The organism is Paraclostridium sp. AKS73, from assembly GCF_025671395.1.
GTDB lineage: Bacteria > Bacillota > Clostridia > Peptostreptococcales > Peptostreptococcaceae > Paraclostridium > Paraclostridium benzoelyticum.
On sequence record NZ_JAIXHU010000026.1, the window covers coordinates 1 to 46,223 of the forward strand.

General features: G+C 29.5%; 42 protein-coding genes, 3 tRNA genes and 3 pseudogenes. 3 read left to right on the forward strand and 45 right to left on the reverse strand.

What is annotated here, in order from left to right; translation table 11 throughout:
* Positions 1–101 precede the first annotated feature (101 nt).
* Positions 102–1,718 (forward strand): aspartate 4-decarboxylase, encoded by a 1,617-nt coding sequence (gene aspD, locus LEQ07_RS13480; protein WP_332843187.1) that lies wholly within the window; start codon positions 102–104, stop codon positions 1,716–1,718.
* A 40-nt stretch (positions 1,719–1,758) separates the two neighbouring features.
* On the opposite strand, the gene LEQ07_RS13485 is transcribed toward aspD, so the two are convergent.
* The 7 genes from LEQ07_RS13485 to LEQ07_RS13515 all read right to left on the reverse strand — a co-directional run bounded on the left by LEQ07_RS13485 (position 1,759) and on the right by LEQ07_RS13515 (position 8,768).
* Positions 1,759–3,231, reverse strand: coding sequence for an alanine/glycine:cation symporter family protein (locus tag LEQ07_RS13485; protein ID WP_046823056.1), 1,473 nt, complete (start codon positions 3,229–3,231; stop codon positions 1,759–1,761).
* A 107-nt stretch (positions 3,232–3,338) separates the two neighbouring features.
* Positions 3,339–3,710 (reverse strand): hypothetical protein, encoded by a 372-nt coding sequence (locus tag LEQ07_RS13490; RefSeq protein WP_263331095.1) that lies wholly within the window; start codon positions 3,708–3,710, stop codon positions 3,339–3,341.
* Between the two features lie 44 nt (positions 3,711–3,754).
* Entirely contained in the window at positions 3,755–4,006 is a 252-nt protein-coding gene (locus tag LEQ07_RS13495) for a hypothetical protein (protein ID WP_263331097.1), read from the reverse strand.
* Positions 4,003–4,260 carry a hypothetical protein gene (locus tag LEQ07_RS13500; RefSeq protein ID WP_263331099.1) on the reverse strand — a complete coding sequence of 86 codons (258 nt, stop codon included), beginning with the start codon at positions 4,258–4,260 and terminating at the stop codon, positions 4,003–4,005. The genes LEQ07_RS13495 and LEQ07_RS13500 overlap by 4 nt, the downstream gene beginning before the upstream one ends.
* Before the next feature lie 179 nt (positions 4,261–4,439).
* Positions 4,440–5,981, reverse strand: coding sequence for a glutamate/gamma-aminobutyrate family transporter YjeM (yjeM, locus tag LEQ07_RS13505; protein ID WP_046822656.1), 1,542 nt, complete (start codon positions 5,979–5,981; stop codon positions 4,440–4,442).
* 358 nt (positions 5,982–6,339) lie between these two features.
* Positions 6,340–7,782, reverse strand: a complete 1,443-nt coding sequence (gene purB / locus LEQ07_RS13510) for an adenylosuccinate lyase (protein WP_046821867.1) — start codon at positions 7,780–7,782, stop codon at positions 6,340–6,342.
* Positions 7,783–7,859: 77 nt separating this feature from the next.
* A complete protein-coding gene (locus LEQ07_RS13515) occupies positions 7,860–8,768 on the reverse strand; it encodes a tyrosine-type recombinase/integrase (protein ID WP_263331100.1) in 909 nt (302 codons plus the stop codon).
* Between the two features lie 138 nt (positions 8,769–8,906).
* Between LEQ07_RS13515 and LEQ07_RS13520 the strand changes: the two genes are divergently transcribed.
* Positions 8,907–9,719, forward strand: coding sequence for an undecaprenyl-diphosphate phosphatase (locus tag LEQ07_RS13520; protein ID WP_046821869.1), 813 nt, complete (start codon positions 8,907–8,909; stop codon positions 9,717–9,719).
* 25 nt (positions 9,720–9,744) lie between these two features.
* On the opposite strand, the gene LEQ07_RS13525 is transcribed toward LEQ07_RS13520, so the two are convergent.
* From LEQ07_RS13525 to LEQ07_RS23080, 37 genes and pseudogenes are all read right to left on the reverse strand, one after another.
* Complete coding sequence (locus LEQ07_RS13525) at positions 9,745–10,062, reverse strand: hypothetical protein (protein ID WP_263331101.1); 318 nt, start codon at positions 10,060–10,062, stop codon at positions 9,745–9,747.
* Positions 10,017–11,522, reverse strand: coding sequence for a UvrD-helicase domain-containing protein (locus LEQ07_RS13530; RefSeq protein ID WP_263331102.1), 1,506 nt, complete (start codon positions 11,520–11,522; stop codon positions 10,017–10,019). The genes LEQ07_RS13525 and LEQ07_RS13530 overlap by 46 nt, the downstream gene beginning before the upstream one ends.
* Positions 11,523–11,695: 173 nt before the next feature.
* Positions 11,696–11,974 (reverse strand): hypothetical protein, encoded by a 279-nt coding sequence (locus LEQ07_RS13535; protein WP_046821871.1) that lies wholly within the window; start codon positions 11,972–11,974, stop codon positions 11,696–11,698.
* 63 nt (positions 11,975–12,037) lie between these two features.
* Positions 12,038–12,961, reverse strand: a complete 924-nt coding sequence (locus LEQ07_RS13540) for a DUF523 and DUF1722 domain-containing protein (RefSeq protein ID WP_263331103.1) — start codon at positions 12,959–12,961, stop codon at positions 12,038–12,040.
* Positions 12,962–13,098: 137 nt separating this feature from the next.
* Entirely contained in the window at positions 13,099–14,634 is a 1,536-nt protein-coding gene (gene rny / locus LEQ07_RS13545) for a ribonuclease Y (protein WP_408633639.1), read from the reverse strand.
* 144 nt (positions 14,635–14,778) lie between these two features.
* On the reverse strand, positions 14,779–15,831 hold the full coding sequence (gene recA / locus LEQ07_RS13550; protein WP_046821874.1) for a recombinase RecA: 1,053 nt from the start codon (positions 15,829–15,831) through the stop codon (positions 14,779–14,781).
* 307 nt (positions 15,832–16,138) lie between these two features.
* On the reverse strand, positions 16,139–16,681 hold the full coding sequence (gene pgsA / locus LEQ07_RS13555; protein ID WP_263331104.1) for a CDP-diacylglycerol--glycerol-3-phosphate 3-phosphatidyltransferase: 543 nt from the start codon (positions 16,679–16,681) through the stop codon (positions 16,139–16,141).
* The gene (rimO, locus tag LEQ07_RS13560; RefSeq protein WP_046821876.1) at positions 16,668–18,002 is read right to left on the reverse strand and encodes a 30S ribosomal protein S12 methylthiotransferase RimO; all 1,335 of its coding nucleotides are present in this window, start codon (positions 18,000–18,002) and stop codon (positions 16,668–16,670) included. Before rimO ends, pgsA begins: the two co-directional genes overlap by 14 nt.
* Positions 18,003–19,052 carry a tRNA 2-selenouridine(34) synthase MnmH gene (mnmH, locus tag LEQ07_RS13565; RefSeq protein ID WP_046821877.1) on the reverse strand — a complete coding sequence of 350 codons (1,050 nt, stop codon included), beginning with the start codon at positions 19,050–19,052 and terminating at the stop codon, positions 18,003–18,005.
* 2 nt (positions 19,053–19,054) lie between these two features.
* A complete protein-coding gene (locus LEQ07_RS13570; RefSeq protein ID WP_263331105.1) occupies positions 19,055–21,406 on the reverse strand; it encodes a DNA translocase FtsK in 2,352 nt (783 codons plus the stop codon).
* 136 nt (positions 21,407–21,542) lie between these two features.
* Complete coding sequence (locus tag LEQ07_RS13575; protein ID WP_332843188.1) at positions 21,543–22,181, reverse strand: ClpP family protease; 639 nt, start codon at positions 22,179–22,181, stop codon at positions 21,543–21,545.
* A 356-nt stretch (positions 22,182–22,537) separates the two neighbouring features.
* Positions 22,538–23,749 carry an aspartate kinase gene (gene dapG / locus LEQ07_RS13580; RefSeq protein ID WP_263331106.1) on the reverse strand — a complete coding sequence of 404 codons (1,212 nt, stop codon included), beginning with the start codon at positions 23,747–23,749 and terminating at the stop codon, positions 22,538–22,540.
* A gap of 9 nt (positions 23,750–23,758) precedes the next feature.
* Positions 23,759–24,004 carry a YlmC/YmxH family sporulation protein gene (locus LEQ07_RS13585; protein ID WP_021428747.1) on the reverse strand — a complete coding sequence of 82 codons (246 nt, stop codon included), beginning with the start codon at positions 24,002–24,004 and terminating at the stop codon, positions 23,759–23,761.
* Between the two features lie 66 nt (positions 24,005–24,070).
* Positions 24,071–25,315 carry a M16 family metallopeptidase gene (locus LEQ07_RS13590; RefSeq protein ID WP_046821881.1) on the reverse strand — a complete coding sequence of 415 codons (1,245 nt, stop codon included), beginning with the start codon at positions 25,313–25,315 and terminating at the stop codon, positions 24,071–24,073.
* Positions 25,316–25,434: 119 nt separating this feature from the next.
* Positions 25,435–25,563, reverse strand: a complete 129-nt coding sequence (locus tag LEQ07_RS13595; protein WP_263331107.1) for a hypothetical protein — start codon at positions 25,561–25,563, stop codon at positions 25,435–25,437.
* A gap of 110 nt (positions 25,564–25,673) precedes the next feature.
* Positions 25,674–26,177, reverse strand: coding sequence for a polysaccharide deacetylase family protein (locus LEQ07_RS13600; RefSeq protein ID WP_263331108.1), 504 nt, complete (start codon positions 26,175–26,177; stop codon positions 25,674–25,676).
* 327 nt (positions 26,178–26,504) lie between these two features.
* Positions 26,505–28,642 (reverse strand): annotated as a pseudogene (locus LEQ07_RS13605) (polyribonucleotide nucleotidyltransferase).
* Positions 28,643–28,832: 190 nt separating this feature from the next.
* A complete protein-coding gene (locus LEQ07_RS13610) occupies positions 28,833–29,666 on the reverse strand; it encodes a DegV family protein (protein WP_046821884.1) in 834 nt (277 codons plus the stop codon).
* A gap of 176 nt (positions 29,667–29,842) precedes the next feature.
* On the reverse strand, positions 29,843–30,097 hold the full coding sequence (gene rpsO / locus LEQ07_RS13615) for a 30S ribosomal protein S15 (protein WP_021428907.1): 255 nt from the start codon (positions 30,095–30,097) through the stop codon (positions 29,843–29,845).
* 106 nt (positions 30,098–30,203) lie between these two features.
* Complete coding sequence (locus tag LEQ07_RS13620) at positions 30,204–31,127, reverse strand: bifunctional riboflavin kinase/FAD synthetase (protein ID WP_263331109.1); 924 nt, start codon at positions 31,125–31,127, stop codon at positions 30,204–30,206.
* Positions 31,128–31,151: 24 nt separating this feature from the next.
* Positions 31,152–32,057, reverse strand: a complete 906-nt coding sequence (gene truB / locus LEQ07_RS13625) for a tRNA pseudouridine(55) synthase TruB (RefSeq protein ID WP_046821886.1) — start codon at positions 32,055–32,057, stop codon at positions 31,152–31,154.
* Positions 32,058–32,068: 11 nt separating this feature from the next.
* Complete coding sequence (locus LEQ07_RS13630; RefSeq protein ID WP_046821887.1) at positions 32,069–33,049, reverse strand: DHH family phosphoesterase; 981 nt, start codon at positions 33,047–33,049, stop codon at positions 32,069–32,071.
* Complete coding sequence (gene rbfA / locus LEQ07_RS13635; protein WP_263331110.1) at positions 33,049–33,441, reverse strand: 30S ribosome-binding factor RbfA; 393 nt, start codon at positions 33,439–33,441, stop codon at positions 33,049–33,051. Before rbfA ends, LEQ07_RS13630 begins: the two co-directional genes overlap by 1 nt.
* Positions 33,442–33,462: 21 nt before the next feature.
* The gene (gene infB / locus LEQ07_RS13640) at positions 33,463–35,403 is read right to left on the reverse strand and encodes a translation initiation factor IF-2 (protein ID WP_084821904.1); all 1,941 of its coding nucleotides are present in this window, start codon (positions 35,401–35,403) and stop codon (positions 33,463–33,465) included.
* A 14-nt stretch (positions 35,404–35,417) separates the two neighbouring features.
* The gene (locus tag LEQ07_RS13645; RefSeq protein ID WP_152650756.1) at positions 35,418–35,738 is read right to left on the reverse strand and encodes a L7Ae/L30e/S12e/Gadd45 family ribosomal protein; all 321 of its coding nucleotides are present in this window, start codon (positions 35,736–35,738) and stop codon (positions 35,418–35,420) included.
* On the reverse strand, positions 35,731–35,967 hold the full coding sequence (gene rnpM / locus LEQ07_RS13650; RefSeq protein ID WP_263331121.1) for an RNase P modulator RnpM: 237 nt from the start codon (positions 35,965–35,967) through the stop codon (positions 35,731–35,733). Before rnpM ends, LEQ07_RS13645 begins: the two co-directional genes overlap by 8 nt.
* Positions 35,968–36,022: 55 nt before the next feature.
* Entirely contained in the window at positions 36,023–37,096 is a 1,074-nt protein-coding gene (gene nusA, locus LEQ07_RS13655; RefSeq protein WP_046821891.1) for a transcription termination factor NusA, read from the reverse strand.
* Positions 37,097–37,132: 36 nt separating this feature from the next.
* Entirely contained in the window at positions 37,133–37,594 is a 462-nt protein-coding gene (rimP, locus tag LEQ07_RS13660) for a ribosome maturation factor RimP (RefSeq protein WP_046821892.1), read from the reverse strand.
* A gap of 190 nt (positions 37,595–37,784) precedes the next feature.
* Positions 37,785–38,534: pseudogene (locus LEQ07_RS13665) on the reverse strand (alpha/beta hydrolase); the annotation flags it as partial.
* Between the two features lie 32 nt (positions 38,535–38,566).
* Positions 38,567–38,728, reverse strand: a complete 162-nt coding sequence (locus LEQ07_RS13670; RefSeq protein ID WP_263331111.1) for a hypothetical protein — start codon at positions 38,726–38,728, stop codon at positions 38,567–38,569.
* Between the two features lie 119 nt (positions 38,729–38,847).
* Positions 38,848–38,922, reverse strand: a tRNA-Thr gene (locus LEQ07_RS13675).
* 4 nt (positions 38,923–38,926) lie between these two features.
* Positions 38,927–39,002, reverse strand: a tRNA-Asn gene (locus tag LEQ07_RS13680).
* A gap of 9 nt (positions 39,003–39,011) precedes the next feature.
* Positions 39,012–39,085, reverse strand: a tRNA-Cys gene (locus LEQ07_RS13685).
* 88 nt (positions 39,086–39,173) lie between these two features.
* Positions 39,174–39,689, reverse strand: a complete 516-nt coding sequence (locus LEQ07_RS13690) for a CPBP family intramembrane glutamic endopeptidase (RefSeq protein ID WP_263331112.1) — start codon at positions 39,687–39,689, stop codon at positions 39,174–39,176.
* Between the two features lie 8 nt (positions 39,690–39,697).
* Positions 39,698–39,832 carry a hypothetical protein gene (locus tag LEQ07_RS13695; RefSeq protein ID WP_263331113.1) on the reverse strand — a complete coding sequence of 45 codons (135 nt, stop codon included), beginning with the start codon at positions 39,830–39,832 and terminating at the stop codon, positions 39,698–39,700.
* A gap of 104 nt (positions 39,833–39,936) precedes the next feature.
* A pseudogene (locus LEQ07_RS13700) lies at positions 39,937–43,978 on the reverse strand (PolC-type DNA polymerase III); the annotation flags it as partial.
* Between the two features lie 40 nt (positions 43,979–44,018).
* A complete protein-coding gene (locus tag LEQ07_RS23080; RefSeq protein WP_263331117.1) occupies positions 44,019–44,231 on the reverse strand; it encodes a PolC-type DNA polymerase III N-terminal domain-containing protein in 213 nt (70 codons plus the stop codon).
* Positions 44,232–44,772: 541 nt separating this feature from the next.
* Here LEQ07_RS23080 and LEQ07_RS13720 point away from each other — a divergent pair.
* Positions 44,773–45,030: a hypothetical protein gene (locus LEQ07_RS13720; protein WP_263331118.1), complete on the forward strand. Its 258-nt coding sequence runs from the start codon at positions 44,773–44,775 to the stop codon at positions 45,028–45,030.
* A 25-nt stretch (positions 45,031–45,055) separates the two neighbouring features.
* On the opposite strand, the gene LEQ07_RS13725 is transcribed toward LEQ07_RS13720, so the two are convergent.
* Positions 45,056–46,223, reverse strand: a 1,168-nt coding sequence (locus tag LEQ07_RS13725) for an N-acetylglucosaminidase (protein ID WP_263331119.1), incomplete at its 5' end; no start/stop codon positions are given.

The following is a 46,223-nucleotide window of genomic DNA, read 5'->3' on the forward strand; positions in this document are numbered from 1 at the left end:
AAAAATTATATATAATAATATATATATTAAATGGGTAAACTTTTTAATATTTTGTTACATTATAGATATTAATTGCAGATAAAAAAGGAGTGTGTATATATATGCGCAGATATAACTTTAAAGAAATCAATGATGTTTATGGAAAAATTAGCCCTTTTGAATTTAAAGATAAGTTAATCAAGCTTGCTAAGTTCAGAGCTATGGAAAGCGGAAGAAGAGTTTTAGATGCTGGTCGTGGTAATCCTAACTGGACAGCAGCAACACCTCGTGAAGCATTTTTTACATTTGGACAGTTTGCCGTTAACGAAACTCGTAGAACTTGGAACGAAGGTGATTTAGCTGGTATGCCAAAAAAAGAAGGAATCGCTACTCGTTTTTATCAATATATTTATGACAATTTAAATATGCCTGGAGCTAGTTTAGCTAAGAATATTGTTGATTATGGAATAGAAGAATTTGACTTTGATCCAGACTCTTGGGTATTTGAATTAGCTGATGCAATAATAGGTGATAACTATCCATCTCCTGATAGAATACTTGTTCATATAGAGCAAATAGTTACTAAGTATTTAATAAAAGAAATGAAATATGATACTAAAAAGGGTGGACCTTTAAGTATATTTGCGGTAGAAGGTGCAACAGCTGCTATGTGTTATATATTCGATTCTTTAATGGCTAATGAGTTATTAAGAAAAGGCGATAAAATAGCTATCATGACTCCTATATTTACACCTTATTTAGAAATCCCACATTTACCAAGGTACAATTTTGATGTAGTTTTCGTAAATGCTGATGAAATAGATGAAAGTAATAATCACACTTGGCAATATTCTAAAAAAGAATTAGAAAAACTTTGTGATAAATCTATAAAAGCTTTATTCATAGTTAATCCTAACAACCCAGCATCTATAGCACTAGATGAAAATAGTTGTAATAATTTAGTAGATGTAGTTACAAACCATCATCCTAACTTAATGATAATATCTGACGATGTTTATGGAACTTTTGTACCTGGATTTAAATCTTTAATGGCTAGCTTACCTTATAACACTATAGGCGCTTATTCATTCTCTAAATACTTTGGTGTTACTGGCTGGCGTTTAGGTACTTTAGCTTTACATGAAAATAATGTATTTGAAAAACTTATAAATGAATTACCTGATGATTTAAAAGCATCTGTAAATAAACGTTATAGCGATATGAGTTTAAACCCAGATAAAATATCATTTATGGACAGAATAGTTGCAGATAGTAGGATGGTTGCGCTTAACCATACTGCTGGTTTATCAACTCCTCAACAAGTTCAAATGGCATTTTTCTCAGCATTCGCTTTAATAGATAAAGATGATAACTATAAAAGCGTCAATATATCTATATGTAAACGTAGACAAAAGCTTTTCTATGATGCATTAGGAGTAGATTTAATTGAAAACGAAAATGATGCTTCTTATTATGTAATATTCGATATAATGAAGTGGGCTACAAATAACTACGGTGAAGATTTTGCTAATTTTATAAAAGACAATTATAAGCCTGCAGATATGTTGTTTAAGTTAGCTAATAATTACTCTATAGTTTTACTAAGTGGACATGGATTCTTTGGACCTGAGTGGTCTGTCAGGGTTTCATTAGCAAACTTAGATGACGAATCTTACACATTCATAGGAAATTCAATAAAAGAAGTATTAAGTTTTATGTATATACATGGAAAAAAATAAATAACATAAAAAGACTTCTAAATTAGAAGCTTTTTTAATGTTATTTATTTTTATTATTTAATCTTTCTTCCCATAAAGTTGCATTTTTTATGCCAAGTTTTATTGGGTTAAAGTCAATTTTTTCTCTAGGTATTCCAAGTTTCTTTTGCTCTTCATAATCTTTTAGTGCTATAAGTGCTGGTTTTGAAATTATTAATATTGCAATTATATTTATCCAGGCCATAAGTCCTACGCCTATATCCCCTAAAGTCCAGGCTACTGTAGATGTTTTAACACATCCATAATATGTTGATGCTAATATAGCTACTTTTAATATATTTATCAATATCTTTTTAGTGCTTTCATTATTATTCAAAATTCGCTTTGATAAATAAGCTAAGTTAACTTCTGAAATATAGTAATATGCCATAAGTGTCGTAAATGCAAAGAAGAAAAGAGCTACAGCAACAAATGCTGATCCAAATCCAGGTATCAATGTATCTACCGCACTTTGTGTAAATGCAGGCCCAACTTCAACACCATGTAAATTTTGAACAATCAATTGATTACTTGCGCCATATACATTGTATTTACCTGTCATTAATAACATAAATCCAGTAGCTGAACAAACAAACAATGTATCTACATATACAGAAAATGCTTGAACAAACCCTTGTTTAGCAGGATGAGATACTTCTGCAGCTGCAGCTGCTTGTGGACCTGTACCTTGCCCAGCTTCATTAGAATATACTCCACGCTTTACTCCCCAAGCTATAGTAGAACCTAAAATACCTGCGAATGCCTGCTCTGTTCCAAATGCTGATTTAAATATTAAAGATACAACTTCTGGTAATTTTTCAATATTTATAGCTATAATAACTAATGCCATTAATATATATGCTAAACCCATAAATGGTACTATAAGTTCTGCAAAAGAGCTGATTCTTTTAATTCCACCAAATATAATTAATCCAAGTAGTATTATAATCACTAATCCAGATATAGACTTACTTATCCCAAATGCATTTTCTATTCCCGCTGAAATTGAATTTGATTGTACACCTGGAAGAAAAATTCCCATAGCAATTAAAGTTGCTACTGCAAATAATATAGCATACCATTTAACACCCATACCTTTTTCAATATAGTATGCAGGTCCACCTCTATACTCACCGTTATCTTCTTCTTTGTAAATCTGAGCTAATGTAGATTCCACAAATGCCGATCCAGCTCCTAAAAATGCAATAGCCCACATCCAAAATAAAGCTCCTGGACCTCCCATAGCAATAGCTGTAGCAACACCTGCTATATTTCCAGTACCTATCCTTCCTGCAAGTGATGTACAAAGCGCTTGAAATGACGATATACCTTTATCAGATTTTTCACCCTTTGCTAAAAGTACTACCATGTCATTTAAGTGTCTAACCTGTAAGAATCTTGTTCTTAACGAGAAATACAATCCTGTTCCTAAGCATAATGCAATAAGTGCATTACTCCATAAAACGTTGTTGATGGAATTTATTATACTTTCCATAAGCCCTCCTATATATTTTAGAAATTTTTAATTTCTTATATAGAATATATTCAGACTTATGAATTTGTTTCCATTTTTTCTTTCATTTTATATAGTTTATTAATTAACTATCGTCTCAGGCTGTACCTTATTTGGTATCTACCAATTTTACATTCACCACATTTTAATCTCTCTGTTATTTCACTTTTATTCTTACCAAAAAAATTCGCACAGTCGTCTAATGACTTAAACACATCTATAACTTCATTTTTTTTATCTACAAGCTCAATTTTTTTCTTACCCCCACGACGAATTATTTTGCCATATTTTTTATAATAATCATCATATTCATCATCCATTATTTCAAATTTATAGTGCATATGAACTGGTTCTATTTTTTCGCTACATAGAATTTCTTCTCTTTTTTCTTCATCCATATCAGGATTCCATAATTCATTATGTAAAAAATTAAATATTTCAACTATATTTTTATCTCCCATAGATTTATTGCTTACATCTAATTTAAGCTTTTTACTTAAAAAGTTTACAGCTTCTCCAAAAAATCAGTATATCCATATTCTAAGTTTTCTTTTATGTATTGAATTGGAACACCTAATGATTTACTACACTCTTTATAACTTTCAAATATACTTTCATCATTTGTGTAAACATCTATAGCTTTTATTCTTTTTTCTCTTTGTATCTTTATTGATTTTACGTATTGTTTTTCTTCTTCCGGAATTTCTACTGTAATATTTTCTTCTTTAGTTATATTTATATTATCTTCACAGTTCATTTGTTTTTTACAGTAACTTGTTCGTCTGATTGTATATTCCAAACTTCTTCATTTTTTATTTCAACTACTTCTTCAGTCGTATTATTTTCTAATTCTTCGATATTTAAAGTTGTATCTACATCTTCATTTATTTCTAAGCTTTGAGAATCAATTCCATCAATCTTTTCTTCTAGGCTATCTTTAACTTCAACTTCTTCTGTAGATATTTTTTCTTCTTTAGTAACTTTTATAAAATTTAATAATTTCTTGAACAATACTTGTACCTCCCATGTCTTTTGTATCTTTAATTAGCTTTAGTACTATTATAGTATACTAAATATTTGTTTATTTATATATAAAAATATACTCATTGTCAAAATAAGTATATTTATATATAAATAAATGCACCTACTAAATTAATAGCAGGTGCATTTTTTATAATATAGCTAAAATATTAGCTTGCTTTTCTATTATTATCACTATTCTTTACATGTTTCTTTTCATATCTACTATATAAGAAGAATCCAAATACTCCGAATATTACTGGTCCAGCTATCATAGTTAATGTTTTACTTAATCCTGCTGGTGAAGATAATGTTGGTTCTATTATAGTGAATACGTTAGCAAATCCAACTAATATACCTATTATTACAGCAAAAGTTGTTGCCATTCCTACACTCTTATAAACTACGAATGCTTTGTCAACTTTACCTTCTAATTGCTTTTTCTTAAATGCAGGGAATGCACTTGATAAGAATAAGTAAGGTATTGTCATTGCAACATTAGTCATAAGTACTAGTAAAGCGAAGAACTCACTTGCACTCTTACCTCCAAATGATACTAAAAGTATCATAGCTACAACTATTATAGCTTGAACTTTCATAGCATTTATAGGCATTCCGTCTTTTATTTCTCCTAATTTACCAGGCCATACTTGCTTTGGTGCCCCTTCTATAAGAGTCTTTAATGGAGAGTAAGTTAATGTGAAGAATGCTCCTGATAATGCTAAGAACATTGATAATCCAACGAATCTAGCAACCCAAGCACCCATAGTTAATGCTACTGATTGACTAGTTCCAAATGCTATACCTAATTGATATCCTAAGTTTTGCATTAATACATAAGCAACGTTAGCCATATTTACATCACTTGATGATAATATATCACTCCAGTTAGTAAATGTACCACAAGCAAATATACCTATTGCATATCCTACAGATATTACTATAGCTGCTAAAGTAAGACCTTTAGGGAAAGTTTTTTCAGCATTTTCAGTTTGGTCAACTAATCCACCTAAAACTTCTAATCCTCCAAATGCAAATATTGCAAATGTTAAGAATGATAATACAGTTACAGGTGTTTGATAAGCTGGGTTTGGAGAGTTTGTAAACGCTTTAACAACATTTGTTACAGGCTCTGCAAATTGTCCTTTGTTCATTATTACAACTAAAACCCCACCTACTAATAAAACTATATTTAATAATGCAACTGCTGTACCACCTATAGAAGTAACCTTAGTTATCTTCTCTATACCTTTAGTTGATACATAAGTAACTAATATTATCCATAATGCTCCAAGTATTCCTAGTGTTTGAACTGAACTTAATCCAAATAAAGACCAGTTAGCTGTAGCATCATATCCAAATATTGCGTTTGATAGTGGAACCCATAAAGTTGATGCAACGTTTACCATCCATACAATATAAGATGCATACCACATAAATGTTCCTACGAATGCATATTTAGGTCCTACAGATTTTTCCATCCATGAATACATACCACCTGATTCTTTTTTGAATGCAGATCCGTATTCAGCCATCATAAATGCATACGGTATAAAGAATAAAATTGCACTTAATAAATACCAAGGTATTGCTGCGTATCCCATTAGGAAAAACGCTCTCGGCATGTTAGCAAACCCAAATACAGATGTGAATATCATAAGTACTAGGGGCACTAATGTTAATTTTTTAGCATTGTTAGTATTTCCTGCCATTTGTTTTCCTCCTCATGAAGTATAATAATACTGTTTACATCAAAGGTTATTTTGTTAGATTTCTATCTATTTAAATGTTTAACCTTTTCCGCTTTACATATAATATCATAATTCTACAAACTTTCCAATACTTTTTAACTTAAATTGAATTTTCAGATTTTATTAACTTTATTTAACAAAACCTACATTTTACCTTATATAAATACCTATTTTTTATTTTTAATATTATTTATTATTTCCTCTATATTCTTAATTATTTATATGTATAATTTTTCATTTTTTATTTTAAAATAACTTTAAAATTTAATTTTAAAGTTTGATTTTAAAATAAAAAAATAGAGGTTAAAACCTCTATTTTCTACACGCTTAAATCTATTTTCATTCCTATAGAATCTTTATATTCGCTTATAGCTGGATTTATTACATCCTCAACAAACTCAACAACTTGTTTTGGAGCTCTCCCTACGAAGTTTTTAGGATCCATTATTGATAAAATTTCTTCTTTTGACATTTTAAATGTATCGCAATCTAAAAGAATTAACTCTAACAAGTTATTATCTTTTCCTTCTTGCTTTACTCTTTTGGCAGCTTGCATTGAGTACTCTCTTATAACTTCATGTAATTCTTGTCTATCTCCACCTCTTTTTACAGCCTCCATAAGAATAGTCTCTGTAGCCATAAAAGGTAATTCTTCATTTATATGCTTATTTATTATACTTTCATAAACAACAAGACCATTAGTTACATTTATACCGATTTCAAGTATAGCATCTACTGCCATAAAAGCTTGAGGTATAGCTAATCTTTTGTTTGCAGAGTCATCTAAACTTCTTTCTAACCATTGAGTAGCTTGTACTAATGCAGGACTTAAAGATTCCCCTATAACAAACTTAGATAATGAAGCTATTCTCTCACTTCTCATAGGATTCCTTTTATATGCCATTGCAGACGATCCGATTTGATTTTTTTCAAATGGTTCTTCTAACTCTTTTAAACTTTGTAAAAGTCTTATATCATTAGTCATCTTATGCATACTTTGAGCTATTCCTGATAAAATAGATATAACTTGGTAGTCTAATTTTCTAGTATATGTTTGTCCGCTTACTGCATATGATGCTTTATAACCCATCTTATCACATACAAGTTTATCCAGTTCTTTTACTTTTTCATCATCACCTTCAAATAGACTTAAGAAACTAGCCTGTGTTCCAGTTGTTCCTTTTACACCTCTAAGCTTCATATTTTCTATTCTAAAGTTTAAATCTTCTAAATCTATTAATAAATCTTGAGCCCAAAGACATGCTCTTTTTCCTACTGTTGTAAGTTGAGCTGCTTGGAAATGAGTAAATCCTAAAGTTGGTATATCTTTATTCTCTAAAGCAAACTCTTTTAAATTATTTATTAAGTTTACTAATTTTATTCTTATAAGTTTTAATGCTTCATTCATTTGAATTACATCAGTGTTGTCTCCAACATATGCACTAGTTGCTCCTAAATGTATTATTCCTTTAGCACTATCACATTGTAATCCATAAGCTTTTACATGACTCATAACATCATGCCTTACTTCTTTTTCTATTTTTCTAGCTTCATCAAAATTTATATTATTTATATTAGCTTTTAATTCATTTATTTGTTCATCTGTTATATTAAGCCCTAACTCTTTTTCTGATTCAGCTAATGCAACCCAAAGTTTTCTCCATGTAGAAAATTTGCATTGTGGAGAAAATATATAACTCATATCTTTACTGCAATATCTATCTATTAATGGATTTGCATATGTACTATATTTATTTTCCATTCTATTTAGCACCTTCCTTGTGTCTTTATATTATTATTATAATTTTAATTATATATAATTAAACGAACAATAACAAGTTATTTTTTATTTATGTTCATTTTGTCACTCGATATAATATAATCGATACTCTCACTATCTACAAAGTTAAGTACATATTTATATCTTATTGCATAGTATTTGTCACTCCAACCAAGTTGATTTTTCACTTCTTCCTCTCCAGCACCAAGTCTTAAACTTATAGCTGCAAATGAATGTCTAAAATCTTTTGCTGAATAATTACTAAGCCCTGCCATATCTAAAGCTTTTTTCACAATTATTCTTACATTTCTATCTGTTATAGAATTTCTTTGTTGGCTAGTGAACACAAAATCTTCTGTTGGCATTATGCAAGACGGCAGTCCTTGATATATTCTATATTCTTCTATTTTAGAAAAGCAATGTGGATGTAGCTTTACAACCCTTTCCTTTCTGCCTTTTCCTAATCTTACATATGCATTGTTATTTTCATCAACCATCAAGTCTTTCCACTTTAAATTTACTAATTCATTTAATAAACATCCAGTGGTTATAAGAAATACCATTATTAATCTATCTCTCATGTTTAATCTAGGCAACGTATCTATAATTTGGTTTATTTCTTGAATGCTAAGTACGTCATCCTTAGTTTTTATTCTACTTACTTTTGGTTTTTTAACTAGCTTAAAAGGGTTAATTTCTATGTACTCTTCATTTTTCATGTAATTATAAAAACTATGTAAGTAACTATATATTTTTTCTGATGTAGATTTTGCATAGTTATCTTTTACAAACTCTATAAACCCACTACAATCTTCTTTAGTTACGCTTACTAAGTCTTTATTATTTACATATTTTTTAAATAATATAACTTTGCTTAAATAGTCATGCTTGGTTGCTGGATTATGCTTTTTTGAAAATCCTTTAAAGATTTCATACTCATATTCATTTAAAATTATATTTTCTTCCATACTTAGTCCCCCTGTCTTTTTATAGTTATTAACTTTCTAACTTATTTTTAAATACCTTTTAAAATATTGAATATATTTATTAATATTGGTATACTTTAACGTATGGTAAAATTAGTTTAAATTAGGAGGTAGTTAAAATTGTTAGAAATTTTTAAAGCCATTATACTTGGTATAGTTCAAGGTATAACTGAGTGGCTGCCTGTAAGTAGTACAGGTCATCTTATATTAGTTGAACAATTCGTTAAATTTGATTTATCACAGGTGTTTGTAAGCACATTTATGGTTGTAATCCAATTAGGTTCTATACTTGCTGTATTAACACTATATTTTAAAAAATTAAATCCTTTAGATTCTTCTAAAACAGAAAAAGAGAAAAAGGATACAATTAACTTATGGATTAAGGTTATTATAGCAGTAATTCCATCCGGAATACTAGGTGTTTTATTTGATGATGCTATAGACTCATTATTTTTCAACCCTACAACAGTTTCAATAACTCTTATAGTTTATGGGGTTATAATGATATTAATTGAGAACAGAAATAAAAAACCTAAAGTTAATGATTTTTCACAGCTTACATATAAATTAGCTCTAGGAATAGGACTATTCCAATGTTTAGCTTTAATCCCAGGTACTTCAAGATCTGGATCAACTATTATAGGTGCTGCATTATTAGGTGCATCTAGATATGTAGCTGCTGAGTTTTCATTCTTCTTAGCAATACCTACAATGTTTGGTGCAAGTGCACTTAAACTTTATAAAACTGGTGCTGCCTTCTCTGGATTTGAATGGTTAGTATTAGGTGCAGGATTTGTAACAGCATTTATAGTTTCTGTATTTGCTATTAAATTCTTAATGGATTATATCAAGAAACATGACTTCAAGGCATTTGGTTACTATAGAATAGTACTTGGTGTAATAGTATTTGCATACTTTACATTTTTAATATAAATAAAAGAAGCACTATGTGCTTCTTTTATTTTTTTGACTCTACTAATAACCTTATTATGTCACTTGCACCTTCATTAAAAGTAGTTATAATACTTAAGTAATCTGTAGCTCTATTTATAGCAAGATATACTTTATTTAGATCTCCTACAAAGTCATTCACTTGATAATCTTGATTTATATCATTAATACTATGGTTATATAGCATTTCTAATTCACAAAATATAATAGCTTTATATTCTAAATTTTTTATAGTATAGATATTTGCTATCGTAACTCCCGCTTTTTTTGCTACATTAGTTAATTCATCGTCCCCATATATATATGGTATTTCATTTTCTTCCAAATCTTTTTTAACATATATTGAAAATATATAGTTTTCCCATTTTTTAACTTTTTCTTATTAAAAGGATATACAATTGCTATATCAGAATAACTAAGTCCCTTTTGTGTAGTTAAATACTCAATTTCCCATATTACAGAACTTATTTGTTCTTCTATATCCGAAACTTTTATTATATCTACAGCCTTATTACTCTTTCTAATATAGTTTGATAAATAATACATATTATTTGCAACCTTAGGTCTTATACTCTTTATATAATCATTTGAATTTTTATCAAAATTATTTACAAACTCAACTAAATTATTACTTTGTCTATAGTTATCATTTAATTGTATTGTATCATTAAACTGTATATGGTCCCAAGAGTTTTTAAATATACTTAAATTACTAAATATATTTAGCCCTTTGCACTCAAATGCATTAAATATATACTTAGATTTATACAGGAAGCTTCTTATGAAATCAATCTGTTCAGGTTCGAAGCATTCAATTTCATCTATAAATATTCCTTTAAACATACTTTTATTTTTTATAGTATTTTTAGCTTGTAAAACAAGGTTTTTATATACCTTATCAGGAGTATTTTTTAGCATATTGTAATCAAACACCAAGTTGTATGCTTTTGCTAATTTAAATAAGAAAGATGTAAATGTATGAATTTCTATATTATTATTGTCTTTATATAAAATATCCAATCTTTCTTTTAGCTCATTTCTAAGTTGTTTTGTATAAGTGAATATTACAAATTTATGGTGTGGGTATATTCTAGCTAATTTTATAGCTTTAGCTAATAATATAGTAGTTTTCCCACATCCAGATGCTCCTTTGTATAAGGTGTCTCCATATTTAACCGAAGCTACTTTCTCAACTTGATTTCTTTCTAGCATAGTAGCTGTATAGCTATAATCTTCATTTGAAAAAGATATTTTCTTTAGATTTTTATTTAAATTAAGATTATTATTTATCACGTAATATTCAGGGCAAATTTGTAACATGAATAAATTAAGTAAAATTTCATCATTTGGATTTCCTAAATATTCATCTATGCTAATTTCATAGTTCATTATTTTGTATAGCTTCTCTTTATCTATTATATTATTTTCTACAAAGTCATTATCTCCATTATCATATATAGATACGTGGGGCATTATAAATATGTAGTTATATTCAATATCATTACCTATTTTGCTCATTTGCTTTCTTAAAAGATCATATTCTTCTTCCATTACCTCTAACAATTCATCTTCTAAGAGCATAAATAAATCTTCTGTTGTATCCATAAACTTTATAAACAAAACTCTTTTATCTTTTATATATAGAAGATCTGTATTTATTCCTTTAAAAGGAGTCACCTTTGGCACTACATTAGCTTCCTCTTTCATACTTTGATAAAAAACCTTTTCAAATTCTTTTATCTTTAATGCATCTAGCTCGGAATTTATATTTATGTACTGGCTCAATTTCTCATCCCCCTCATTTTATATAATTATATCATTTTAAATAGTTTTTTGCTATATTGATATATTTAATATATTATTTCCATTTATTATTTCCATGAAACATCCTTATTACTCTTTTTTTATAATAATTTTCTTAAACGTAAAAATAGGTAGCTATTTAAAGTACCTATTTTTTATGATTTATAGTGGCTTTCTAACCATATATTCATTTTTCTTCTTATTTCATTTTTCTTTACTTCTTCAAAGTCAGCATCATTTATACTATAACTTTGAACTAATTTGTCTACATTAGGAGGATACTCTAAGAAATTTCCATTTTTATTTTCAAATCCAATACTCATTATATCGTAATTATCTTCATTTTTATTCACAACAACTCCATATTCAACATCTTCATTTTTATTGCAATTTGATATTTTAACATATTGATTTCTAGCAAGAGTATTTAACATATCATTTCTCCTTTCATTTTTCTTTATTATTATTATCATTTTATAATTTTTTATTATATAGATTTATAAACTTCTTCCTTTACCGGAGTCCATTAAATTTATTAAGCTCTCTGGGTATGGATTAAATATAGTTTGACTTAAAATTTTTTCGTCTTCAAATCTAGCTGCATATATTTTTACGTTATTTAAGGCTGTATTCAATGGTATTTTACCTTTGCTATACTTAACTATATTATCAACAAATACTTCCTTTTCTTTTAAAGATAAATATTCTTCATATTTATTGTATATATCTAAAATAGTTTGAATATTTTTTTTTGTATTTCTATTTTTATTTAAAAGTTGAAATAACGTATTTTGATAATCTTTATATTCTTCATTTTTACACATAGTATCTAAATGGCTAAAAATTTTAACATCATAATTTTTTAATAGCAACTCATTATTTTCATGAAATTTTTTTATATCACTTTTTTCACTTTTAAAATTATTTATCATAAATAATTTAGTTAAAAACTCATCTCTTATTGAGTAATTTTTAAGTCTACCTTCATTTTCTATAGGTAAGTAACCATGCGAATTCAATATTTCCTCCGCAAAAAAACCATTACTTCCATTAGTTAATGTTGATTGCCCACTTTTATGATATACTTTAACATCTTTTATCCCACATGAAGGTGATTTGCTCTTTAATATACATCCATCAATATCATCCAATTTAGAAATGTAATTTTGAGAAAAATTTTTCATCTGTTTAGTATAATCTTTATTGCTTTTCGGTTGAATAAGTTTTTTTTCATTATTATAGTCAATAATTCTTATAGCTTCTCTAGGAGTAGAAAGACCTATTTCAACCTCAGGACATACTGCACAAAATTCAACATAATCTTTTAAAGAGTCTATAAACTTGCTGCTTGCTCCTTGACCATTATATCTACAATTTTCAAATCCTAAACATTTACTGATTAATAACTTTGGACGTCTCATAATTATATCTCCTATTATGTTTATAAATTTTAATATTAGTATTTTAATCTTATTTAAAGTAAATTATTCTTATTATTTCAATTCAAAAAATCAAAAAAGCGAATATATCAAATGATATATTCGCTTAAATTATTTTCTTATTTAGCGTATTCTATTGCTCTTGTTTCTCTTATTATGCTAACTTTGATTTGTCCAGGATACTCTAATTCATCCTCTATTCTCTTAGTCATATCTCTTGCTAATAAATGTATATCTTCATCGTTTACATTTTCTGGTTTAACCATTATTCTGATTTCTCTACCAGCTTGTATTGCAAACGATTTATCTACACCCTCATATGAATTAGCTATTTCTTCTAATTTCTCTAAACGTTTAATGTATGCTTCTAATGTTTCACGTCTAGCACCAGGTCTTGCAGCTGATATAGCATCTGCAGCTGTAACTAGTACAGCTTCTATAGTTTGTGGCTCATAATCTCCATGATGAGTACTCATAGCATGTATAACATCTTTAGATTCTTTGTATCTTCTAAGTAAGTCCATACCTATCTCAACATGAGTTCCTTCCATTTCATGATCAACTGCCTTACCTATATCATGAAGTAATCCAGCTCTCTTAGCTAATTTTACGTCTGCTCCTATTTCAGCAGCCATTATACCAGCTATATGAGCTACTTCTATAGAATGTCTTAAAACATTTTGTCCATAGCTTGTTCTATAGTTAAGTCTACCTAAAAGTCTTACTAATTCTGGATGTAATCCATGAACCCCTGTTTCAAAAGTAGCTTGTTCTCCAAACTCTTTGATTATATTATCAACTTCTTTTCTAGCTTTCTCAACCATTTCTTCAATTCTTGCAGGATGTATTCTTCCATCTGCGATAAGCTTTTCAAGTGCAATTCTTGCAACTTCTCTTCTTATAGGGTCAAATCCAGATAATATTACTGCTTCTGGAGTATCATCTATTATTAAATCTATTCCAGTAAGAGTTTCTAATGTTCTAATATTTCTACCTTCTCTACCTATAATTCTTCCCTTCATTTCATCGTTAGGAAGGTTAACCACTGTTACAGTAGTTTCTGCCACATGATCGGCTGCGCATTTTTGTATAGCATATCCTATTATTTCTCTAGACTTCTTATCTGCTTCATCTTTAGCTTGAGATTCTATTTCCTTTATCATTATAGACATCTCTCTTCTTACTTCTCTTTCAGCATTAGTTAATATTATTTCTTTTGCTTGGTCTGAAGTTATTCCAGATATGCTTTCTAATTTTTCTAATTGTTGAACTTTAATAGCTTCAACGTTTTCTTCTTTTTTCTCAATCTTTTTAAGTTTATCATTAAGAACCGTTTCTTTATTCTCTAGAGCTTGAAGTTTTTTATCTAAAACCTCTTCCTTTTGAATTATTCTTCTTTCAAACTTTTGAACTTCAATTCTTCTTTCTTTGTTTTCTTTCTCTGCTTCATTTCTCCATTTATGGATCTCTTCTTTTGCTTCTAATAGTTTTTCTTTTTGTAAAGTTTCTGCATCTTTGTTTGCTTTATCTATTATATCATCGGCCATCTTTTCAGCTTGGCCAATCTTAGCTTCAGATATGTTTTTTCTTACAAAATAACCAACTATAATACCCACAAATATTCCCAATAAAGCGCCTATTATTGCCTCTACTATGACATCCACCTCCTTTGTTAAATAAACCGTTAACTACAGTATTTATAACATCTATTTTTATAAACTAAATAAGAATATTTTATTCTTATTTAATTTTATAATTTTTTCAATCTGGTGTCAAGTTAATAGGAGGTATACAGGCTATTATTCTCCAATATTTTCTATTGAATCTTCATTTTCATCTGCGCCATCTCTATTTTCATCTAATTTGTAATATTTTCTTACTAAACCTTCTACTTCTTCTGTTAAGTCAGGATTATCTGCTAAGAATTTTTTAACATTTTCTCTACCTTGTCCTAATTTAGTATCATTGTAGCTATACCAAGCTCCTGATTTCTTAATTACGTCTATGTCTGCAGCTATATCTAGTAAGTCCCCAACTTTTGATATTCCCTCTCCATACATTATATCGAATTCACATTGCTTAAATGGAGGCGCAACTTTATTTTTTACAACTTTTACTCTTGTTCTACTTCCCATTACTTTATCTCCTTGCTTTATAGTGTCTATTTTTCTTACGTCTAGTCTTACTGAAGAGTAGAATTTAAGAGCACGACCACCTGTTGTAGTTTCTGGACTACCAAACATAATACCAACTTTTTCTCTTAATTGGTTTATAAATATAGCTACACAATTAGATTTTTTTATAGATCCTGTTAGCTTTCTTAATGCTTGAGACATAAGTCTTGCTTGAAGACCAACGTGAGAATCTCCCATATCCCCTTCTATTTCAGCTTTTGGAACCAATGCTGCTACTGAGTCAACTACTATTATATCTATAGCCCCACTTCTTATAAGTGCTTCTGCTATTTCTAACGCTTGTTCTCCTGTGTCTGGTTGTGAAACTATTAAGTTATCAACATCTACACCTAATGCTTTTGCATATACTGGGTCTAGTGCATGCTCTGCATCTATAAACGCTGCTATTCCACCTTGTTTTTGAGCTTCTGCTACTGCATGTAAAGTAACTGTTGTCTTACCAGAAGATTCTGGTCCATATATTTCAACTATTCTACCCTTTGGAAGCCCGCCTATACCTATTGCTATATCAAGCCCTATAGAACCTGTTGGTATAACATCTATAGCCATACCCTTAGCCTCTCCAAGTTTCATTACAGATCCTTTACCGAAATCTTTTTCTATTTGAGATAACGCCGAATTCAGCGCTTTTAATTTTTCATCTTGTATTCCTGCCATTTATGTTACCTTCCCTTCTAAAAATCATTTATTCAAATTTTACTTAAAGCAAAACATTCATCAAACACTTGTTCTATATTTATTATATATTTTTTATGACTTAAAGTCAATTAAATAATACCTTATTAGTATTAACTTTAATTATATCAATTTATACATATTTTTCCATAAGTTTAAATTATCTTGCATTGTAAAATTTAACCTCATTTTAAAAACTTATTACTTTCATAGGTTATACTCAAATTTTTAAAATTATATTTTCTTGAAACACAAAAATGGATAACTATTAGTTATCCATTTTTTATCACTATTTACTTTCCATAAATAAATTTCTATTTTTATAAACATACTCCCAACCTGAGTAAAGAGTAAGCAACGTTGCTATTAATATAGTAATTCTACCTATGTTTAAAAATACAGGATTAGCTGTATGAGCGCCTAGTAAAAGAATTACTATGGCTACCATTTGCGAAATAGTTTTTAATTTTCCTCCAGAACTTGCAGCTATTACTTTTCCGTCTGCAGCTGCAATTGCTCTTAATATACTAACTGTAAGTTCCCTAGCAACAATTATAATAACCATCCACGCAGCCACTAAATCATACTCTATCATTGTTGTAAGAGCTGATATTACAAGTAGCTTATCAGCAAGAGGATCCATAAATTTACCAAAGTCTGTTACTAAATTGTATTTCCTAGCTATATGACCATCCATAGCATCAGTTACAGATGCTACTATAAATATCATACAAGCTATTAAAAATTTACTCTGTAAATTTAACATCATTACTATTATAAAAACTGGTATTAAAAATATCCTAAATAAAGTTAATTTATTAGGCAAGTTCATTAACTACATCTCCCATCAAATCATACTCTAAGGCATTATTTATTTTTACTTTTACAAATGATCCTATTTCAAGTTGATTTTCAGACTTAACATAAACTATACTGTCTATTTCTTCTGCATCTCCTTGTGTTCTACCTATATATACCTTATCTTCAATTTGCTCTTCGATTAAAACTTCATATTCATTATCAATTTTCTGTGCATTTAAATTCTGTGATATTTCTTGCTGAACTAACATAAGTTGATCTCTTCTTTGTAGTTTTACATCTTCATCTAAATGATTAGGAAGTTTATCCGCTGGAGTGTCTTCCTCTCTAGAGTATGCAAAAGCTCCTAGTCTATCAAACTTCATATCTTTTGCAAATTCAACTAATTCATTAAAATCTTCGTCAGTTTCTCCAGGGAATCCAACTATTATAGTTGTTCTTAATGTAGCATCAGGTATATATTTTCTTATCATTTCAACTTTAGATTTAATGTCTTCTTTAGTCGTGTGTCTATTCATTAATTTTAAAACTTTATTACTTGCATGTTGTATAGGCATATCAAAATAATTACATATGTTATCATATTTTTTAATTACTTTTACAAGTTCTTCAGTTATTGATTCAGGATATGAGTACATTATTCTTATCCATTTTATTCCATCTATTTGTGCAAGTTCTTCTAATAATTGCGGAAGTTTAACCTCTCCATATAAATCTAAACCATACTTTGTAGTGTCTTGAGCTATAACTACTAATTCTTTTACTCCTTTAGAAGCAAGATCTTTAGCTTCTTTTATTATATCTTCCATTTTTCTACTTCTATATCTACCTCTTAATTTTGGTATTATACAGTACGTACAGTGATTGTCACAACCTTCACCTATTTTTAAATACGCCATGTATTCTGGAGTTGTAACGTATCTTGGAAGATCTTCATTGTAAGCAAATTCAATATCATTTAAACTTACTATGTTGTTTTCCTTTTCAAGATTTGCTATTATTTCATCTATTTGTTGGTAACTTCCTGTTCCAACTATAGCATCTATTTCTGGAATTTCTGATTGTAATTCCTTAGCATATCTTTGAGCTAAACATCCTGTAACTATAAGTAACTTTAAATTTCCGTTTTCTTTTAATTGAGCTAAGTCTAATATAGTATCTATAGATTCTTGTTTTGCTGATTCTATAAATCCACAAGTATTTACTAAAATTATATCAGCTTCCTCAAACTCACCTACTAATTTATATCCTTTTCTATTTAAAATCCCCATCATTATTTCTGCATCTACTAAATTTTTAGAACATCCTAATGACTCTAATGCTATCTTTAACATTTAATTCGCTCCTTCCTTCGCTGCCTTATGAAAATCTATTAACTCTAAAACTGCTTCTTTCATGTTATCACAATTAAGAACTCTATTGTACTCATATTTTTGAACAGAATGCCCATACAGCGCATCATAATAATCTACTAAATAATGTTCTACAACTTGATCGTATTTACCTTCATTAAATAATTCAATATAATAATCAACTTTTTGATTTCCTAATCTTTTTCTAAACTTATTAATACACTGTATTAATGCTTCAAAGTTCTTATTCTCTGTATATATGTAGTCTCTACATAATCTATCTACTCTAGACTTTACACTACATTCTAATAATATATGATATCCGTCCCTTACTATACCTTCATATATTTCATGAGGTACATTAACATGTCCCACTCTTTTACTTTCACTTTCTATAAATATATAATCACTTTTTGAAAAATATAGTTTTTCAAAAATATTAGTTTCAAACCTCTTTTGTGTAGGTGGCTTTTCGTTAAACATTATAAACCCAAATGTAGATCCACTATTTTTAGCTAAACCTTCTAAGTCTATAATGTCTATTCCTTTTTCCTCTAACATAAGTAATGCATCTGTTTTTCCAACACCAGTTAACCCATGAAGAACTATAAATTTTTTTGTATCCATAACTGTTTTAAAGTAATCTAATACAAAGTTTCTATATGCTTTATATCCACCTTGTAATTGATATACATTTACACCTAATGTTGAAATCATATTTACTAAACTTCCACTTCTCATGCCGCCTCTTGCACAGTATATAACTATATTTTCATATTCATTAGCTAAACTTAAAACTTCCATGTACATATGTTTTAACTTATCTTTTACATAGTCAAATCCCTTTTGTACAGCTTCTTGTTTTCCTTGCATTTTATATATAGTTCCTATGTCTTTATGCTCATCATCATTAAATAGTGGCATATGAAAAGCATCACGTATATGGTCTTCTTCAAATTCCGCTTGCGTTCTAACATCTATAAATATAGTATTTGGTAGGTCTAACGCACTCTTTATGTCTATTGTCTTCAAATTTATTCACCCTCTAAATTTTCTAAGTCTTGTTTGCTTACTAAAACCTTTCTAGGTTTACTTCCTTCACTTTGACCAACTATAGATCTCTCTTCCATAGAATCTATAAGTCTTGCCGCTCTATTAAATCCAATTTTAAATTTTCTTTGAAGCATAGAAGCTGAAGCTTGCCCACTTTCAACTACAAATTCTATTGCATCTCCTAAAAGTTCATCAGCATCACTATCTTGTTCTTTAGATATCTTAGCTATACTATCTACTATGCATTCTTCATATTTAACTTCTTCATTAACTTGACTCTTTACATAATCTACTACTCTTTCTGATTCCGATTCTGATATAAACGCACCTTGTAATCTAACTGGTTTAGCTGCTCCTAAAGGATAGAATAACATATCACCTTTTCCTAAAAGTTTTTCTGCTCCACCCATATCGAGTATAGTTCTAGAGTCCGTTTGAGATGAAACTGCAAACGCAATTCTAGATGGAATATTAGCTTTTATAACTCCAGTTATAACATCTACTGAAGGTCTTTGTGTAGCAACTATTAAATGCATTCCTGCAGCTCTTGCCATCTGTGCTAATCTACATATATAATCTTCAACATCACTAGCACTAACCATCATAAGGTCTGCAAGCTCGTCTATTATTATTACTATTTTTGGAAGTTTTTCTTCACTTTTTTCATTGTAACTTGTTATGTCTTTTACACTTGATTCTGCAAATAATTTGTATCTTCTATTCATTTCAGTAACTGCCCAGTTTAAAGCATTAGCAGCTTTTTTAGGATCTGTTACAACTGGTATTAATAAATGTGGTATTCCATTGTAATTTGCAAGTTCAACAACTTTTGGATCTATAAGTAAAAATTTAACTTCATCTGGGTTTGCTTTATATAAAATACTGTTTATTAAAGTATTTACACACACACTTTTACCAGAACCTGTAGATCCTGCTATAAGTAAATGAGGCATTTTCCCAATATCAGTTATTATAGGTTTACCAGCTATATCTTTTCCAAGTCCCATAGCTAATGGCGATTTAAAATTATTAAATTCTTCACTTTCAAGAACTTCTCTTAAAGTTACCATTTGAGCTTCTTCATTTGGAACCTCTATCCCAATAGCACTTTTACCTGGTATAGGAGCTTCTATTCTTATACTTTTTGCCGCTAAGCTAAGGGCTATATCATCTGTTAAGTTAACAATTTTACTAACTTTAACACCTGGACTTGGTTGAATTTCATATCTAGTTATAGTAGGTCCAACAGTAACTTGATTTACTTTCGCTTCAACTCCAAAGTCAGATAGAGTTTTTTCTAATAATGAGGCATTTTTTAAAACTTTTTTCTTGCTTTTGTCATCAGTCTTTGAATCTATTTTATTTAATAGCTCAATACTAGGTTTTGTATAATTTTCATATTTAGAATTTGTTTTAATATCAATAGGCTGTGTACTTTCTATATTGCTTTCTTTTGCACTTGTAACCTCTGTTTTTTTCGTAGGTTTAGCCTTTTGTAATTCTTTTAAAACTTCTAATTCAGGCATACTTTGAGTGCCCTCTAATATTTCTAAGTAATCATCTTCAGCTTTATTAAACCCAACAATTTTTATTGTTTTATCGCTGTCGTATTCTTCAATACTTTTTTCTTTATCCTTAGATTTATTTGACTTATTTTTTAAGTCATTCTTTGTTACCATAGTATTTTCATCAACTTCTTCAGTTACCATGTTAACCACAGCATTTTTTAAACCTTTAGCTTTTTCTTTAAAAGTAAGATTACTATCTTTACTATTTTTAGCTTTTGCTTTTATAGTATAAATTAAGTCTTTTAAAGATATATTAAAAGTAAATAGACCTGTTATTAATAATGCAAATATACTTATTAGCCATGCTCCTGTTACACCTAAAATCTTTGTAACATAATATGTGATAAATGTAGCTATAAGCCCACATCCTTCACCTTGAACCGCAGCTTTACTTACTTCTTTAATTACATACGAATTAGTCGGACTATCTATAGGTAAATTTTTCGCATTTAAAAGTCCGTAGAATATGAATATAAAAAATACACCTAAATAGTATATTTTAGCATTTTTAATTCTGTATATATATTCATTCTTCTCGAAAAATCCTAAGATACCACTAATAATGATTATAAACGGAATTGCTACTGCTAATCCTCCAAATAATCCTTTAAATATATTTTGAATAACCGTACCTAATAACCCCATTGAACTAGAGTTTAAACTATATAATAAAAATATACCAATAAATATAGTTATAAGGTTATTGTACTCAGCTGAAAAACTTGATTCTATCTTTTTTTTCTTTTTAGATTTCTTCTTAGCCATCAATCTCACCTCTTAAAAATAAATTTATACAAGAATTAATAAATTCCAAAATCATAGCAAAAAGTGCTAATGTATTTAAACACTAACACTTTTATATCTTTTAATTATATCATATTTTATGTTATTTAAACAAATTTTATTTAATTACATTGTTGTTACTATCATTATCATCTTCATTAATTAATTCTCTTAATTTAGCCATTGCCTCTTTTAATCCACCGACTTCATCAATAAGACCACAATCAACTGCCTCTTTACCTATTAAAACACTACCTACATCACTTACTAATTCCTCTTTTGAATGCATAAGTTTTTCTAATTCTTCTCTTTCTATATCTGAAGTTCTAATTATAAATCTAGTTATACGCTCTTGCATTTTTTTAAAGTATTCAAATGTTTCATTAACTCCAATAACAAGTCCATTTGTTCTTATAGGGTGAACAATCATAGTTGCAGTTGGAGCTATAAATGAATAATCACCTGCAGTTGCAAGTGGAACTCCTATACTATGACTACCTCCTAATACTAATGTTACTACTTTTTTAGATACACTATTCATAAGTTCTGCCATAGCAAGTCCAGCTTCAACATCTCCTCCAACAGTGTTTAAAATTACTAATACCCCTTTTATATTTTGATTTTCCTCTATTTCAAATAACATAGGTATTATATGCTCATATTTTGTAGATTTTTTTTGTGGGTTTCCTGCAAAATGACCTTCAATTTCACCAATTATAGTTATACATTGTATGTCCTTTATGTTTTGGTTAGGCATATTAGGAACACCCATTTGTTTTATATTTTGGATGTCTTCACTTTCTTCTCTATCATCAACTTCTTCTGACTTTAGCTGTATTTTTTATTTTTTCATCATTGAAAAGATTCATATGTAGCCTCCTTCTAAGACTTATTTTTACCTACTTTTCTTTTGGATGTTTACTTATAGGTCTTGATGTATTTTGAGCTACTGAGCCACTTTTTCTAGGTCTAGAGTTAGCTGGTAAATTTAATTCCTCTGCAAATTCTAATTTAGTATTTGGCTGTTTATTTTTGTTTTTTTATTAGACATAAAAAAAATCCTCCTTATTTGTTTAACTTTACATATAAGTTAACCAAAAAAGGAGGATATTATTAATTTAATTTAAATTCATCATGTATAGCATGAACAGCTGATTTCATATCTTTTTCTTCAACTAAACAAGATATAGTCATGTTTGAGTCCGATGTTTGTAATAAGTTTATTTTAGATTTAGATAAAGCTCTTACAATCTTTGCCATAACCCCAGGAATACCTGTCATTTTCGTACCTATAAGAGTTACTTTCGCACAATTTTCTTTAACCGTATACTCAAGATCATGATTATTAAGTATATCTTTTAATATTTTTAACTTTTCATGGTCTATTACAAAAGCTTTCTCTTCAACAAAGAAGTTTATCATATCTAAGCTAATTTCATTTGATTCAATTTCATTCATTATTTCTGTAAATATATCTTCTTTAGATTTAACTTTTATTTGAGCAATTCCATTTTTATGAGCTACTGCAGTCATAGTATGCAAAGATTTCGCTTCTTTATTTACTTCAAACTTAGGACTCATCCCGCTTATTCTAGTACCTGGATGAGATGGGTTTAAAGTGTTTTTTATATTTAAAGCTATCGATCCACTTTTTGCTATTTCAACAGCTCTTGGATGAATTACTTTTGCACCTTTATCTGCCATTTGAAAAACTTCTTCATAGTTTATATAATCTAAAACTTTAGCTTCAGGTTCTACTCTAGGGTCTGCCGTCATGATTCCATCAACATCTGTATAAATTTCAACAGTTTCACATTCTAAAGCTTTACCTATAGCAACAGCAGATGTATCGCTTCCGCCCCTACCAAGAGTTGTTACTTCTCCACTTTCTGTAGTTCCTTGGAACCCGGCTACAATAACAACTTTACCTTCATCTAATTCTTTATATATTCTTTCTGGTTTTATATCTAATATTCTTGAATCAGAAAATTTCCCATCTGTATATATACCAGCTTGACTACCAGTTAAAAATACTGCATCTATCCCATTTCCTTTTAGCATATTAGTAAGCATAGTTCCTGATATTATCTCTCCACAAGACATTATTAAATCTAATTCTCTTTTAGAAGAATTTTCATTTACATTTTTACACAGATTTATCAATGTATCAGTTGCATATGGAGCTCCTTTTCTTCCCATAGCAGAAACTACTACTACTAAGTCTAATCCTTTTTCTTTGTAGTTTTTTATTATATTGCAAACTTGTTGCATTTTTTCATAAGATTCCACAGATGTCCCACCAAATTTTTGAACTACTATCGTCATATTATCCTCCTAGTAAACTCCTTCGTATTCTATTATAATCATGTCATTACCAATTTTTTTCACATTTCTCCATGGTACTTCTAGTACCGATTTATCTTTTCTAAATCCTAAAAATCCTCTTTCCCTAGGGATTAATAAAGCTAGTATTTTTCCTGTAGTGTCTTCAATTATAAGGTCGCACTCTCCAACAACTCCTAATCTTTCGCCTGTAACTAAGTTTACAATTTCTTTACCTGCTACTTCAGATAAATTCATAAGTATCCCCCCATATAAACTAATATGTATCCAATATAGATAACCTTGATTATATGTCTAGTCTAGTTAGTCTAAAGTTATACCCTCTACATCTCTTCCTACAATACAGACTCCAATATTTTCTCTATTAAATACCTTGTCTATAATTAAGTCTATTCTAGCCTTGTCAATATTATTTATACTTTCTATAATATCATTAGGATTTTTCACCTTTTTTGTTAATACCATTGCTTTACCAATTGACATCATTCTACTGCTAGTACTCTCTAATCCAAGAATATAACTTCCTTTTAACTGTTCCTTACTTTCTTTTATCTCTTTATCTGTAAGATGGTTCTGTCTTAGGTTGTCAATTTCTTCTAATACTAAATTATATACTTTTTTTAGATTTTCGTTACTCATACTAGCATAAATTCCAAGTTCTCCGCTTTTTCTATAAAGGCTAGGCGCAGAGTATATTGAATATACTAGTCCTTTATTTTCCCTTATATTTTGAAATAATCTAGAACTGATACTTCCTCCGAAAATATTATTTACTATAGATAATGCATAAGCATCTTCTCTACATTCTAACGGAACAGCTTTTAAGCTTATTGCTAAGTTAACTTGTTCTATATCTTTATTTCTAGCTATAAAACACTGATGAAACTCAGGTTGAGTTATTTCGATATCTACATTTCCCATTGGTAAGTCTTTAAACTTTGATTCTATTAACTTTACCATTTCTTCAAATTTAAAGTTTCCACTTATAGATATTACAGAGTTACTTGCTACATAATACTTATCAAAATAATCTTTTATAGTATCTCTATTCATATTATATAAGGATTCTTCTGTCCCAATTATATTCATACCTAAGGCATCAGTTTTGTATATTCCTTCCATAAGAAGATCGTATACTAAATCCTCAGGAGAATCTTCATACATTTTTAATTCTTCTATTATAACTTGTCTTTCCTTTTCTATATCCTTTTCATCAAATAAAGGATTTAAAAACATATCACTTAATATATCAATTCCAATGTCTATATGTTCATCTAATAATTTTACATAATAACAAGTACATTCCTTACTCGTAAAAGCATTTATTTGACCTCCTAAGTTATCTATAGTGCTTGCGATTTCCTTAGAAGTTCTATTTTTAGTACCTTTAAAAAGCATATGTTCTATAAAATGCGATATACCACCCAACTCTTCATTTTCTATTCTAGACCCTGCATTTACCCAAACACCTAATGTTATAGATTTTAGATAAGGTATCTCTTCCCCTATTATTGTTAGTCCATTACTCAATGTGTGTGTTTTATACATACTCATCCTCCAATTTTTGTGCATTAAAATATTTATGATAATCATATAAGTTGTTTGCCTTAATCAATGTCTTTTAAATTATAAGTTAGTAAAGTCAATTATTCAATATCAAAATAATTTTATAAATTAAATACATCACTAAGTTTACCTGGCTTTAATTCCTTTTCTTCTATGATTTTTATTATATCATCAATTCCTTCTGCACTTGCATATGTAGGATGCATAAGTATTATGCTAGAATCTTTCATATCTTTAGATTTAACCCTTTGTATAATAACTTCAGGTTCTTGTCTATTTTTCCAATCTATTGTGTCTATATCCCATTTATAAGGTATATAACCTAAATCGTTACATGCTTTTACTGTATCTTTATTAAATGACCCTCCTGGAGCTTGAAAAACTTAGTTTCTGTTTTTGTTATATTTTCAATTATTTCTTTTGACGTCTTTATTTGTTCATAATTTTTATCATAGTCTAAAGTTCCATAGTCTAGATGTTTGTATCCGTGATTTGCAATTTCATGTCCCTTTTTTTGAATTTCTAATAAAAGGTCAGGATTTTCTTCTGCCCATCTTCCTGTTACAGCAAAAGTTATTTTCGCCTTTTTTTCATCTAATACCTTTAAAATTTTCTCTAAGTATTCAGTTTCCCAACCAAGGTCTACGTTGCAACTTATTGCAACGTATCCACTTTTTTCTTTTGTTCCACTGTAATATGGCTCACCAGCTCTATAAAACATGTTAAATGTAGGCTTAGCTTTATCTTTTGTCATAAATGCAACGCCTATAATTGCTAATATTATAACTAATGCTATTATGAAAATTTTTTTTAGCTTTTTTTTATTAAGCACCATCATTATCATAAAAGTTCCTCCCAATATGTACAATTTATTTATTCATTAAATTGTATTAGGACAGTTTCCCTTTTATGCATTTTTATTATATATTATATATTTAAACTTCCCTATAACTTAAATTGCTTTTATCATTGCAAAAAATGCTTATTGTTGGGGAGCTCGATTAAAAGCTATATATTTCCTTCACACGACAAGCTACGCTTGTAAGTGTTTCGTCAACAAATAACTTTTAAACTTCGCTAGTTTTGAGAAAAAACCAAACAAAAGAAGATCCCTTAAATTTAAGGCATCTCTTTTTTATAATTACAGTTATCTACTTGTTCAAACTATAATTTATTTTTCTTTATTTTCTTTTACTTCTTTAACTTCTTTAACTTCTTTTTTCTCTGGTTTTGGTAAAAGTGCTTTTCTAGATAAGTTAACTCTACCTTTTTCATCGATTTCAGTTACCTTAACTGTTACTTCATCACCTATATTTAAAACATCCTCAACCTTATTTACTCTTTCATGAGCTATATGAGATATATGAAGTAATCCTTCTTTTCCTGGAAGTACTTCAACGAATGCTCCGAAATTCATTATTCTTGTTACTTTACCTGTGTAAGTTTCACCTACTTCAGCTTCTGCAACTATATTATTTATAAGTTCTTGAGCTTTGGCTATCATTTCAGCATCTATTCCACTTATAAATACTTCTCCAGTTTGTTCTATATCTATTTTAACTCCAGTTTCATCTATAATCTTAGTTATTATTTTTCCACCAGGTCCTATAACGTCTCTTATCTTATCTGGATTTATGTTCATTGTTACTATCTTAGGTGCATATTTAGAAAGCTCTGGTTTAGGAGCAGCTATAGTTTTTCTCATTTCATTTAATATATGAATTCTACCTACTTTAGCTTGCTTTAAGGCAGTTCTTAAAACTTCTTCATCTATACCAGCTATTTTTATATCCATTTGTATAGCAGTTATACCGTGCTCAGTACCTGCAACTTTAAAGTCCATGTCTCCTAAGTGATCTTCCATACCTTGTATATCTGAAAGTACCGCAACTTTATCATCATGTTTTATAAGTCCCATAGCTATACCCGCTACCATATCTTTTAATGGCACACCTGCATCTAAAAGAGATAATGTTGATCCACATACACTACCTTGAGATGTTGATCCATTAGAACTTAAAACTTCAGAAACAACTCTTATTGCATATGGAAAATCTTCTTTAGAAGGTATAACAGGAAGTAATGCTCTTTCAGCTAATGCTCCATGTCCTATCTCTCTTCTACCTGGACCTCTTGAAGGTCTAGCTTCTCCAACACTGTATGCTGGGAAGTTATAATGATGCATATATCTTTTACTTTCTTCTTCATCAAGTCCATCAAGTATTTGAACATCCCCTAAAGCTCCTAAAGTTGCTATAGACATTACTTGAGTTTGTCCTCTTGTAAATAATCCAGATCCATGAGCTCTTGGTATAAATCCATTATCACACCATATAGGTCTTATTTCATCTGGTTTTCTATTATCTGGTCTTACATTTTCATGTACTATAAGCTTTCTTACTTGCTCTTTTATTATAGCATGTAGTGTTTCTTCTATATCTTGACCAAATTCTTCTACTATATCTTCAAAGTTTTCAAAAGTAGCTTCTTTTACTGCATCCATTTTTTCCATTCTTTCAAGCTTTTCTACAGTTTTAACCGCTTCTTTCATTTTATCTGTAGCAAATTCACGAACAGCTTTTTCTACGTCTGCATTTATTTCAAAAAGAGTAACTTCTATTTTTTCTTTTCCGACTTCAGCAACTATAGTCTCTATAAACTCAACAACTTTTTTAATTTCTTCATGAGCAAATAATATAGCTTCTAACATTAATTCATCTGGTATTTCTTCTGCACCTGCTTCAACCATCATTATAGCATCTTTCGTTCCTGATACTACAAGGTGTAGAGAACTCTTTTCTCTTTGCTCAGCAGTTGGATTTATAACAAATGCACCATCTACTAATCCTACTGATACAGATCCTGTAGGTCCATTAATGGTATATCAGATATAGATAATGCTATAGATGAACCTATCATTGCTACTATATCAGGTGTACAGTCTTGATCAACTGATAAAACTGTTGCTACTACTTGTACATCATTTCTAAATCCTTTTGGGAATAAAGGTCTTATAGGTCTATCTATAAGTCTTGATGTAAGTATAGCTTTCTCTGAAGGTTTTCCTTCTCTTTTTAAGAATCCTCCAGGTATTTTTCCTACTGAATATAATTTTTCTTCATAATCAACACTTAAAGGGAAGAAATCTATTCCATCTCTTGGTTGCGCTGACTTTGAAGTATTGACCATAACCATAGTCTCACCATATTGAAGTATGGCACTTCCACTAGCTAGTTCGGCAATTTTTCCTATTTCAACAGAAAGCTCTCTTCCTGCAAAATCCATTTTAAAAACTTTATGTTCAAACATTAATGCTTGTACCTCCTCTTTATTAAAAACCGCGTTTAGTATCCTATGTACTATCTTATCAAAAATACTATAATTTAACAACATAAAAGTAAATTACTAGCTTTCATCGATATAATTTAGAGATACAAAACGTAATTAGCAAATATCTATTTTTATCTATTATTTGCTTATTATCTAAAATTTAATACATTTAATTTGAACAACTAATAGCAATTATATCCGGTCCTGTATGTGAGCAAATACAAGCTCCTCCTCTAGTAAAGTAAAGTTTTTTAACTTTTAAACTTTCTTCTACTTCTTTTTGTAGCACTTCAAAGTCCCCTACATTAGCTCCGCACCCGATCATTACATTTTTATCTTCAAAATTGTCATATTGAGATTTTAATAAGTCTATTAGTGTATGTACTACATGCTTTTTTCCTCTTACCTTTGTAACTAACGCTATATTTCCATCTTTCATTGAAAATACAGGTTTAAGACTTAACATGTTACCTATTGCAGCTGTAGTTACAGAAACTCTTCCACTTCTTTTTAGATATTCTAAGCTATCCGGCACAAAAAATAGGTTCACACTTTCTCTTAATGCCTCTAATTCATTTATTATGCTCTTAGCATCCATATTTTGATCTATAAGCTCACAAGCCTTTATAACAAACTGTCCGCTTCCTAGGGATAGATTTAATGTGTCAAATATATGTATTTCTCCTTCTGTATCATTTTTAGCCATCATGGCACTTTGATACGTTCCAGAAGATTTTGATGATCCATTTATACAAATTATTGAATATTCATCCTTATATTTATCAAATACCTCTTTAAATTGCATATATGTCGCTTGAGATGTTTTTGGTACGGTATGTATTTTTCTCATAGTATTATAAAACTCTTCATTTGTCATATCTATACCATCTTTAAATTCATTGTCTTCTATAATTATAGTTAATGGAATTATTTCTATTTCATATTTTTCTGCTAACTCCATAGGAATATCACATAAACTATCGCATATTAATTTTATTTTCATAGTAAATCCCCTCCTAAAAGAAAAATTTCTATATAAATTATACTATTCCTTTATATATTTTAAACTAATTTTAGACAATTTGTAATTTTTTTGTCTATATTTGAAACTTAACTTTATTAAAGTACCTAAACAAAAAAAGAAGGCTTTAACCTTCTTTCTTTATCTAAATAATCTAATTATTTTCTTAATCCTAATTTAGCTATTAAAGCTCTGTATCCTTCTAAGTCTTTCTCTTTTAAGTAAGCTAATAAGTTTCTTCTCTTACCAACCATCTTTAAAAGACCTCTTCTTGAGTGGTGGTCTTTTTTATGAGTCTTTAAGTGACCGTTTAATTCATTTATTCTAGCTGTTAATAAAGCTATTTGTACTTCTGGAGAACCAGTATCTCCTTCAGTTCTTCCGAATTCTTTTATTATTTCAGTTTTGTTCATTTGTTAATACCTCCATTATTTTTTTAATCCCCAATTACTAAGCATTGATTGGAGTATTCGAATGCTGAGTAATGGTTCACGAACTTTATTTTACCATAAAGCATATCTATTTGTAAACATACTTTTTGCATACAAAATTCACATCTTTTCTCAATTGGGATTTCAATTCATCTAAAGAGTTAAACTTTTTTTCATCTCGTATCCTATCCAAAAATTCAACTTTTATTATCTCCCCATATATTTCTTCATCAAAGTCAATTATATTTGTTTCTATGGATAATGATTTTCCATTTACAGTTGGATTATACCCTATGTTCGTCGCTCCATAGTAAACCTTATTTTTAATATATACTTTCACTGCATATATGCCATTTTTAGGTACAATCAACTTATCTTCAGCCTTCAGGTTAGCAGTTGGAAATCCAATTGTTCTTCCAATTTTTCTGGCATGTATAACTTCGCCTTCTAAAAAATAATTTCTCCCTAAAAAATCTTTAATTTCACTGACATTACCATCATTTATAAGATTTCTTATGTAGCTACTACTGACTCTTCTACCTTTTATTTTTATCGGTTCTATTACTTTAACCTTCATATTATAATTTTCTCCAAGGCTTTCAAGCAAGCTGGCATTTCCTTCTTTATTTCTTGCAAAAGTGAAATCATGTCCAACTATAACCATTTTACATTTTAGTTTTTCATGTAAAATAGTCTTTACAAAATCAGTTGCAGATATTTTTGTCATATATTCATCAAATGGAATCATAAAAACTATGTCCACCCCTAGACCTTTAAATATCTTAATTTTTTCTTCATTTGTAATAATATGCTTTATAGAATCAGCTCTAAAATACCTCATAGGGTGATTTTCAAATGTAAATACTACACTTTTATAATTCTTCATCTTTGATTCTTTTACAGCTTCTTTAATAAGCTTTATATGGCCTTTATGAATACCATCAAAATTCCCAATAGTCACAACAGTATTTTCAACATTTATTACTTCATCTAATGATTTTATAATAGTCATAATAAATTCCCCACTACTTATATTCTATATAAATAGTTTATCACTTTTTAAGCATAATGTCCCATCAACTTTTAAGAATTTACCTACTCCTAAAAACTTTCCTTCACTATATACTCTTACAAATTCATCCGTTTCTTTAAAATCACCTTTTAAAAAACCTTTATTGTAAACTATAGCTCCATTTACATATGACTTAACTGCAAGCGGATTTATATGTATACTACTAAAGTTTGATAGAACATAATCTATATCATATAAATGCTCTTCTAATATATTTTCTTTATGAAGTTCTTCTAATTGTTCTAAAGTTATAGCATTGTCTATATTAAATTTTCCTGATGAAGTTCTAAGTAAAAATGACATATGACCACCACAACCTAACTCTTTCCCTATATCGTAGCATATACTTCTTACATAAGTTCCTTTAGAACATTTAACATAAAACATAACTTTATTATCTCTAAATGATAATATATTAAGCTCCTTTATGTTAACGTCTCTATATTTAAGAGTAATCTCTTCAGCTCTTCCAGCTCTAACTAAATCACACATTCTTTTTCCATTTACTTTTAAAGCAGAATACATAGGAGGAAGTTGTTTAATTTCTCCCCTTTGAGTATCAAATGCTTTTTCAAGTTTTTCAATATTTATATCTTTAACTTCAGATCTTTCTACAATTTCACCTGATGAATCATAAGTATCTGTAGTTATTCCTAAAGTCAGTTCACAGATGTATGACTTATCCTTATTAAGAATAAGTTCACTAACCTTTGTAGCTTTTCCTATACATATAGGTAGTACCCCTGATGCATCTGGATCAAGGGTACCTGTGTGACCAACTTTTTTTATATTTAATATTTTTCTAACCCTACCTACGACGTCATGAGATGTCATTCCCGTAGGTTTTAGTATATTTACTATTTTGTTCATATCAATCATCCTTAAATATGTTTTAAGACTTCGTCAATCACCATTTTTTTTGCATTTTCTATATTGTCTTTTATAGTACATCCTGAGGCTCTAACGTGGCCTCCTCCTCCAAATTTCTGTGCAATCAAACTAACATTCACGTAGTTTTTAGATCTAAAACTTACTTTAATTTCATTCTCTGCTTTTTCTTTGAATAAAAGCCCTACTTCTACTCCATCTATATCTCTAGTATATGATGTAACTCCATCTGCATCATTAAATGAAATATCATTTCTATTTAGCATATCTGTAGTTAGCATCATACTAGCTATTTTACCATCTACAATATCTAATGTATCCAATGCTTCTCCTAGTAATTTATAATAATTATATGGATTACTTTGGAATATTTTTTGAATTATAAGATCCTTTTTAGCTCCTATAGTAACTAGATCATATGCCATTAGATAACTACTTGGATTAGTATTTGAGTAAGAAAAATTACCTGTATCAGTTAAAAGTCCTGTATACAGATATGTAGCTATATTCTCATCTATCAATTGATCATTAATAGTATCAGAATACTCTTTAAGTAAATTATAGACTAATTCACATGTAGATGATTCATTTGGATTTATATAATTTAAATCTCCGAAATTATCATTACTTGCATGATGATCTATGCATATTAATTTATTAACAGATGTTTTTATTTTGTCACTTACACAAATTCTATTAATGTCTCCACAATCAAGAGATATTAAAGTATAATCACTTAAATTAACATCTGTTTCTTCTGATTTTAGTATGTTTACATTTCCAACTAAAAATCTTAAATTAACAGGTATACTATCATCAAGTACATATAATACATTTTTTCCTAATTTTTTTAAAACGTAGTACATAGATAATGTCGATCCTATGTTGTCCCCATCTGGGCTATAATGAGAGGTAACAATAAAATTGTTACCCTCTTGTATAGCATTTATAATATTTTTCACATTTTTTTTCATTAATTACTCTCCTTGAGAATCATCTGAAAATCTTTTTTGTTTTTGCTATTATCTTCATTTACTTTCTTTATAAGATTTTCCATATACATTCCCTTTTCAATAGAATCATCAATCTTAAAGATAATTTCTGGAGTATGTCTAAGTTTTACATTTTTTCCTACTTCTTTTCTTATATATCCACAAGCACTCTTTAGCCCTGCCATGCTTGATTCTTTATTTCCACCTAGTATACTTACATATACATAGGCATAACTTAAGTCACTAGTTACCTCAACATCTGTAACACTTATAAGAGAATTTATTCTATAGTCTTTTATTCCGCTTATAAGCATTGTACTTATAACTTTTCTTATTTCTTCGCCTATTCTTTGCGTTCTGCTATATGATGCCATAATATCGACCTCTTTTACTTACTATTTTAGTTTTCTTTCTACTTCTTTAGTTATATAAGCTTCTACTATGTCGCCTTCTTTTATATCATTGAAGTTAGTAAATGTTATACCACACTCATATCCATGATTTACTTCTTTTGCATCATCTTTAAATCTCTTTAATGCTGCTATTTCACCTTCATGGATTATTATTCCATCTCTAACAATTCTCACTTTACCATTTCTAAATATCTTACCGCTTAATACATAAGATCCTGCTACTGTACCAACTCCAGATATTTTAAATGTATTTCTTACTTCTGCTTTACCTGTTTCTTCATCTACATACTCAGGATCTAACATACCTGTCATAGCAGCTTGTACGTCTTCTATAGCCTTGTATATTATTGTGTATGTTCTTATATCTACTTCTTCTTTTTTAGCCATTACTTCAGCTGTAGCTACTGGTCTTACGCTAAATCCTATTATTATAGCATTAGATGCTCTAGCTAGCATAACATCAGACTCAGTTATTGCTCCAACACCACAGTGTATAACTCTAACAGCAACTTCTTCTGTAGATAATTTTTCTAATGATTGCTTAACAGCTTGAACAGATCCTTGAACGTCAGCTTTAACAACTACGTTTAACTCTTTAACTTCAGCATCTGACATTTGGCTAAAGAATTCATCAAGACTTATTCTTTGATTAGATTTTAGCATTTCTTCTCTTGCTATATGTTGTCTCTTTTCAGCTACATTTCTTGCTATTTTTTCAGTAGCAACTGCAACGAATTGATCTCCACCTTGAGGAACTTCTGATAATCCTAATATTTCAACTGCAGTAGCTGGTCCAGCAACTTTAACTCTTCTACCTTTATCGTTTATCATCGCTCTAACTTTTCCACAAGCAGTACCTGCAACTATAGGATCTCCAACTTTTAAAGTTCCTCCTTGAACAAGTACAGTTGCAACAGGTCCTCTTCCTTTATCAAGTTGAGCTTCTATAACTGTTCCTACTGCTCTTTTATTTGGATTAGCTTTTAATTCTTCCATCTCTGCAACTAGTAATATCATTTCAAGTAATGTGTCTATATTAGTTTGTTGTCTAGCTGATACAGGAACTGATATAACATCCCCACCCCAGTCTTCAACTAATAGACCTTGATCTGCTAATTCTTGTTTAACTCTATCTGTATTAGCATCTGGTTTATCTATTTTGTTTATAGCAACTATTATTGGTACTTCTGCTGCTTTAGCATGGTTTATAGCTTCTATTGTTTGAGGCATTATACCATCATCTGCTGCAACAACTAATATAGCCATATCTGTTACTTGTGCTCCTCTAGCTCTCATAGATGTGAAAGCCTCATGTCCTGGTGTATCTAAGAATACTATTTTTTCTCCATTTATATTAACTTCAGATGCCCCTATATGTTGAGTTATTCCACCTGCTTCTTTGTTTGTTACACTTGTTGATCTTATAGCATCTAATAAAGATGTTTTACCATGGTCAACATGTCCCATAACTGTAACTATAGGAGATCTTTTTACTAAATCTTCTTCTTTATCTTCTTCTATTTCCATTAATGCATCTATTTCTGCTGCTTCTTGTTCTGATGTATCCTTTTCTACTAATTCAAATCCATAATCTTTAGCTACTAAAGAAGCTATTTCAAAATTTAACTCTTGGTTTATTGTTGCCATAGTTCCCATTTTCATAAGCTTCATTATTATTTCTGTAGCTGGTTTTTCTAAACTATTTGCTAATTCTTGAACAGTTAAGCTACCTTCCACTGATACTGTTGGAAGTCCACTTCCTTTAACCTCTTCATTTAATAATTCCATAGCCATTTCTGCATCATCTTGACTTAATTCATCATTCTTATCATTTACGTTTATATCTAATTCTCCTAGTTTAGCTATAAGTTCTTCACTAGTCATTCCTAAATTTTCTGCTAATTGGTATACTCTTGTTGACACAAGACCACCCCCTATTATATTTTTGTATTTTCAATAAGTTCTAAAACCTTATTTGCAAAACTTGCGTCCTTAATTCCAACAACTGCTCTAGGCGCTTTTCCAATAGCTAATCCTAATTGCAATTTAGTTGAATATGTAACACAGTTTATATTTCTAAAAGATGTTTTATCTTTAAATAACTTTTTCGTGTTATTCGAAGCATCATCTGCTACTATAACTAATTTCACCCTATTTTTTTTAATGTCAAGCATAGTTGAATCATCACCGGATACTAATTTACCTGCACGCTGTGCGAGACCTAGAAAAGAATAAATTTTTGCTTCATTATTATTCATCATCTTCAATCTCCTTAATTAGTGATTCATATACTTCTTCAGGAATTTCCATTTTAAAAGCTCTACTTAGGGCATTGCTTTTAATAGCCTTTTTTAAACATTCACTACAGTTACAAATATATGCACCTCTACCGTTTGCTTTTCCTGTTTTATCTAAAAATATCTGTCCTTCTTTGTTCTTAACAATTCTTATTAACTCTTTTTTATTGTCTCTATCTTGACAAGCTATACACTTTCTTTGAGGAACTTTTTTTTACCTTTTGCAAATGTATCACTCCTTATATCTAAGCATCTAGTTCATCTTGATTTGCTGCTTCTTTAGCTGCTTGAGTTTCGCTTTTTATATCGATTTTCCAGTTAGTTAACTTAGCTGCAAGTCTAGCATTTTGACCTTCTTTACCTATAGCTAGTGATAATTGATAATCCGGAACTATAACTAAAGCACTCTTCTCTTCTTCATTTACATCTACAGACATAACTTTTGATGGGCTTAGAGCTGCTGATATAAATTCAACTGGGTTTTCACTGTACTTGATTATATCTATTTTTTCGTCACCTAGTTCATCAACTATATTTTTAACTCTTGATCCTTTTGGTCCAACACATGCTCCTATTGGATCTATATTTTCATCTACTGAGCTAACTGCCATCTTAGTTCTAGATCCAGCTTCTCTTGCAATGCTTTTAACTTGAACAGTTCCTTCAAATATTTCTGGAACTTCCATTTCAAATAGTCTCTTAACTAAACCTGGGTGACTTCTTGAAACACTGATTTGAGGTCCCTTATTAGTTTTCTTCACTTCTAATATATAAACCTTTATTTTTTGTCCTGCTTGATAATGTTCTCCTGGTATTTGCTCTGCTTGAGTCATTATAGCTTCTATTCTTCCAAGATTCACATGCACTATGTTTTTATTTACTCTAGCAACCTCTCCAGTAACTATTTCATCTTGTTTGTCTATAAACTCATTATACACGATATCTCTTTCAGCTTCTCTTATTCTTTGAACAACTACTTGCTTTGCAGTTTGAGCTGCTATTCTTCCAAATTCTGTAGTAGTTATCTCATTTTCTATTATATCACCAATTTCATAGTTAGGACTTATTTGTCTAGCCTCATCTATTTCAATTTCTAAGAAAGTATCATATATATCTTCTGAGTCAACAACTACTCTTTGAGAGTAAACTTTTACATCTCCTTTTTCTCTATCAAAATATACTCTAACATTTTGAGCTGATCCAAAGTTCTTTTTATAAGCTGTTAATAGTGCTTGTTCTATAGTATCTATAAGTATTTCTTTATCTATTCCTCTATCTTTTTCTAATTCATCTAATGCTTCTACAAACTCGTGGTTCATTTTTTTATCCTCCTATTTTTCGATATTAAGTTTTAATTAGAATTTTACAGCAAGTCTTATAAGTGCTATATCTTTTTTATCAAATTCCATCTCTTCACCGTCTACTATTAATTTAACGACTTTATTTTCAGCTAGTTCAACTAATTCAGCTTCAAAATGTTTTAATCCATTTGTAGGTTTATATAATTTAACCTCTACATCTCTACCAGCATATCTGACGAAGTCCTTTTCTTTTTTTAATGGTCTATCAAGTCCTGGTGAAGATACTTCTAAGAAGTAGTTTTCTTTTATTGGATCTTTTTCATCTAATATAGGGTTTATAGCTCTAGTTACAACTTCACAGTCGTTTAAAGATACCCCCCCATCTTTATCTATAAATATTCTTAAGTAATATTCGCCCGCTTCTTTAACATATTCAACATCAACAAGTTCGATGTTATGTTCATTAGTTATTGGAAGTACTAATTCTTCTATCATTGCTTCTGTACTTTTTTTCATTCGACTTACCTCCTATTCAGTTGTTATTTTATAGCCTATAAGTACTATAAATAAAAGAGTGAGAACTTTCCGTCTCACTCTTAGTTTTTACATTTTATACTATTTTATATACTATAATACCATACATTGTTTTATTTGCAAATTTTCTAGTATTATTCAATGTTTTATCCTATTTTTTATAGTTTTAAATTTAGTTTTTTTGAACTTTATTATTAATAAATTTATATATCCTATCAAAATATTCTTTTCCTAATATATCATATCCATTAACATGTTGAACTCCATCTATTAGCCATAACTCTTTCTTGTTATGAGGTATATTATCATAAATTATTTTGCTACTATTTGGAGAACATACCTTATCCTCTTTCCCATGTATTAAAAACATAGGAGTTGTAATATGCTGAACCGCTTTATATGGCTTTACATCTTCATAGCTAAATCCAGATTTAACTTTTGTATATATATTTCCCATAAATTTAGCATACACAACAGGTAATAGTGGTATATTTTTATCTTCTACTCCTAACCTTATAGCATCTTGCATCTCATGATAAGGAGAATCTGCTATATAAAAATCTACATACTTATTTTTTTCATTAATTTCTGAATGCATAACAACAGTTGCAGCACCCATTGAATGTCCATGAGCCCCTAATAGCCCATTTGGATATTTTTGTTTCACAAACCTTGCTACATTTTCTAAATCATATCTTTCATAAAGTCCAAATGTATAATCATTTCCACCAGTATGTCCTGTATGCCTTTGGTTATATAGCATTACATTATACCCATATTCTAAATATTCATATGCTTTTTCTAGATATTCATAATAATTACTTTCAATTCCATGAACTAATATTATGCTTTTATCAGTATTTACATTAGACTTTATAAACTTTCCTTCTATTTTATATCCATTTTCAGGTGAGTTTATAAAAACATCTTCATACTTATATTTTTTTAACTTATCTAAAGGCTTACCTTCTCTATGTGAAAAACTTCTACTATATCTTCATTTTTTATTTTTTGACTTGATCCAACAGATCCATCATACACTAAATACCCTACTACGCAAGATCCTATTAATAAAACTAAACTGATTAAAAACACTGCTAAAACTGACTTTTTCATTAATTCCTCCCATTTTTATCACTTGGTACTAATACTTAGTATATATTAAAATTAAATTCTTTTCTATCTTTTAATTCCAAAAAATTAAAAAACAAGCTATTATTAGCTTGTCTATTAATTGGAGCTAGTGATAGGAATCGAACCTACAACCTGCTGATTACAAGTCAGCTGCTCTACCGTTGAGCCACACTAGCATATTGGCGGGAATAACAGGACTCGAACCTGTGACCCATTGATTAACAGTCAATTGCTCTACCAACTGAGCTATATTCCCATTTTATTTTGGAGGCGACACCCAGATTCGAACTGGGGATCAAGGAGTTGCAGTCCACTGCCTTACCACTTGGCTATGTCGCCTCATTTCTTACAGTATTATTATATTATGTTTTTTAATTTTGTTAACCTTTTTATTAATTTTTCACTTTTTCTTCGATTTTTTCGACACTTAATATGTACATAATTTCAGTTTATCATTTCCTTTTTTAATTAGATAAAATCCTACTATTAAATATATTACATTCATCCATAACCCTATTGGATTTGGTATTATAATTAAAAAATTATTTAATATATGGGCAAATATAGTTGCTTTAATAGACTTAGTGTAATAATAAATTAAACCTAATATTATTCCGCCTCCAAATGCAGCTACACCTTGTATAATATTTAAGTGAACAATTCCAAATATCAAAGCTGAATATACTATAGCTTTTATAGGTTTATTGCTAAATTTTTCTAATAACTTTCCAAGTAAAATTTTTCTAAAGATTAATTCTTCAATTATAGGTCCTATTATAATAACTTGAATACTAATTACTATCGTATTTATGATAGTAGCATTTTGCATATATGTATTAAAAATATTTTTTGATGGAACTATATGTAAATATAAAATCCAATTTGATATTATAACACTTTTTACTAAAACAAATCCTAAAATCATGCATATACAACTCACCATATTTTTTTTTAGTAAAAACCTACTTTTACTTTCATTAAATTCCTTATTTTTCCCCGGAAATATTTTTTCGATATTTTTAAGCAAATTAAAATTATTAAAACATCACAAATCCCTATAATCAACGAGATTAAGTTTATATCCATAATAATTCCCCCTTTTTATATTCATTTTAATTATATACTTAAAGTCCTAATATGTACAAATAGGATTATAACTCTCAAGTTTCTATAAGTTATAATCCTATTTATTAGAATAATGATAATTGATTCTTATCACTCATATTTTCTAAAGATCCATGATTCGTTAAAGTTTCAATTACAGTTTTTGAAATTTTAGTTCTCTTTCTAAGATCTTCTTTAGATATAAATTCTCCATTATCCCTTTCATTTTGGATATTTATTGCTGCATTCTCGCCTACACCTTGTAGAGCTATCATAGGTGGCAGTAAAGTCTTCTCGCCTACAACCTGGAAGTTTTTCGCATCTGATTTGTATATATCAACCGGAATTATCTTTATACCTCTAGCATACATTTCAAGAGCAACTTCTAAAACCGTCAACATATTTTTTTCTTTAGTAGTGGCTTCATTTCCTAACTCTTCAATTTCTCTTATTTTTGATTTTATAGCCCCTAATCCTTTTACAATTAAATCTGCATCAAAATCTTCTGCCTTAGTTGTAAAATAAGTTGCATAAAAAGCTTCTGGGTAATGAACCTTGCAATACGCAAGTCTAAATGACATCATTACGTATGCAACAGCATGTGCTTTAGGGAACATGTATTTAATTTGTTGGCATGACCATATATACCATTCTGGAACATCATTCTTTTCCATTTCTTCTATATGTTCAGGTTTTAATCCCCTACCTTTTCTAACACTTTCCATTATTGTGAAGGCCATTTTAGGTGGTAATCCTTTAAATATAAGGTAGTTCATTATATCGTCACGAGTAGATATAACATCCTTAAGACCTACTATTTCCTTTTGAACTAGCTCTTGAGCATTATTTAACCAAACGTCAGTACCATGAGAAAGGCCAGATATACGAACAAGCTCTGCAAATGTAGTTGGCTTAGTATCAAGTAGCATTTGTCTAACGAACTTAGTTCCAAACTCAGGTATTGCTAGTGAACCTATTGGACAATTTATTTCTTCTGGTGTAACTCCTAGTGCATCTGTTGATGTAAATAATGACATAGTCTCTTTATCATCTAATGGTATTGTTGTAGCATCTATACCAGTTATATCTTCAAGCATTCTTATTATGGTCGGCACATCGTGCCCTAGTATGTCTAATTTAAGTATTCTACCACTTATAGAGTGATAGTCAAAGTGAGTAGTTATTACTCCACACGAAGTATCATTTGCAGGGTATTGTATAGGCGTAAAATCATACACATCTTTATAATGAGGAACAACCATAACTCCACCAGGATGTTGTCCTGATGTTCTTTTTACTCCTGTACATCCATTTGCTAATCTTAAAGCTTCTGCTGAAGTAGTGTTTATATTGTTTTCTTCTATATATTTTTTAGCATATCCAAATGCTGTTTTTTCTGCTACTGTACCTATCGTTCCAGCTCTGTAAACATAGCCTTCACCAAATAGCTCCTCTGTGTATTTATGAATTATTGGCTGATAATCCCCCGAGAAGTTTAGATCTATATCCGGTTCTTTATCTCCTTCAAATCCTAAGAAAACTTCAAATGGTATATCATGACCATCTTTTTTTAGGCGTCTTCCACATTTTGGACAATCTTTATCTGGTAAGTCTGCTCCTGATCCCCATTCTCCTATTTCATAAAAATAAGAGTATTTACATTCTTCATTTTCGCATATATAGTGAGCAGGCAACGGATTAACTTCGGTTATATCACTCATAGTAGCCGCAAAAGATGACCCAACAGATCCCCTCGATCCCACTAGGTATCCATCTCTTAATGACTTAGTAACAAGTTTTTGAGAAATGATGTACATAACTGCATATCCATTTCCAATTATAGAGTTTAATTCTCTATCCAATCTTACTTTAACTACTTCTGGCATAGGATCTCCATAAATCCTTTTTGCCTTTTCATAGCACATTTCCCTAAGTTCTACATCAGACCCTTCTATTACAGGTGGGTATGTATCATCGGGAATCGGTTTTATATCTTCAATCATATCTGCTATTTTATTAGTATTTGCTACAACTACTTCGTATGCTTCTACTGGATCTAAATAGCTAAATTCTTCTAACATCTCATCTGTCGTTCTAAAATGAAGATATGTCTCTTCTTCATCTACCTTAAATCCTTGAGAATTTTTTAAAACTTTTCTTAGAACAGCCTCATGCTTATCTAAAAAATGTACATCTCCTGTAGCTACTGGTATTTTATTAAATTTCTTAGCTACATTTATTAGTTTTCTATTTAAATCCCTTAATTCTTCTTCATCTTTAACTTCACCTTTTTCAATCATGAATCTATTGTTATCAATTGGCATAACTTCTATATAGTCATATAAATCTATTATCTTTTCTATTTCTTCGTCTGGTAAATTTTTCTTAACAGCTGCGAATACTTGTCCTGCTTCACAGGCAGACCCTATTATCAAGCCTTCTTTATGCTTTCCTAATACACTTCTTAGTATCCTAGGAGCTCTGTAAAAGTGATTTACATGTGCATCTGATACAATCTTATATAAGTTTTTTAATCCAGTATAATTTTTAGCAAGCAAAGTTATATGATTTGTTGCAATTTTTGTATAGTCAAGGCCTCCAAGCTTTTCATTTACATCACTTAACTTTTCAACACCTTCTTTTTTAAGCATCTCTAAAAACTTTATAAATATATGAGCGGTTGCCTCTGCGTCGTCTACTGCTCTATGGTGATTTAAAAGAGGTATTCCTAATGCTTTAGCAATAAGGTTCAACCTATGTCTTTTTAATTGTGGTAATAAAACCCTAGCTAAAGTTAAAGTGTCTATACTCTTATTTTTAAACTCTAGACCTTGTTCTCTACTTTTTTGAGATATAAATCCCATATCAAAATCTGCATTATGCGCAACTAAAACATCATCACCTACAAATTCTAAAAACTTAGGTAGTATAGCCTCTATAGTCGGTTTATCAGCTACTAAATCATTAGTAATTCCTGTTAATTCCTGTATTTTATAAGATATATCTGTTTCAGGATTTATTAACTCACTAAATCTATCTACAACTTTAAAATTTTCTATTTTAACTGCACCAATTTCAGTTATCTTATCATTTGTATTAGAAAATCCTGTAGTTTCTATATCAAATACTACAAAACTTTGAGATAATTCTTTATCATTTGGGTCTTTTATTATAGGAACTTCATCTTCTGCTAAGTATCCCTCAACACCATAAATAGCTTTTATGCCATGTTTCTTAGCAGCATCCATAGCCTCTGGGAATGCTTGTACCACTCCATGGTCTGTTATAGCTATTGCTGGATGTCCCCATTTTGCAGCTCTCTCAACTAATTTTTTAGTTGAGCATATAGCATCCATTGATGACATTTGAGTATGGGCATGAAGCTCAACTCTTTTAACATCTGACTTATCTATACGCTCTTCTTTAACTTCTTGTTTTATACCACTTATAGTCATAGTTAGTTCTCTCTGATAGTTATCATAAAGTGCATCACCTTTTATTTTTAGGTATGCACCTTTAGTTACTGAATCTATAACTTTATCTTTATTCATATCATTTAAAAACAGTTTACAGCTTATTGAACTTGTATAATCTGTCACTGCTGCTATTAAAAGAACTTTACCATTTCTCAGCTCTTTTAATTCAACATCAAAAACTTCACCTATTATACACATAGTTCCTGAGTTAGGATTTAATCTATTTATTTTTCAACTGGAGCATTTACATTTTCTCCATAAATATATTCTTCTTTTGATAAAGCTCCTATATCTTCATTACTTTCAACTTCATTTTCATCTTCTAATTCTAACGATTCCGCTATTCTTTCTTTTACCATTGTTCAACTAAATTATCATTTTTCATAATTAGCTTTTCTACATCAGGACCTCTGTTGACAGATTTTTCAAAAACTATGTCTATTTCGATTCCAGCTTCCTCTGCCAATACATTTTTTAAAACCTGTATAGCATTTTGATTTATAAGTCTTCTATAAAACAAATCTGATGGTAACTTTATTTTTAAGGTGTCATCTATACACATATACTCAACTTTTTTCACCCATCCACTTAGCGATGGACATAAATTAATTAATATGTGTAATATATTTGACCAATATTTTATAATATCTTTTGTTTTTGTTTTTCTAATTTAATATATCTTACTTTAACTTTTACATCACTAAAGTAATCAAGTTTTTCTTAATTTCTTCCCTTAGCATGTCTGTATATATGTAGCTTATTATATTTTTTGAAGATAAATATATATATATTATTCTTTCTTCCTTAAAGTATATTATTTTTGTTACATCTACATCTGCTAATTGTTTGTTTAGAATAGTATTGTCTATTTCAAGTTTTTCCAAATAATCTTTAATAGTTTCCATAAGAAGTTCCCTCCTCTCCATCAAATCATTATATCATATATACTACTTTTTTTATTAGGATTAGCTACAAAATATATATTTTTAATAATATATTAGTAAGTAAGTTAGATGACACATTTAAGGTGGTGATTTCATGGATAACGTTGATAGCGTTTTAATAAATAAAATTTTACTTTCTTATGAAGATTTAGGAGAAAAAAAATAATAAAAGAAATTGTAAAAAGTGTAAATGTTAATAAAAGATTGTATATGCTTTATTTTAAAAAAGATTCATACCTATATGTACCCTGCCTAGGTTAAGACTTATACTAGTTTCAAAGCAGGGATTTGTATCTTTTTGTTATAACTTTTTCTCATTCTTACATTCTAAAAACATTTTTTAAACATATCTAGTAAAAATATTTTTTCTATAGCTAAATTTGTTATATATCATGAGATTGGCCATATACTGGATTCAAGCATAGATTCTAGCAGAGCTGAATACAGTCAATTAATCAAAACTTTTATAGATAAGCTTGTTGAATATAATATAGATATAGATATGGAAAACCTTCACAAAAAAAGCTTGCCGGTTGATTTAGAGGAATGTGTTATAAATTTAAAGAAAAATCTTATAAATAGAGAGTCTATAGCTTGGTCTATAGCTCATAAACTTATAGACTTCGAGGACAAAAACGAAGAGTTCATTTTTGATAACATGCGAGAGTATGCACTAGCTACTTATAATTTCGGTAATATTTCAAATATTATTAGCGAAAACAACATAGATATTTTTTTAAAGTATAAAAGAATTGCGTAAAAATGAGGGGATCTCCCTCATTTTTTTATTTTTTATGAACTGGAACTTCATAAACTAAATTGCTAGTTGTATCATACATTCCTACCAATTTATTCATTACTCCTGATATAGCATTTGCCCAGTTTACATCTGTAGCATATTGATGCCATAAATTTTCATAGCTCCATCTCATTTTATATAAAGTATTTTGCCCATATTTACTACTATGTATATAATTTGAAGATAGCCACTTAGCTGAACCTTCTATAGTTTTTTCAACTGTTGTCCATCCATTTTTATATGCAGCTTCAGCCCCTGAAAGGTTAGCAGTTCCATCAAATGCTCCTATTCCAAAGAAGTTATACACTTTTACAGGTTGAGGTAGTGGTTTCCCTTGATACGATGTTAAAACTTGACCTTGTGCAAGAGTTGATCTTCCATAACCTGTTTCTAGCATAGAATGTCCTACTAAATATACTACATCTATATTATATTTTTGTGCAGCATTTATAAATGCTTGCCCTTGGTTATAGAAAACATTAGATCCGCCTGATGTAGGACTTAAACTATTTAAATATCCATTTAATTCACTTGCAGTTATTCCACCTTTATAGCTATCTAATCTTAAAAATTGTAGCATACCACTTTTACTTCCTGTAAAGTTACTTGGGTTTATATAGTGTTCTATATCAGATCTACTAGCTTGTACAAACCCACGTGATGCTATCATATTTCCATTACCTTTACTAACTTGTTTGTTAACATGTTGTGTTAGAGTATAACTTACAGGCGTATTATTAACTGTTGCTCCATCTACAACCTCAGAGCTACCTCCTCCACCTGTATTTCCTCCACTATAATCTTTTAAGTAGTCACTTGATACGTAACCTTCTTTTCCATTGAATTTAATCTTTGACCATCCATTACTTTCTGATATTACTTCTACTACTTCATTTTGTCTTAGCGATCCTATTTTACTACTACTTGTTGATGGACCACTTCTTACATTTAACGATGTTGCTGTTACTATTTTACTATTACTTGGGTTTGGATTTTCACTTCCTCCTCCAGTATTTCCACCATCAGAGTCTTTTAAGTATGTACTTGATACGTAACCTTCTTTTCCACTGTACTTAACTTTTGACCATCCATTACTTTCTGATATTACTTCTACTTTATCATTTTGTTTTAGTGATCCTATCACTCTATTACTT

What these genes read in the sequence shown, in the direction of transcription:
- aspD (WP_332843187.1), top strand. Translation starts at nt 102, where the DNA reads ATGCGCAGATATAACTTTAAAGAAATCAATGATGTTTATGGAAAAATT.
- LEQ07_RS13485 (WP_046823056.1), bottom strand. Translation starts at nt 3,231, where the DNA reads ATGGAAAGTATAATAAATTCCATCAACAACGTTTTATGGAGTAATGCA.
- LEQ07_RS13490 (WP_263331095.1), bottom strand. Translation starts at nt 3,710, where the DNA reads ATGGGAGATAAAAATATAGTTGAAATATTTAATTTTTTACATAATGAA.
- LEQ07_RS13495 (WP_263331097.1), bottom strand. Translation starts at nt 4,006, where the DNA reads ATGAACTGTGAAGATAATATAAATATAACTAAAGAAGAAAATATTACA.
- yjeM (WP_046822656.1), bottom strand. Translation starts at nt 5,981, where the DNA reads ATGGCAGGAAATACTAACAATGCTAAAAAATTAACATTAGTGCCCCTA.
- purB (WP_046821867.1), bottom strand. Translation starts at nt 7,782, where the DNA reads ATGGAAAATAAATATAGTACATATGCAAATCCATTAATAGATAGATAT.
- LEQ07_RS13515 (WP_263331100.1), bottom strand. Translation starts at nt 8,768, where the DNA reads ATGGAAGAAAATATAATTTTAAATGAATATGAGTATGAAATCTTTAAA.
- LEQ07_RS13535 (WP_046821871.1), bottom strand. Translation starts at nt 11,974, where the DNA reads ATGTTAAATACTCTTGCTAGAAATCAATATGTTAAAATATCAAATTGC.
- LEQ07_RS13540 (WP_263331103.1), bottom strand. Translation starts at nt 12,961, where the DNA reads ATGAGACGTCCAAAGTTATTAATCAGTAAATGTTTAGGATTTGAAAAT.
- recA (WP_046821874.1), bottom strand. Translation starts at nt 15,831, where the DNA reads ATGGCAGGAATACAAGATGAAAAATTAAAAGCGCTGAATTCGGCGTTA.
- pgsA (WP_263331104.1), bottom strand. Translation starts at nt 16,681, where the DNA reads ATGAACTTGCCTAATAAATTAACTTTATTTAGGATATTTTTAATACCA.
- rimO (WP_046821876.1), bottom strand. Translation starts at nt 18,002, where the DNA reads ATGTTAAAGATAGCATTAGAGTCATTAGGATGTTCTAAAAATTTAGTA.
- LEQ07_RS13570 (WP_263331105.1), bottom strand. Translation starts at nt 21,406, where the DNA reads ATGGCTAAGAAGAAATCTAAAAAGAAAAAAAAGATAGAATCAAGTTTT.
- LEQ07_RS13575 (WP_332843188.1), bottom strand. Translation starts at nt 22,181, where the DNA reads ATGCCTAACCAAAACATAAAGGACATACAATGTATAACTATAATTGGT.
- dapG (WP_263331106.1), bottom strand. Translation starts at nt 23,749, where the DNA reads ATGACGATAGTAGTTCAAAAATTTGGTGGGACATCTGTGGAATCTTAT.
- LEQ07_RS13585 (WP_021428747.1), bottom strand. Translation starts at nt 24,004, where the DNA reads ATGAATTTATCTGAAGTAGCAGGTAAAGAAATTGTAAACTTAGTTACA.
- LEQ07_RS13590 (WP_046821881.1), bottom strand. Translation starts at nt 25,315, where the DNA reads ATGTATAAAACACACACATTGAGTAATGGACTAACAATAATAGGGGAA.
- LEQ07_RS13595 (WP_263331107.1), bottom strand. Translation starts at nt 25,563, where the DNA reads ATGAAAGATTCTAGCATAATACTTATGCATCCTACATATGCAAGTGCA.
- LEQ07_RS13600 (WP_263331108.1), bottom strand. Translation starts at nt 26,177, where the DNA reads ATGATAATGATGGTGCTTAATAAAAAAAAGCTAAAAAAAATTTTCATA.
- LEQ07_RS13610 (WP_046821884.1), bottom strand. Translation starts at nt 29,666, where the DNA reads ATGAAAATAAAATTAATATGCGATAGTTTATGTGATATTCCTATGGAG.
- rpsO (WP_021428907.1), bottom strand. Translation starts at nt 30,097, where the DNA reads ATGAACAAAACTGAAATAATAAAAGAATTCGGAAGAACTGAAGGAGAT.
- LEQ07_RS13620 (WP_263331109.1), bottom strand. Translation starts at nt 31,127, where the DNA reads ATGACTATTATAAAATCATTAGATGAAGTAATAAATGTTGAAAATACT.
- truB (WP_046821886.1), bottom strand. Translation starts at nt 32,057, where the DNA reads ATGAACAAAATAGTAAATATACTAAAACCTACGGGAATGACATCTCAT.
- LEQ07_RS13630 (WP_046821887.1), bottom strand. Translation starts at nt 33,049, where the DNA reads ATGAAAAAAAATGTGAAAAATATTATAAATGCTATACAAGAGGGTAAC.
- rbfA (WP_263331110.1), bottom strand. Translation starts at nt 33,441, where the DNA reads ATGGCATCATATAGCAGAACGCAAAGAATAGGCGAAGAAATAAGAAAA.
- LEQ07_RS13645 (WP_152650756.1), bottom strand. Translation starts at nt 35,738, where the DNA reads ATGAATAATAATGAAGCAAAAATTTATTCTTTTCTAGGTCTCGCACAG.
- nusA (WP_046821891.1), bottom strand. Translation starts at nt 37,096, where the DNA reads ATGAACCACGAGTTTGTAGAAGCATTAGATGAATTAGAAAAAGATAGA.
- rimP (WP_046821892.1), bottom strand. Translation starts at nt 37,594, where the DNA reads ATGAAAAAAAGTACAGAAGCAATGATAGAAGAATTAGTACTTCCAATA.
- LEQ07_RS13670 (WP_263331111.1), bottom strand. Translation starts at nt 38,728, where the DNA reads ATGAAAAAGTCAGTTTTAGCAGTGTTTTTAATCAGTTTAGTTTTATTA.
- LEQ07_RS13690 (WP_263331112.1), bottom strand. Translation starts at nt 39,689, where the DNA reads ATGGTGAGTTGTATATGCATGATTTTAGGATTTGTTTTAGTAAAAAGT.
- LEQ07_RS13695 (WP_263331113.1), bottom strand. Translation starts at nt 39,832, where the DNA reads ATGGATATAAACTTAATCTCGTTGATTATAGGGATTTGTGATGTTTTA.
- LEQ07_RS23080 (WP_263331117.1), bottom strand. Translation starts at nt 44,231, where the DNA reads ATGGAAACTATTAAAGATTATTTGGAAAAACTTGAAATAGACAATACT.
- LEQ07_RS13720 (WP_263331118.1), top strand. Translation starts at nt 44,773, where the DNA reads ATGGAAAACCTTCACAAAAAAAGCTTGCCGGTTGATTTAGAGGAATGT.